Source organism: Pseudoalteromonas sp. BZK2 (assembly GCF_014349195.1).
Lineage (GTDB): Bacteria > Pseudomonadota > Gammaproteobacteria > Enterobacterales > Alteromonadaceae > Pseudoalteromonas > Pseudoalteromonas simplex.
In genome coordinates, this window is record NZ_JACSOG010000029.1 from 1 (window position 1) to 52,159 (window position 52,159).

Here is a 52,159-nt window from a genome sequence, read left to right on the forward strand (position 1 = left end):
TTCGCTAAAAATCAAATAAGGAATTAACATGAGTATTTTCTCAGGCAAAGCCTAAATGATGATAACCACCTACTGAAGTAGGTGGTTTAGGGCCGAAAACAAAAAAGCGCGGTCTGACCCGCGCCTCTATTTTATCTGACGGCTGATGGCTGACAGCTCAAGTCTTTGAGTTACAAACCAAGTTCTGCCATAAAATCATCATCTGCATCGTCTGCTTGTGATGATGCTTTTTGCTTTTCAGCTTTTTGTTTAGCTTCGTTTTCAATGATGTCATCCGGGTCAACCGCTTCTGAAATATCAAAGTCATGTAGTTTGATAAATTCAGTTTTATCCATGGCTAATTCTAGATAGAAGATATTTTGCTTCGCTGTGGTGAAGGTCACACGGCGTGCTTGTGGTCTATCCATAGTGGTATCAACAGAGATTTGCACCTGCTTATTAATTGCCATCATCTTAGGTTGGTTTTGCGTGATAGAAGTATGCAGCTGGTCGCGTACTTTTGACGTAAAGTCACCAACGATTTGGTTCATCAGTTCGCCAAGTACGTTTGCCACATCATCTGATAAATGGCTTTGTGCAATTTCTTCTTCTGGCATTCCCATGTTACGCATGTAGTCATGGTAAATTTCCATGGCAGCTTGCGCTGTGAAGTTTGTTACCACAAGACCGGTAAAGCCACCATCGAACAATACAAAACAGCCAATATCTGGGCGCATACAGGTGCGGGTGATTTTTTGAACCATGGCAGAATAACTAATACTGTTACCGCTTGCTGAAGACAGAACTCCAGTCACTGAATGACACAGAGTTGATAAGATATCTTCTGTACTGATCACTTTGCTTTTTGTCATTAAACTTCTCTTTTTTGTACTTGTTATTGATAATTCTAGCCAAGCTACTGAATTTATCACTGACTATCCAGTTAAAAATGCTAAAATAGCGGTATTATTTTTTAAAGAGACTGTTCAAGTGACGCAAAAAGACAGTATTTATGCCACTGAGCAAGCGGTTAAAGACTTTAGCTTTGACCAACATGTAGTAGAAGTTTTCCCTGATATGATCCAGCGCTCGGTGCCGGGTTACGCAACCATTGTTAGCACCATGGGTAAGCTGGCTGGTGAGTACGCGCAAAGCAATTCAAACCTATACGACTTAGGCTGTTCTCTTGGTGCTGTAACGTTAAGTATGCGCCGCAATATTCGCACTGATAACTGTAATATTATTGCCGTCGATAACTCAGAAGCGATGGTTGAGCGCTGTAAATTACATTTACAAGGTTTTCGCTCTGACGTGCCGGTCACGGTTACACTGGGTGATATCAACGATTTAGCTATCGAGAATGCCTCTGTGGTCGCGATGAACTTTACACTACAGTTTATTCCACCTGAAAAGCGCCAAGCGGTGCTTGAAAAGATTTACGCAAATTTAAAACCAGGCGGTGTTTTGCTGCTGAGCGAAAAAATTAGAGGTGAAAATGAGCAATGCGATAATTTGCTCATTGATTTACACCATGATTTTAAACGTCACAACGGCTATTCGGAGCTTGAGATCAGCCAAAAGCGTACGGCTATCGAAAATGTCATGCGTCCTGATCATTTATCTACCCACTTAAACCGATTAAGTGAAATTGGTTTTAGCCAAACGCAAGTGTGGTATCAATGTTTTAACTTCTGCTCGATGATTGCAATCAAGTAATCATCACAACGATATAAAGAGTATTTCATGTCTCAATGGTTTAACCAATTTTACGCTGCGATTGCACAAAGCCCGCTTAGCCACTGGCTCGAAACTTTGCCAGGTCAATTAAAGCACTGGGAACTCGAAGCCAGCCACGGCGATTTACCGAAATGGCAAAAAGTGCTGAAAAACTTACCTGAGGTAAGCACAAACCATGTAAATCTTCAGGATAAAGTACAAATTGGCACCGGTGATGAGCTATCTGAAGGTCAGCAAAAACAGTTAACGCATTTATTAAAGCGCATGATGCCATGGCGTAAAGGCCCCTTTAGCTTACACGGTATCGAGATTGATACTGAGTGGCGCAGTGATTGGAAATGGGATCGTTTACTGCCTCATATCGAACCGTTAAAAGGCCGCACTGTGCTTGATATTGGCTGTGGCTCGGGTTATCACTTGTGGCGCATGCGCGGTGAAGGCGCAAATTTTGTGGTGGGTATCGATCCATCCGATTTATTTTTATGCCAATTCCAAGCGATAAAGCATTATCACCAAGATGAAAACGTGCATTTATTGCCGTTAGGTGTTGAAGCTCTGCCAGAGCTAAAAGCATTCGATACAGTTTTTTCGATGGGTGTTTTATATCATCGTCGTTCGCCTATCGACTTTTTAGCGCAATTAAAAGCACAGCTTCGCCCTGGTGGTGAGTTAGTCCTTGAAACACTGGTTGTTGAAGGTGATGAGCACACAGTTTTAGTGCCAACCGACCGCTATGCAAAAATGCGTAATGTATGGTTTATCCCAAGCACCGCGGCATTAAAACTATGGATGGAACGCGTCGGTTTTAAAGATGTACAAGTTAAAGACTGTGCAATCACAACCCTTGAAGAACAACGCAAAACCCAGTGGATGGAAAACGAATCATTAGTCGACTTTTTAGACCCTAATGACACCAGCAAAACCATTGAAGGTTACCCTGCCCCTCTTCGCGCTATTTTAACCGCGAAAGCTTAACAAATAGTGAGAAGTTTCGAGTTTCAAGGTTAAAAGTTCATTTGCCTGATACTTTTGCCTTGGAACTTGAAAACAAAAAACCGGACAACTGTCCTTGTCAAGTCGGTTAAAGTGATTTTTCAACTAGCCGCGCCAGTGCAATTGTTGTAAAATACGCGCGTTTCTAAGCAACCCACATGCAACTTTTTTGAGGAAAACCTGTGAGCGAACAAAAACAGTCTCTTAGCTATAAAGACGCGGGCGTAGATATCGATGCCGGTAATGCACTTGTTGAGCGTATTAAAGGCGTAGTTAAAAAAACCAGACGTCCTGAAGTAATGGGCGGTATCGGTGGTTTTGGCGCACTTTGCGAACTACCAACTGGCTATAAAGAGCCTGTACTGGTTGCTGGCACAGACGGTGTTGGTACAAAACTACGTTTAGCAATCGATCTTAAAAAGCACGACACAGTGGGTATCGACCTTGTTGCTATGTGTGTAAACGACCTTATTGTACAAGGTGCAGAGCCACTATTTTTCCTTGATTACTATGCAACGGGTAAATTAGACGTAGATACTGCGGCTGATGTTGTAACAGGTATTGGTAAAGGCTGTGAGCTTTCTGGCTGTGCATTAATCGGTGGTGAAACTGCTGAAATGCCAGGTATGTACGACGGCGAAGACTACGACATGGCTGGTTTCTGTACTGGTGTTGTAGAAAAATCAAAAATTATCGACGGTACTAAAGTTGCTGCAGGCGACCAATTAATCGCTCTTGCATCAAGTGGTCCTCACTCAAACGGCTTCTCATTAATTCGTAAAGTTCTTGAAGTATCTGGCGCAGACACGAGCGCTGAGCTTGAAGGCAAAACACTTGGCGATCACCTTTTAGAGCCAACTCGTATCTACGTTAAACAACTACTTGAGCTATTCAAGCAGGTTGACGTACATGCGTTATCTCACATCACGGGTGGTGGTTTCTGGGAAAACATCCCGCGCGTACTTCCTGAATCTGCAAAAGCAGTAATCAAAGGTGATAGCTGGGAATGGCCTGTTGTTTTCAACTGGTTACAAGAAAACGGCAACATCACAACACACGAAATGTACCGTACATTCAACTGTGGTGTAGGCATGGTTTTAGTTGTTCCAGCTGACAAACTTGAGCAAAGCTTAACAATCCTTAAAGATCTTGGCGAAAATGCATGGCATATCGGTGAGATCCAAGATGCGAAAGCAGGCGAAGAGCAAGTAGAAATTTTAGGTGGTCGTGACTAATGACCCCTTGTCGTCTTGTTGTATTAATTTCTGGTAGCGGTTCTAACCTTCAAGCCATCATTGACGCGTGTGCGCGTGGTGAGATAAAGGCCGAAATCGCCGCTGTAATTAGTAATAAAGCCGACGCCTATGGCCTTGAGCGAGCAAAAAATGCAGGTATACAAACACGTGTACTAAGCCATAAAGATTTTGACTCGCGCGAGGCCTATGATGCTGAGTTAATGGACATTATTGACAATTTTGAACCAAATCTAGTTGTATTAGCTGGTTTTATGCGTATTCTTACACCTAGCTTAGTGCAAAAGTTTAAGGGAAAAATGTTGAACATTCACCCTTCTTTGTTGCCTAAGTACCAAGGGCTGAATACCCACCAACGAGCGATAGATGCAAAAGATGACGTTCATGGTGTTAGTGTTCACTTTGTCACAGAAGAGCTAGACGGCGGTCCCGTTGTTCTTCAAGCCAAAGTGCCGGTACTCGAAAACGATACCGCAGAGACACTCGCACAACGTGTTCATCAGCAAGAACATATAATCTATCCGTTGGTGGTCAAGTGGTTCAGTGAACAACGACTCAAGATGGAAGCAGATTATGCAGTTTTTGACGAAAAGAAACTTCCTGCACACGGCGCGCACTACCCAGAATAAAAATCTAAGTGCCCTACTCGCTTGTGTGGGCACTTTATTACTTCCTACCAGTGTATTAGCTGGCGACCTCACTCAATACGAAGCCAAATACGATGTACTTCGTAAAGGCGAAACCCATGGTAAAGCAGTACGCGAGCTGAAAAAAGCCTCAGACGGTAACTACGTGATCACTTATCACAGTGAAATCGAATGGATGATTTTTTCAGACTCACGAAAAGAAACATCCATGTTTACTTATCATGATCAGAAAATTTCTCCGCTAAGTTACACTATGGAGCGTTCGGGCACCGGCCCTGATAAAGAGTACAGCTTAAAATTTGATGCTACGCAAAAGCAAGTTCAAAGCAGCCAAAGTAAATACCCTCTTAAAATTGATTGGTCAGATGATTTTCAAGATTCACTGTCTTATCAAGTGCAAGTACGCGAAGAGCTAAAACAAGGTAAAACGCAATTATCGTATCCACTGATTGATAAAAAAGGCAACCTTCGTAATTATGACTTTGAAGTTGTCGGCACAGAAATGATTTCATTGCCCATCGGCAATGTAGAAGCGATTAAAGTAAAACGTTTATACGATAACGACAAACGTCAAGCGCTTGCTTGGTTTGCCCCAGAAATGGACTACATGCTAGTTCGTATGTGGAAAGGTGAAAAAGGCGTAGAGCAATTTGAAGTGCAGCTTAATTCATTCACCGTGACCACGCCAGTCGCCGTAACAAATAATGAAGTGAGTAATGAAGCGCCTGAGTAGCGCTTCATCTTTTATTTAGATTTTTTCGCCCATTTTAAACAGTGCAAACTCACCTGGCTCCATTTTCTGCCAGCGTTCATCATTAGTGAGTGGCCTTGTTGCAATCACAGTAACCACATCGTTCGGTGTGGTTTCTTTTTGAAAATCAATCACCATGTCTGCATCAATTAATGTCGCTTTACCAAACGGTGCACGGCGTGTGATCCAATGTAGGTTATTGGTGCAATAAGCTAAAACATAAACACCATCAGTGAGCAGCATATTAAATACGCCTTTCTCACGCAGCGTATGAGCAAGCTTTGCAGCATAACGAAATACAGACGCCATATTTGATGGGCGTTTAGGGTATTTTTCGCGAATTTTATCGAGCAGCCAACAAAACGCCAGTTCACTGTCTGTATTCCCCACAGGTCGATAGTAATCTGGTTTTAAATCATGATAATTCGATAGTTGCCCGTTGTGCGCATACGTAATTTCACGGCCCCATAACTCGCGAGTAAATGGGTGGGTATTTTCAAGACACACTCGGCCACGATTACCTTGGCGAATATGGCTTATCACCGAAATACTTTTTATTGGATAGGCTTTAACTAGTTTGGCAATTTCTGATTGGCAACTTGGCTCAGGATCTTTAAATGTACGACAGCCTTTGCCTTCGTAAAAAGTGATGCCCCAGCCATCTTTATGCGGGCCAGTATTACCACCGCGTTCTAATAATCCTGAAAAACTGAAACAAATATCCGTTGGTACATTGGCCGACATGCCAAGCAACTCACACATAGAACTCTTAACCTATAAAACTAATCGAAGGAAGGCATGATGGGCTGATCCCTGCCTGCGCTCATTGTTAAACATAGCGTTAAAGATGGCAACTGCTATGCTGAGATTTTCAGAACTATCTGAGCAATTCAAAACTAATCGTAAGTATAACGGCGCTGATTATAAGTAATTACTCAACAATTCCTCATCTGCTGTAAATGTTTTTGCACTGATAGCCATTTTTAAAATAATAAAACTCACCAAACAAGCCGTTTTAATCCTTGTTCCCCTCTTGATAATTCGCTTTTCTAGCGCTACTCTAAAAGAGGTGGTCTGACCTCTATTAAGGAATAATCAATGACTCTCATATTTTTACTTGGTTTACTCGTGCTGCTTAGTATTGCGAGTTACCACAGAGCAAGCTGGAATACCTGCTTAGGTATTGCCGTTGCGACTTTACTTGTTGGCACATTTGCTGGCGCGTTTGGCGCAATTAGTTGGCTACTATTCTTACTTATCGCTGTGCCACTTTCTGTGACTGGCGTTCGTCAACAATACATCATCAAACCTATCTTCGCTGCTTTCAAAAAAGTAACCCCGACGATGTCGGATACTGAAAAATCAGCAATCGATGCCGGTACGACGTGGTGGGAAGCGGATCTATTTTGCGGTCGTCCTGACTGGAACAAATTACACCAATACCCAGCACCTAAACTGACTATCGAAGAGCAAGCGTTTATTGATGGTCCAGTTGAAGAAGTGTGCAGCATGCTAGATGACTGGCACGCAACTCACGAACTAACTGATTTACCGCAAGATGTTTGGCAATATCTAAAAGATAATAAATTCTTTGCCATGATCATCAAAAAAGAATTCGGCGGTTTAGAGTTTTCTGCTTATGCACAATCATGTGTACTGCAAAAGCTAACTAGTAAATCAACGTTACTTTCTTCTATCGTAGGTGTACCTAACTCATTAGGTCCGGGCGAATTACTTCAGCACTATGGTACTAAAGAGCAAAAAGATCATTACTTACCACGCTTAGCAAGTGGTCAAGAAATTCCATGTTTTGCTTTAACATCACCAGAAGCCGGTTCTGACGCAAGTGCAATTCCAGATTACGGTGTTGTTTGTAAAGGTCAATGGAACGGCGAAGAAGTTGTTGGTATTAGCCTAACGTGGAACAAGCGTTACATTACTCTTGCTCCTGTTGCGACTGTACTTGGTCTTGCATTTAAACTACAAGATCCAGACGGTTTACTAGGTGATGACAAAGAACCTGGTATTACCTGTGCGCTGATCCCTACAGATACTCCAGGGGTCGAAATTGGCCGTCGTCACTTCCCGCTAAACGTACCATTCCAAAATGGTCCTACTCGCGGTAAAGACATCTTCGTACCACTTGATTACATCATTGGTGGCCCGAAAATGGCTGGTCAAGGCTGGCGTATGCTTGTTGAATGTTTATCTGTTGGTCGTGCAATTACATTGCCGTCTAACTCAACAGGTGGCATTAAAACAATTGCGCTTGCAACAGGCTCTTACAGCCGTATTCGCCGTCAATTCCGTTTACCAATTGGTCAAATGGAAGGTGTTGAAGAATCAATGGCAAAACTTGCAGGTTACGCATATAGCTCTGATGCTGCAGTGAGCATGTCTACAGGGGCTGTTGACCTTGGTGAAAAACCATCGGTTGTATCTGCGATTATCAAATACCACTTAACTGAGCAAATGCGTGAAGCAACGATTCACGGCATGGATGTTCATGGTGGTAAAGGCATCATGCTTGGTCCAAACAACTACTTAGGTCGCGGTTACCAAGGTGCGCCAATTGCAATTACCGTTGAAGGTGCAAATATATTAACGCGTAACATGATCATTTATGGTCAAGGTGCAATTCGTTGTCATCCATTTGTGTTAACTGAGCTAGGTGCTTGTGCAATTGAAGACCGCGAAGAAGCGCTTGCAGTATTCGATAAAGCGTTAATGGGTCACGTTGGCTTTACTATTTCGAACCTTGTTCGTACTAAGTGGTTAGCATTAACAAATGCTCGCTTCACAAGTACACCATACAAAGACGAAACAGCCGAGTTTTATCGTGTTGCGTCACGTTTCAGTGCATCATTAGCATTAATGTCAGATATCAGCATGGCAGTATTTGGTGGTTCATTAAAACGTAAAGAGCGTATCTCTGCACGTTTAGGTGACTTACTAAGCTACTTATACCTTGTATCTGCAACACTTAAACGTTACAACGACGAAGGCCGTAAAAAAGAAGATTTTGCGCTTGTTCAATGGAGCTGCCAAGATCACCTTTACCACTGCCAACGTGCACTCGCTGACTTAATCAATAACATGCCATCTGCACCACTACGTGCGATGCTAAAAATCATGTTATTCCCATTCGGTCGTCCAGTACGTAAGCCTACTGATAAGCTTGAGCACAAACTTGCTCACTTATTACAAGTACCAAGCGAAACTCGTAACCGTTTAGCTAACTACATTTATCTTAAAAACGAGCCACTTAACCTTGTTGGTCGTCAAGAGCAAACGCTTAAAGACATCCTTGAAGTTGAGCCTCTGTTTGACAAGGTATGCCGTGAAAAAGGCGTAAAACTGCCTTTCTTCCAGCTTGATAAAGTAGCGCAAATGGGCCTAGAAGCAGGCATTTTAAGCCAAGCTGAAGCCGACAAACTAGCTGCAGTTGAAAAAGCCCGTCTTGACGTTATTAACGTTGACGATTTTGACCCTGCAGACTTAGTTGCTGGCAGTGTTGCCCGCGGCGAGAGCGATAAAAAAGCAGACGCCGCTTAAGCTAGTAAAACAATTCCAATTGTTATGAAAAACCAAACCAGCGCAAATTGCGCTGGTTTTTTTTGCGCTAAATATTGTTGCAATACACACCACACTGCCCCAATAGGGATGTAAATCAAGTTAGTGCCAAGCATGCTTATAACGACAATGAAAGCCATAGCAAAAAATATAAGGCTCGGTAAAAACTGGCTTAGATAAAACGGCTTATCTTGGTTATTGCTTTGAAAGAACAGCCGATATTTTTTAAAAACAGCCAAGCAATCGAACTGCAGCGAGCTTGTTAGCAACACGCATACTGAAGTCGCTAAAGTCATTACGCACTGCAATTAGATGTAATAACGCGAGCAAGCATGCTAGCAAGACTGAACCACGCCATATTAAGCTCCAGCTATGCTGTATAAAGTAACTAAGCCAAAACAAAGCAAGCGAGTGTACTTTTAATTTATGACTGATTCTTACAGGTGGGAGTAAAATCGAACAGCCGAAAATTGCAATAAAACTTAGATAGTATTGCAGTGAAGTTAAACTAGCAGGCAGTAATACCAAGATAGAACTGAGTAATAAACTATAAAAAAGTGCACGTGGCCTATAAAGAACAAATACTCCACATAGCCACTGCAACAGCATAAACAGTATAAAATGAGGCACTTGTAGCCATTGCTTTAACGATAGGTCGACTGCTATTAGTAAACTGGCAATAAGCCAAGCATTACTTAAAAGTAGTAGCTTACAGTCAACACATACTCGCCAAGAGGATTTATATAGACTTCGCTGAAATGCCCTATTTTGCACATTTTTAATGGCTGGTGCCATGGCCCATAACATTACTGATTCAAGTAAAAGATAAATCACTGCTAATTTTGCACCGTAACCAGGTGCTGCATGGCTATCGACTATTTTACCAAGTCCTAGAAACAACAATAAAACCATACCAAGAAAAGCTGGGCCCATTACCAGTGCAAACAACAAGCTAAAACTCTTTAATTGAGACAGCATGCTCTTGAGGGTGGTCGTATATGCTAAGTATCGAAAAGAAAGGAATGAGAAGTAACTTGCAAGGGAGTTTATCATAGTGATGTGCACTCAAAACCGTGCTGTATAAACACTTCTGGTTCGTGGCTTGTAATGATAATTTGCCCATTAGGTTTATCATCAAGGTAGTCATCAAGTAAGGTCAGCAAAAATTTTATACTTGTTTGATCAAGTGCAGCACTCGGTTCATCTAATAGCAAAAATGGAGCTTGCTTTAAAAAAGCAGTGATAAGCTGACACTTCTTTTGGTTTCCACTCGACAAAGCACTAAAACGAGTTTTAAGGTGCTCTGTAAAGTTAAATCCAGTAATGAGTTGCTCAGGCATGTCTTTCTTTAACGCCTTGCAACTAAGTTCAATAACTTGTCGCGCGGTTAAAAAATCCGGCAGAGCAATACGGTCGCTAGCAATTGAAACAATGTTTTGCGGCGATTTTAATGCTTCATTATTATATAAAACCTGCCCTGATTGTGGCTTTTCAAGGCCAGCTAGCATCATCAGTAATGTTGTTTTTCCTCTGCCATTGGCTGCCTGTAAACAAACTCGTTTACCTTGAAATTGCTTATTATAGTTTTCAAAAACGTGGGCTGAAGCAAAGCGCTTATTGAGGTTGTTAATTTCAATCATGTTTATTCCTTTAATAATGAAAAAATAGTAGCACACTCATGTCCCTATTTATTTACATGATTTGTAACAAATATCGAACGGGTAAAACTTGCGTTTAGATTATGAACAGGCAACACTTGATAACGAAAAATTAACAAGGAATAATTACAATGAAACCGAGTTTTCAACTAGCAGCTGTTGCATGCGCACTTAGCCTTGCACTTGCAGGATGTTCACAATCAACCCCATCAACTAGCAGCACCGAAAGCGTGCAACAAAGCCAAACTGTTAAACAGTATGACGCTGAAACCTTTTTTGATACAACCTCAATCATGGGCAGCAGCTTTTCACCAAAAGGCGACAAAATACTCGTTAGCAGTGACGAAAGCGGTATTTATAGCCTATACGAAGTAGATATAAAAACCGCCAAAAAAACCCGCTTAACAGACTTTGAAGACAGTACGTATGCTGTGGCTTATTTCCCTAAAGATGAGCGCGTACTATTTACTAAAGATTCAGGCGGTAACGAGCGTTATCACATCTACGTTCGCGAAACAGACGGCACAGTTAAAGATCTTACGCCAGGTGAAGAAACCCGTGCAGGATTTGCAGGCTTCACAGAAGACGGTAGACACTTTTTTATAACCAGCAATCAGCGTGATGCTAAGTTTATGGACCTATATCGTGTTGATGCTAACAGTTATGAAGTAACGCCTGTTTACCAAAATACTATGGGGCTAGATGTCGGCGCAATCAGCCCTGACGGTCGATTTATTGCTTTATCGAAAAACAATTCGAACAAAGACAGCGATGTATTTATTCTCGATACGCGTAAAAAAACACTGAAACCAGAGCTTATCACCCGTCATGACGACGACGCTAAGTATGGCCCAGAAACCTTCTCCAGAGACAGTAAATCATTGTATTACTCAACCGATGCCAAAGGTGAGTTCGCAGAAGTGTGGCGCTATGACTTAACGACCGGCGAGCACAGCCCTGCCCTCAAAGATGAGTGGGATGTGAGTTTTATCTACTTCTCTAAATCTGGCCGTTATCAAGTAAGCGGTGTTAATGCTGACGCAAGCACTAAAGTGTCGATAATTGATACCACCACAGGTAAAGGTATTGCCATGCCATCGCTGCCTGCTGGTAACTTACGTGGTGTGAACTTTTCAGCTGATGAAAAGACCATGGCGTTTTATTTAAATTCAGATACCTCGCCAAGTAACCTATTTGTGTGGCAACTCGGTGAATCAAAAGCTAAACAATTAACCAACACATTAAGTGATGCCATTGCTCAAAATGACTTGGTTGAAAGCACAATTGTGCGCTTTAAAAGCTTTGATGGTTTAGAAATCCCCGGGGTTTTATATAAGCCTAAGCAAGCTAACAGCAACAACAAAGTACCAGCTTTAGTTTGGGTGCACGGCGGTCCTGGCGGCCAAAGTCGTACAGGCTATAGTGCAATGCAGCAGCATTTAGTCAATCATGGTTATGCCATTTTTGCAGTTAATAACCGTGGCAGCTCAGGCTATGGTAAAACCTTCTTCCATTTAGATGATAAAAAACACGGCACTGACGATTTACAAGATATTGTTTACGGTAAAAAACACCTGCAAAGCCTAGATTGGGTTGATGCTGATAAAATTGGCATCATGGGGGGCAGCTATGGTGGCTTTATGACCGCCGCAGCACTTGCCTTTGAACCTGAAGAGTTCAAAGTAGGCATTAATATATTTGGTGTAACAAACTGGGTTAGAACCTTAAACTCGATTCCACCATGGTGGGAAAGCTTTAAAAAGGCACTGTATGATGAAATGGGCGACCCCGCGACAGACGGTGAACGTCACCGTGCCATTTCGCCACTATTTCATGCTAAAAACATCACCAAGCCATTAATGGTGATCCAAGGTGCTAACGACCCACGCGTTTTACAAGTTGAAAGCGATGAACTTGTTGCCGCTGTAAAGGCAAATGGTGTGCCTGTCGAATATGTATTATTCGATGATGAAGGCCATGGTTTTACTAAAAAAGAAAACCGCATAAAAGCCTCAAATGCATACCTTGAGTTCTTAAATACCTACTTAGATAAGTAGCAAAATTGCAAAGCTAAAGAGCCGGTATTATGCCGGCTTTTTTATGCAAAACACCTGTATAGAATCAAAATTTAACAGTTTACACAGTACTGTATAAAACACTGTATGGATTTAATGGTAAATTTTTCACCTTTCCCCACCTTCAAAATAAAACCATAAGCAACTGTTTAATAACAATTAAATAATTTTATCTAAAATAAAACTGAATCATTGGTTAAAAAATAGCAAAAAAGTACTTGCGCAAAAACACTGTATAAACTACTGTATACACATACTGTATAAACAACCAGTGAGTGAAAGTTATGTTACAGCCAATTACCTTAAGAACAGTTAAAAGCTACCAACAAGATAACGACAAAGCGTCTGTTAATTTAATTCAAATTGAAGACGAAATTTCAGCAACCTTTGAGCTATTAAAAGTATTGCATCATTACAATAGCCAAAATGCATGGACACTATTAATTGCTCCTGATCATGTTCCTAGTAAAGCCTTACTAGATTCGTGTTCGATTGATACCAGCAAACTACTTGTGATCAGACAAAAACATTTAGTTAATCTTGAGTACGTTCTTAGTTCAGCATTACATAACGGTAATTTTGCTGCAGTGATCACATGGACAGATATTGTAAACAATCATCAACTTGATTCGATGAACTTAAACCTTGAGCAGGCATCTGCTAAATTTTATTGTTTTACAAAAAGCGCTCAATTAAACAATTTAGTACCGCAGCCACAATAGGCTTGTTAAAATAACAATTTATAGTTTTAGGTAAGTTGTTATGACATCACTCACACACTCCCTTTGTCCTTGTGGCAGCGAATCGACTTACGAGCTTTGCTGCCAACCTTTTCACACAGGTGCAAGCCAAGCTGATACCCCAGAGCAACTTATGCGTTCTCGTTTTAGTGCTTACGCACTAAAAGATGCAAAATATGTTTTTAGTACCTATGCACAAAGCCAGCAAGCCGCTAACCCTGTTCGCGAAATTAAAGATTTTGCTAATAGCTGCCGTTTTACCAAGCTAAGTGTTTTAGATACTGAACATAACGATCAAGAAGGTTTTGTCGAATTTAAAGCAAATTACTTTTACCAAAACTTGTATTGTGAGTTACACGAGAGGTCGCGTTTTATTAAAGAAGATGGCCTATGGCGTTACCTAGACGGTGATATAACGCCAGTTGCAGATATTAAAATAGGCCGTAACGACGAGTGCCCTTGTGGGAGCGGCAAAAAATATAAAAAGTGTCACGCTCTTTAATTATCATTAACCTGGTAAATCCAGTCTAAAGCTTGGGTAATCGTTGTTGGGAATGCGGTTGCATGGCGTGCCTGAGGGATAACAAATAAATTTGTTGTAACCAGCGCGCCGCTTTGTTTAGTAATTTTAGCTGCTAATTGCCTTGCGCCCGACACCATTTTTTCACCTTCACTTTCTTCAAGTTCTCCGATACCAATGTACACTTTAGTTGCTTTACCTGCAGGTACGACAGGCAAAGCTAACAGGCTGTGCTGCTTAAACCACACTGAAGGACTGCCGATAATATAATTTGAAAAAAGCGAAGGCTCAGTGAATAAGGTATAAGCCGTAAATAAACCGCCAAGTGAGTTACCGACTAACGTACCTTTTTGGTTAGTTCTGTAGTGAGCCTTAATGTATGGTAATACAGAGTGTTTTAAATAGTTTAGATACTGACTTGCTCCGCCTGTTTTACGCTGCCAATTTTTATCTTCAAATGGCGTATAGTCATAAATACGGCTATTGAGCCCAGATACACCTTTTTGATATCCAAGTGCAACGATAATTACCTCCTCTATGGCCCCCGAATTCATCATAAAGCGACTAGCACCAGAGGCAATTGGAAAACTGTAGTTTGCATCTAATAGGTAAACAACTGGGTAGCGCTTCTGGTTTTGCTTTTGGTAGCTGCGTGGCAATTTAATCGTAATCGGGTATTCGTTTTTGGTCTGTTTATCTTTAAGTAACACAGTATTAGTACGTGGCAAAGTAAACGGCTCAGCATAGCTTACAGAGCTCACACCCAAAACGCTGATCACAATAACTAACAGGAAATAAGGCATAGTTAATCCTTTAGCCACTTCTTAATTGGTAACAGCCACTCATCTTTTGGCTTATAAAATGCGCCATGGGAGAGCCCTGTATTAATGCTTATTTCTTCGAACTTGGTTACGTCACTTCTATCAATTAAAAATTGGCAAGAGCCAACCTGATCTGAGCGCTCAAAGATAGAATACACCTTGCCATAAGCCTTAACTGATGTGTGATTTTTTATAAGGCCTGCACAACCTGCCAATATAATTAAGTTAATATGTGTACGTTTAAGTTCATTAGCCGCCAGGATCGACAATGCCCCGCCCCGTGAAAAACCAACCAAACTAATGTTCGACTCAGCAACACCGGCACTGATCAATGCTTCAACATCTGCAGCGAGTTTTTTCGCAAACGTAAATGGCTCAGTACCTTTTGGCCTGTGATAGGCAATTAAATGATAGCTTTCATCTGCCAGTGCTTCTTTTACAGCCACAAAATCATAAACCCCAAAGGTTTTGTGAACAGGCTTAGGGTTTGTCCCTTCAACGATAAAACCATGTGAATAAAAAACGTAGTGACCATGCGGGTCAATCTCTGTAGGAAACTGGCTGTAAATAGTGCCAGCGCAAACAGGCAAAACCCAGCATGCACAGAGTAAAATTACGGTACGTATCACAAGCATTCCTTTAAAAATCAAGTTACACCTAATAGAAGATAATAACACCTAAAAAATAATATCTTAGCAAACAACTAAACCCTACTCTCAGTAATTTTAATTAAATATCAAATTACTAATCGCAAGCTGTATCACGATTTAAACTGCAAGTTTCAACTTGAGGTAAATTCATGGAATTTCATAGTTAAACTACAAAAAACCTTATGACAACGCTGTCAATCATTTATAAAAAGGCGTATTGTAAAAAAGCAGTTAAAATAACCACATATTTTAGACGTCTAGACGTTGAAAAAATAAATTCTAAGGCGTAGTATGTTCGTAATCTGAGTTAGACTCACATTTTCCATGAGATTTTTTAAAGATGATTGATATAAAGCACCTAAAAACCATAGCGACCCTTAAAGAAACAGGCTCTTTGGTCAATACCGCCCGTGAGTTGTTTTTAACTCAATCGGCTTTATCGCATCAAATTAAAGATCTCGAGAATAAGTTAGATTGCCAGCTGTTCGAACGTAAAACACAGCCTGTGCGTTTTACTCCGCAAGGTATGCTACTTCTGGAGCTTGCTAATGAAGTATTACCTCGTGTTGAGGCAACAAAATGTCGGTTAAAAGAAAGCCTTAACCAGCCAATCTCAAATTTACGTTTAAGCGTTGAGTGTCATGCCTGCTTTCATTGGTTGCTCCCAACCATCAAAGAATTTAATAATTTTTGGCCTGATATTAAAATTGATTACGAGCGCGGCTTTAGTTACGACGCCATTCCAGATTTAATTAATGATGAATTAGATCTAGTGCTGACTTCTGATATTCGTGAACCCGATCAGCTTGAGTATGCTCACCTATTTGATTTTAAATTAAAGCTGATAGTCGCACCGGATCATGAGTTGGCAAAAAAAGCCTATGTCACCGCCCTTGATTTAAAAAACGAAACAATTATTTCGTACCCTATTCCCCGTGAGCGCCAAGACATCTTTAAACATTTTATTCAAAATGCACGCTTTGATGGCACGCTTAAAACGGTTGACCAAGGCTTATTGATATTTCAATTAGTGAGTGCAGGTATGGGGGTTGCAGCATTACCAGACTGGCTAGTCACTCCTTATGAAAGCCAGGGACTCATTAAGTCTATTCCGTTAGGAGCACTAGGCCTTACTCGCCCTATGTATTTAGCGATGAAAAAGAATATGAAAGATAACCCAGTTTATCGCCACTTTTTAAATACGTGTAAGCAAAATAACGGTCGCTAAAACAAGGCAAAATAACTAACATAGCTGCATCTGTTACAAACAATAATGTTGATACATGTTTGAAATTAAAAAGATCATTGGCTCTTTATTAATGCCCCTGCCTTTGCTGGGGCTGCTTACTTTAGTGATGGTATTTTTAGCCATTGCACATAAACGCAAAGCACTCTATTTTGGCTTTGTTAGCATTTTAACTTTAATGCTGATAAGCACGCCATTTATTGGTCAGTCACTGATAGCCGCAAGTAATAACCCTGCATGGCAATTTAACCAAGCAAAACACCCTAAACTCGATAATATTGTGGTGCTTGGTTGCTCAATAATGCCCAACTCGCGCCTTCAAGCAAACCACCAGCTAGGCGATTGTGCGCTTGCTCGATTACTTGAAGGTGTTAAGCTTGCCCATCACTACCCAAATGCCACCCTCTATGTATCAGGAGGCGGTTTTGCTAATACCACCAATAGTCAGCTCATGTTTGAAACGGCAAAAGCGTTAGGTATTTCTGCGACGAGAATTAAACAAAACCCTCTCGCTATGGATACCGCAGAAGAAGCGAAACGACTTGCCATTTATTTAGTCGATAAAGAGACAGCGCTTGTCACCTCAGCGAGCCACATGCCACGTGCGAAAGACTTATTTAATGCACAAGGCATTGATTTGATACCAGCGGCAACCGACTTTCAAGATTTTAGTCAGTATCCAACGTACAAGCAGTTTATACCTGATGACGATGTACTTGTTGCAGTGACCAGAGTCGCGCATGAGAAAATTGGCAGTGCATGGGTGAGTGTGCGCCGCTGGATTGATCCAGAGGCGCTGTAGAACAATCAGACTGGATTATCGATATCGATAAACGTCACATCAAAACCATGTTGCTCTGCTAAAAGCTCGCCTAAGGCTTTAATGCCATAACGCTCAGTAGCATGGTGACCAGCTGCAAAAAAGTCGATACCTTGCTCGCGTGAACTATGAATCGTTTGCTCAGAGGCTTCACCTGTAAGATAAGCATCAATCCCTTGGGCAGCTGCTAAATCAATATACCCTTGTCCGCCACCTGTGCACCAAGCGATAGTTTCGATTTTCTCTTTTCTTACCAAACTAGCTAATGGTGCACGGTTAAGTACTTGGGTTATTTTGGCGGTAAACTCTTCACCACTTAAAGGGGTTTTTAAACGCCCTTTTACCGGCACACTATTTGGACCAGATTCAAGCCCACCTGTGAACTCAATATCGAGTAACTTAGCCAATTGCGCGTTATTACCAATTTCAGGGTGTATATCTAGCGGTAAATGATAGCCATATAAGTTAATATCATTATTTAAAAGTGCTGCAATACGGCGCTTTTTCATGCCCGTGATTGGCTGCGATTCCCCTTTCCAGAAATAGCCGTGATGTACCAAAATAGTATCTGCATTTTCTGCAATAGCGGCATCAATCAATGCTTGGCTAGCTGTGACACCCGTCACTATCTTTTTTACTTCGCTCGCACCTTCAACTTGTAAGCCATTTGGGCAAAAGTCAGCGATAGAATCAGGTTTAAGAATGTCGTTTAATAATTGAGTAAATTGTTTGCGTTGCATATAAAAATCGTCCTTCAACCCTCTATTTTGTGCAAATTTTGGCGTTTATGAGTGAAAAATGGAAGGAAAATCGCAAAAAATTGAAAAGTAAGCTGAAAATAGGTATAAATATATATTCTTAATCTGTGTTTACAACGTATAGGGTCTCTGATGAGCAAACTAGACAAAACAGAAGTGTTAAATGCCTTCGAAGCAGCATACGAAGCAGCGAATGGTAAGAAACCTGAAATCACAACAAAACCTGGTTGGTATAGCATCGACGGTGGCAAAAATATGCGCCTTGCTGATGTTGCAGCACTGACTGAAGAGCTCACTTCTGGTAAAACAGTTGAGCCTAAAGCAGAAGAAGCACCTAAAGCACCAGCGAAAAAAACCAAAACTAAAACCGCTGCACCGGCTAAAACAGCTAAGAAAGCATCGTTCACTGTTGTTACAGCAAACGATGACGGTTACAAAGCTGAAGAGCTTTGGATTGTTAACCTAGCTGAAAAAGACCACGATTGTCGTTTACCGCGTGGTGTTGTGTAATCAAATTACACTTAGCAATTTTAAAAACCGCTACTCGTTAGCGGTTTTTTTATGGCTGTTCATTTGGCTAGTTATAACCCATTGGCTACTATGGCCAAACAACACAATAAATACGGTTCCAATCAATACAGGCATCACTAAAAAATCCCAGCTTTGCATAGATTGCATTATCAAAATTGGGTTTGCGCCTGCAGCAGGATGTACTGTGTCCGTCAACATCATTAGGCTAATTGCCAACCCTGTGGCTATAGCAATTTCAACAGGCCCTACACCGACATAATTTACAAAAACAACGCCGATTAGTGCAGTTAAAAAGTGCCCACCGATAACATTCTTCGCTTTCGCAAGCGGACTATGTGGCACACCAAATACCAACACCGCAGTTGCTCCAAATGGGGCCATCAACCACACACCATAACTTCCTAATTGCTGTAAATAGGCCAACACAAAAATTGCCATACAAGCAAATATACCCGCAACGGCCGCCTTGCTTACTTTATTCTCCATAAAACCTCCAATAGGTAGACCGACTTGTCTACCCAGCAAATAGTAGACAACTCGGTCTACTTCTGTCAAGCTGTCATTAGTCACCCAATGAGGCCTTGTTATGGATAAACGAACACATATTATTTTGACCGCCCTGTCACTTTTTTATCAAAAAGGCATTCATAGTGTGGGGATAAACGAAATTATTAGTGTGGCGGGTGTCGCCAAAAAAACCATGTACCACCATTTCACAAGTAAAGATGAATTGTTACTCGCGTGCCTTAGTGAGCGACATACCCGATTTTTAAATTGGTTAACGCATGCCACCAGCAAACTAACCACCGTTGAAGAGTTTAAAGTCGCTTTGATCAGCTGCCATGAAGCTTGGTTTAACTCTGAAGTGACTGAGTTAGGTGATTTTAATGGCTGTTTATTTATTAACACTGCCGCTGAGTTTGCTGATCCTGCAAGCCCGATAAATCAAGCCTGCAAAGAGCATAAAATGGCAGTACAGCAGTTAATTAAACAGCGTCTATCAGCGTGTGAAAACATGGAAAGCTCGCAGCTCGACTCACACAGCCACTATTTAATGACGCTTGTAGAGGGCATGATCTGCCAAGCAAAACTAGTAGGAATTAAACAGTTTCCTCATTTAAAGCAATAAATAAACAATAAAAAAGCGGCACAATGGCCGCTTTCAGTTTAGATTTTTGCTATGTTAGATTTTTTCAAAATATAGCTTTTCGCGTTTTTTCTCACCCACTTCGTTCATGGTTGCAGCATCAAATAAACGACCATTGATCATGGTGTAATCGATTTTATCTGTATCACGAATGTTAGTTAGCGGGTTACCGTCAATAACAATTAAATCGGCAAGTTTACCCGGCTCAAGAGAACCGATGTTGGTATCAAGGCCAATGTATTTAGCAGGATCTAAGGTTGCTGCACGAATTGCTTCAAGTGGTGTCATACCACCTTGCGCAAACATCCAAATCTCCCAATGTGCCGCTAAACCTTCACGTTGACCGTGAGCACCTAGGTTTACTAAAACACCTAAGTCTTGCAGCTCTTTAGCAACACGGGCATTGTTAAAGTGGTTATAGTGATGATCGGGCGCCTTAACACGACGCATTGAGCGAGGCAAAAGCTGATTCTTTGGTACAAACTTACTTAAGCGTGGGTGATTCCACACATCCGTCTTGTCGTACCAATAATTTTCACCCCAAATACCACCGTAAGCTACACCGAGTGTCGGCGTGTAACCCACATCGCTTTGTGACCAAAGCTGGCGAATATCATCGTAAATATTGGCAACAGGAATTGAGTGTTCAATACCCGTATGACCATCAACTACCATAGTTAAGTTGTGCTGCAGTAATGAACCGCCTTCTGGCACAACCATCATTTCAAGTTCACGACCTGCTTCAATAACTTGCTGGCGCTGTTCACGACGAGGTTGGTTATATGATTTAACACTAAACGCACCTACTTTCTTTAAACGCTCAAGATGGAATTTAGCATCTTCTAACGAGTCAATATGCGATGTATAACCTGGCATATTCGCACCATATAAGATGGTACCTGTAGAGAAAATACGAGGGCCGACAATCATGCCTGCTTTTTGCATTTCGCTTGCAGCAAAAATCTCTGTGGTGTCGTTTGATGGATCGTGAATCGTTGTCACACCTAACGCTAAGCCAGCTAAGTTCTTCCAGTTTTGCTGTGGAATGATCTCATCGCTGCCTTGCGAGCCATGCGCATGTGCATCAACAATACCCGGCATAATCGTCTTGCCAGTTACATCAATTACTTCTGCACCTTTAGGAATAGCAACACTGTCTTTACTGCCAACCGCTTTAATATGCTTACCATCAGTAACAATAACGCCGTTTTCAACGACTTGCTCACCGTTCATGGTGATAATGCGCGCACCAGTTAACGCGAATACTGATTTAGGCTCCGCCATGTTTTTTGTAAAACCGATGTTGTCGCCGCTTTTAACTTTAAAGTCAGTCTCTGCATTTTGGTTAATATCAAATAAACCCGCTAGGCTGGCATGATATAACTCTGGGCCTAAGCTCCAATAAAGTTTATCGCTTGTGCCACTCCAACTGATGTTTTCACCCGCGCGAACAGAAAGCTGCTCAATTGGGAATTGGCTATCTTTCGGGCCAATATTAATGGTTTTGCCACGCTCAACAAATGGCGTAACAAATACTTTAAAACGCTCTGCAAACGCTAAGTATTGGCCATCTGGTGATACTCTAAACTCTGTAGCATGTTCTGATTCGTAAAGTTTACGAACTTGCTTTGATTCAAGCTCAACAACACTTAATGTTGGTTTCGGCCAAGGGCTCATCACATAAATACGGTCATTCGCTGCACCAAATTGCGGCTGATAGCCTGATTTAGTGATTAGCGTCGCTTTACCGCCTTTAGCACTTACTGAGTAAATACCTGGCTCTAATGACCATGTTGGGTTAAGGATACTGCCGCCAGATGCTTTACGGTAAACAACCGTTTTGCCATCAGGGCTGAAAGTTGGCTCTACATATTTACCCGGCTCTTTAGTAATGGTATCGCCACGGCCACTGCGCGCAGATACAACACGAACTGAGCCCTGTTCGTTATCATCCCATGTGGTATAAACAATCTTCTTACCATCACGAGAGAACTGCGGGAATAATTCAAAGTGGTCGTCTTGCTTAGTCAGGCGCTTCACTTTGCCAGACTCTAAATCACGTTTATAAATATGACCTAGCGCTTCAAATATAGCCGTTTCACCATCCGGTGAAATTTGTACATTACGCAGCATTTTCACATCAAAATTATCGCTATCGATGTTTTGTGTAAAACGCACGGCTTTTTGAATTTGCTTATTGGTCTCAACTTTAAATGGAATAGTCGAGACAGACTTATCATCTACATCTAGCTTATGAATGATACCACCCGCCCAAAAGACTAGTTGTTCGTTATCTGGCGTCCAAGCAATTGTTGGGTATACGCCATGAATAGCCCATGTCTCTTGCATATCACGCTCAAGCTCGCCATACAGCTTGGTATGCTCACCGGTGTGAAGATCATATAAGTACAAGCTTGTTTGGAAATCATCGCGCTTGATATACGCAAGTTTTTTACCATCTGGTGAAGGTGTCGGTCGAATAGCCCCACCCATGCCATCAATAATTGTTTCAATCTCGCCAGTTTCACGGTCATAGCGTTTAATTTTATAAATACCCGCTACAGAATCTTTAGAGTAATGGAATGTTTTACCCGGCGTTGCATCATGCGAGAAATAAACATAACGACCATCCGGTGAGAACATTGGTTCGCCTAAGTCTTTTTGGTCGTTCTCACGTGCAGTTAGTTGCACACCTTTACCACCCGCTTTGTGGTAAAGCCATACTTCACCAGCCCCTAGAGAGCGGCTTGCAGTAAAGTGCTTACGCGCAACTAAGTAGTCACCATCTGGGCTCCAAGCTGGGCTGTTTAACAAACGAAATGTTTCGTTCGTTACGGCTTTTTGGTTTTCACCATTTAAATCCATAACCCAAATGTTATCGCCACCACCTTGGTCTGAAGTAAACGCAATGTGCTTACCATCAGGGCTAAAGCGTGGTTGCATTTGCCATGCAATATCACTGGTTAATTGCGTTGCAGTGCCACCTGACATTGGCATGGTATAAATATCGCCGAGTAGGTCAAACACCACTGTTTTACCATCAGGGCTAATATCTACGTTCATCCACGTGCCCTGCTCAACACTAATTTTAGCGTCTAGGAATTGGCCTTTTGGTGCGTCCACCTGCCACTTGTCGTCATTTGATTGCTCAGCTGCCGCCACTTGCCCAGTTAGAGCAAGTGAAATAGATACAGCGAGCGCTGTATGAAGCATTTTCTTCATTGAAATCTCACTTTTTATTGTTTTGCTTATATGCACACGTTAAAGATTGCACCAAATAGCATAGCAAGATTCCAGTGATTCGTGTTAAACAGACGTAAATAGTCGACTAATGCCACGCAATCGGATCAAACTGATAAAAGCCAACCAGTAAATGATAAATTTCTGGGTCAAACTGCCTTAGCTCAGCGGGTTTTTCTAAAAAGGTTTCGGTGATAACAGCAAAAAACTCTGCCTCATTAGTCGCGCCATAGCTATGAATAACATGAGGCATGCCATAAGCTAAATGAGTTTTAAGTTGATTAAAGGCGCGGCTAAATACTTTTGCCCACTTTTGGTAATCCTCGTTACTCGAAAGCAATGGCGTGCCTGTGGTTTGGCCGGTTTCTTGGTCGAGCTGATGGGCAAATTCATGAAACACTAAATTATGGCCATCGCTTGGTAAACGGTTCCCCTCAAGGACATCATGCCAACTCAATACCAGTGTTCCGCCTGGCCATGATTCACCTTGACGCACCGTATTGTGATAACTAACAAGTCCGGCATTATCGCGGGAAGTTTGCGGGGCATAATACGCGCTTGGATATAACAGGATCTCTTTTACATTACGATACAGTGGCCATGGTTTATTAAGCACTAAAACACAGGCATCGGCTGCCACAATCAGCTTCATTGCATCATTAAGCTTAAGGCCATCACAACCGATAAAGCGTTTTTCATTTAAAAACCAAACGATATGACGCTCCAGCTTTTCGCGGTCGGCATCCGTCATCTTTCGGTAGATGGGCATATATTTTAACAGCAGGTCTTTTTGCTGAACATTGAGGGAGTTATTTAGGTATTTTTTCTGCCAAAAGTGATTACGAATATCGTCCCAGCGCCAGTAACACACAACAAAAATTATTAAAAAAAGTATCAAAACCAGGTTAAGCATTACTATCGCCTAAAAAACAATCTTGATACTTAAATGTGTGCAAACAAAAAAAGATCAATTGTTTACACACATATTTATTTTAAAAGCTGATTAATCGAGCGTGATACAGCCTTGATTATAAATAAAAATTTGGTTTCGGCCGTTATTCTTCGCATTGTATAAAGCGTTGTCGGCGTGTGATAGCAAGCGGTCGTAGTCTGCAACTTGCGCGTTATCTGCCACACCAAAACTTACCGTTACAGAAAGGCTATCTGCTAATTCTGAGAAATCGTAACCCGCTATCTCTAAACGGATAATTTCACACAATCTTGCGGCCTCTTCAGCGTTTTTGTATGGAAACAACAGGGTAAATTCTTCACCGCCCCAACGCGCCGCATAACCTTCATCAGGGAAGTTCATGCGCAGTAAACGAGCAATTTCACAAATCACTTTATCACCAATTAAGTGCGAGAAATTGTCATTAATGAGTTTGAAGTGATCAATATCCATAATGGCAATACTAAGCGTTTTATTATCACGTTGGAACTGACTAAAGTTTTCAGACAACCATATATCAAAGGCACGTCTATTCGGTAATTGCGTTAATTGGTCATGATTCGCTAAATGAGCAAAGGCATCGGCTTGCGTTTGCAAATCATGCATTTGCTGTTCAACTTTTTCAGTTAACTCAATTTCAATGCGCTTGTAATGATATAAGCGGTATTTATAAATGGCATAAGCAGCAAAAAGCACTGCAACTAAGATAAATAATTTAAAGCTGGTTTTCTGCCAAAAATAAGGGGCTATTTTAAACCGCAGTACTTGTTCATTATCTTGCCAATCACTATTTGGATACCCAGCGCGCACTTTAAAGGTATAGTTACCCGGTGGTAAATTAGTGTATTCGGTAATGGCCAAGCGCCCCCTGTCTACCCATTGTTGATTGTAACCACTTAATTGCGTTTGGTAGTTTAAACGCCCGGGCATGATAAAACTAAGCCCAGCGTAATTAAACGAAACACGAGAAACACCAGCAGGTAAGCTCAACACCTCACTTCCAACGGGTAAAGTAATGGGTTTGCCATCGACTTCGAAGCTTTCAATAACCGTCGATAGTCGGCGTTTACTGGCTTCTTTTAAACGCTCTGGTGTCGCAATAGCAACGCCTTTTGCTGTGGCAACCCATACTTGTCCATCTGAATGAAGTACAGCAGCAGGGTTTGAACCACCATTAGCTTGCGCGCTAAGCATGCCATCGCCTTCATCATAAAGCTGCATCGAAACACTCATTGGCTGAACTTTTTCAGGATTATCTAGCAGTGCTACTAGCTGAGCTTTATTGACTTGAATAACACCGCGGTTACTGGTCAGCCACAGTGAGTCACCTTGTTCAATGACTTGGAACAGCTTATCGACAGGTAAACCTTGAGCTCGACCAAATAAGCTCATTTTATCTGTACTGAGATTGTAACGAACGAGACCTCTATCGGTTGCAAGCCACATTTTATCGCCATCTAAGTAAAAGCCGAATGCATACTCAGTGCTGAACTGCGTTGGAAACTCAAGTGTTTTAAACTGCTCTGTAACTGGGTCAAAAATAGACACACCGACGCCCGTGCCAACCCATAATCTACCATGGTCATCCTCATTAAGTGCCATTATGAAATCACCGGCTAGGCCATCCTCCGTGGTAAACGAATGAATTTGCCCTGCAGGGTCTATCTTGGTTAAGCCTGCAGCGGTACCAACCCATAGATTATCAAAAGCATCAAACAACACAGCGCGAACTTCGTTACTGATCAGGCCATTACTGCGGTTTTTTACTGGGTAAATTTGCCCATTAACCACTTTCATTAAACCGGCAGTATAAGTGCCTAGCCAGACTCCGCCCTGCTTATCTTCAGTTAAACTTAAAACGGATAGTGGGTCTTTTTCATAGGCTTGGGTAAGGGTTGTGAGCTTGCCATTTTCAATACGATTTAAGCCATTACTACTGCCCACCCATAAGCTGCCATCAGAATGCGATAACACGGTACGCACATAATCAGATGCAAGCCCACGACTTTGGCTCCAATTCGTAAATGGTGCTTCGCGCAGGCGGAATAACCCGGCATTCGTGCCAACCCAAATACTTTTTTCCCGATCGAGCAATAAGGATAAAATACGGTTGTTGGGTAAGCCATCATCTGCCGCTAAGTTTTCAAGGCCTAAACTGCTAAGTCTAAAAACCCCTTTATTGATGGTGCCAAACCACAAATCGCCTTGTGCATCTTCGAGTAAACTAGCAATTGATTCGTTGTTAAGGACGGGATTAATAGCAACAAACTTATTATTTTTCTTTTGCCATGCCCCTTTTTCAGTGCCGACAATTAAAGTGCCTGACTCCGTTAGTAACAAGGTAAACACAGAAGCATTTGGAAGCCCTGAGTCTTCATTGATCTTACTAACTTGCTTATTCTCAATTTGATAAAGACCATCACTGGTCGCCGCCCAAATCACGCCTGTTTTGTCTTGTAAAAGGCGGTAGGCACTTAACTTATCAAGCAGTTTTTGCTCAGTGGCAGTTTCAGAAGCGCGGTATACAATACCTTGCCCTTCAAGTGCCAACCAAAGCTCACCTTGTTCAGTAACAAGTGCATGATTAACCATGGCTGATGAGCTTGGTAATGCGCGCCACCCTCCTTGTGAGCGAAGCGCAATGCCACCACGGGCACCCACGATATATAAATCGCCATTTTCCATTGCAATAAGGCTACGTAGGCCAGAATCAGGTAAGCCAGGTATTTCTGTTCGAGTAAAGAGTTTAAACTCGCGACCATTAAAACGGGCAAGCCCTTCCCAAGTTGCTATCCAAATGTAACCATCTTTGGTTTGCGCTACACCATTGATACTATTGTGAGGAAGGCCGGCGCGAGTACTCCAAGTCTCTGTAAAATAGTCACTTAAAGAGAGGCGTGCAGATTCTGCAACCGCGCTGAAACATAAAAAAAGGAAAATACAACTAACTACCCGCACCATTAAACTAAAACCCTGATATTTATTATCGTTCTATTCAGTGATGTAGTTATGCGAAGTAAAGTCATCCCTAACTTCAGATAATACTACATTAGTTGCAATTTTTACTTACTTCGATAACATTTAGCAAGAATCAATTACAAAAATTCGTAATTTTTTCTTGCAGTATTTTCACAAATCTTGCTACATGCAGGCCATCCATCAAAGCATGATGCACATCGATTGAAAGCGGCATCTTGCCAGTTTGTACGTCATATTGGCCAAACACAAACTTGGGTATACCTAGACCATGCCCTTCACTCACAGCATGCGAGAAGCCGGTAAAATTAAGCCATGGGAGCACTGAGATATGAATAAGATCAGGCTGCCCTTCTGTTGCAGCAAATGCATCAGAGAAAAATGGTTTTGCTTTACTTGTTTTACCCACAGCAATCGCGTGTTTTGAAAAATCTTCCATCGACGCTTGTTTTTCAAAATAACTAAAACGAAAAGTTTCATCTTCTGCAAGCTCTACCACACTGCCTCTTACAGATGACAGTTGTACGGGCAACAAATCAATAATACGTTGACGCATTGGTGCATAGTCATGACATGCTTCAAGTGTTAGGTAAACATAGCTGTGAAAGAACGAATACGGTTCTGCTTTGCACTTGTTATATAGAGCCGCCATATCGAGTGAAACACATACATTAAAATATGGCAGAGAAAATTCTTTGAAAAAAGCGAAATGCTGCTTACGAGGCCAAGTATCAAGATTGATTGGGGTTATTTCACAAGGCTGAGTTTTCATTAGGCGTCCTCGAGATTTAAAAACCGAGTGTACCGAGATAGTTAGCCTTCGTCATTTTGTTGCGATAAATAACAGAGACAAAAAAGGTGCGACTTGCGCACCTTTTTACCTGTAAATTTATCGATTTACTAAATTATAAGCCGTTTTCGATGATTTCTAATGCGAGTTCATCGGCAATTAAATGCGTCGACTTTTGCTCTTTTTCAGAGCGAGCAAAGATTTCTGTTAGCGTATCAAAAATGCCTTCAACGTGCTTCGTTGATGCTTCTGCACTATAACCTGCTGGTGCAGTTTCGTAATAAACGTTGATGATACCACCTGCGTTAATGACGTAATCTGGTGCGTATAAAATACCTTTTTCGCGGATGATCTCACCGTGACGAGACTCTGCTAATTGGTTATTCGCACAACCTGCAATAATTGTTGCTTTTAAACGCGGGATAGTCGTGTCATTCACCGTTGCGCCAAGTGCACATGGTGCATACACATCAACATCTAAGTCGTAGATTTCATCAATACCCACAGCCGTTGCATTGAAGTCATTTACAACACGCTCAACAGCTTGTTCGTTGATATCTGTTACAAATAATGTTGCGCCCGCTTCATGTAGGTGTTTACAAAGGCCATATGCTACTGCACCTAAGCCTTGCACGGCTACTTTGATACCAGCAAGATCTTGATGACCTCGTTGATGTTGTAAAGCTGCTTTAATACCTAAGAATGTACCATATGCTGTGAACGGTGAAGGGTTACCACTTTTACCTTCAAGGCCTAATACATAGTTAGTTTCTTTATTCATGATAGCCACATCATCACAAGTGATGTTTACATCTTCAGCTGAATAGTAGCTACCACTTAAACGCTCTAACTGACGACCAAATGCACGGAAAAGTTGCTCTGATTTAATTTCTTTAGCATTACCGATGATCACTGACTTACCGCCACCAAATGGTAAACGTGCCACAGCATTTTTGTAGGTCATACCTTTTGATAAACGAAGTGCATCAGTAACAGCATCTTCATCAGTTGTGTAGTCCCACATTCTGCAACCACCAACCGCTGGACCTAATTTGGTATTGTGAACCGCGATAATAGCTTTTAGGCCTGATTCTTTATCTGAACAAAACACCACTTGCTCGTGGTTATCAAAGTCGACTTTATTAAATACAGCCACAGTTAAATACTCCGAAATTTTCTTACCCTAAAGGGGTGTGAGCGCTGAAAGTGCCGAGACTTTATCACTTCGTATGCTCCCTTACCACTAAATGAGATGATAAAACTAAGCAAAGTTCTCAGGCCGAAATAACAACTCAAAAACTAACACTTTATGGAAAAAATATACCAGTCAACGTACGCATTAAGCATTGTTAATTCAAAACAAAATATTAACATCGCCAACTTTATTACGTGAACGTAAAGGTAAAGTATAGCGTAAAGAAAAAGTGACAAAAAAATTATGCCGATAAAGCCAAGTAAAATCAGCTTTTAAAGAGATGTTAGAGAAATAGCTGAGACTGGTCAGAGCTGAAAAAAAACGGCGCAGGTGCGCCGTTTTATGAAAAGAGTTTCAAGATGGTTATTTTAATTTGCCATCAAGTTCTTCAATTTTTGCTTTCCAAATAGCAGGGCCTTGCGTATGCGCATTGGCACCTTCACTATCAACAGCAACGGTTACTGGCATATCTTCTACTTCAAACTCGTAGATTGCTTCCATACCTAAATCTTCGAACGCAACAACACGTGCTTTCTTGATTGCTTTAGATACAAGGTAAGCTGCACCACCTACTGCCATTAAGTAGATAGATTTATTGTTTTTGATTGATTCTACTGTAGCAGGACCACGCTCTGCTTTACCAATCATACCGATGATGCCCGTTTTTTCTAACATCATATCAGTGAATTTATCCATACGAGTCGCAGTTGTAGGGCCAGCAGGACCTACCGCTTCATCACCCACTGCATCTACAGGGCCAACGTAGTAGATAAACTTGTTATCAAAATCAACGCCTTCAGGTAAACCTTCACCTGATTGGATCATATCTTGTAAACGTTTATGCGCGGCATCACGACCCGTTAAGATAGTACCAGACAGAAGAACCGTTTCACCCATCTTCCATTCTTGCGTGTCTTCTTTAGTCAGTGTGTTTAAATCAACACGACGTGTACCTTCGCCTACTTCAAATGTAACTTCTGGCCAATCTTCAAGTTTAGGCGCTTTAAGATCGGCTGGGCCTGAACCATCTAATGTGAAGTGAACGTGACGCGTTGCTGCACAGTTCGGGATCATTACCACTGGTTTTGATGCTGCGTGAGTCGGTGCCGTTTTAACTTTCACATCAACTACGGTTGTTAAACCACCAAGACCTTGAGCACCAATACCTAACTTATTAGCACGTTCGAAGATATCGATACGCATTTTTTCTTCAGTTGTTTCAGCGCCGCGCTCAATTAGCTCGTGAATATCAACCGGATCCATTAATGATTCTTTAGCAAGTACCGCAGCTTTTTCTGCAGTACCGCCAATACCTATACCTAGCATGCCAGGTGGACACCAGCCCGCCCCCATGGTTGGTAATGTTTTCTCAACCCATGCAGCCACATCATCAGATGGGTTAAGCATAACCATTTTCGTTTTATTTTCTGAACCGCCGCCCTTCGCTGCCACCATTACTTCTACTTCAGCGCCTGGCACTAAGTCAATATGAACAACTGATGGTGTGTTGTCTTTAGTGTTTTTACGCGTACCAGCTGGGTCTGCAACAATTGATGCACGTAATGGGTTATCTGGGTTTAAGTATGCGCGACGTGTACCTTCATCAACCATTTGCTGAACAGTCATGTCTGTTTTATCCCACTTAACATCCATACCTACTTTTACGAAACAAGTAATGATACCTGTATCTTGGCACAGTGGACGTTTACCTTCAGCAGACATACGAGAGTTAATTAAAATTTGCGCAATGGCATCTTTTGCCGCTTTGCTTTGCTCTTTGTTGTAAGCTTTTTCTAAGGCTTGTACGAAATCGAGAGGGTGATAAAAAGAAATGTATTGCAATGCATCTTCAATGCTATCAATGAAGTCTTGCTGACGAATTGTACTCATTACGGGTTCCTTAAGTTTTTATCGCGTAGCGCTGTACGTGATCCTGAGTAAACCGGTGACGAAGATTTACTCTACGGGTTAGTCATGGCATCACTATAAAGGAAATCATAACGCTGCCAATCAAATTTAACTTATGATACCCTCCTCGCCCGTTTCGGGCTAGTTATTCAGGGCAATGTAGATGATAAACGATGAAAATTTGTGCATAAAATTAGATTTAAGTGGTGATTGCATCGCGCTATTTAGTCATTTTGCTCATTTGCCCCATGCCGTGTTGCTCGATTCAGCCAATAGCGAACATGTGAATAGCCGCTTCAATATCATCGCTATTGCCCCATTAAAGCAATTAGAAGTGCGTGAAAATACCTGCTTTGTCGACGGCAAAGCACAATCAAGTGATTGTTTTAGCTTGATGAAAGAAGGCCTTCAGGAATTTAATCACACAGCAAACGCTAATAACCTGCCTTTTACAGGTGGTTGGCTTGGCTATTTTGGTTATGATTTAGGTCGCGTGATTGAAAGCATGCCAACTACTGCCGAAAACGACATTAACATGCCGCAAATGGCTATTGGCCTTTATCCAGATGCCCTTATTTATGATAAGCAACAGCAAAGCTGGTTTTACGTCTGTCAGCCAAATCATAATCGCTTAGCGCTATACCAGCAGCACCTAAACGAAACACCAGCAAGTGCAGAATTCGCGCTACAAAGCGACTGGCAATCAAACATGAGTAAAGCCAGCTACAGCGAAAAGTTCGAGAAAATTCAAGCTTATTTAAAAAGTGGTGACTGCTATCAGATCAACCTTGCACAGCGTTTTAAAGCTGAGTTTTCTGGTTCAACATGGCAAGCCTATAAACAACTTCGAGAAGCGAATAAAGCACCGTTTTCAAGCTATATAAATCACCCTGATGGCGCTATTTTATCTATTTCACCAGAGCGTTTTATTTCGATTAATCAGGGCCAAATAGAAACCAAGCCAATTAAAGGAACGCTCCCTCGTTTGGCTGACTCTGAACAAGACCAAGCGCAAGCAACTCGTTTACAACAATCTGAAAAAGACCGCGCAGAAAATGTCATGATTGTTGATCTGCTGCGCAACGATTTAGGCAAAGTGGCTCGTCCAGGTAGTGTCACCGTACCCTCGTTATTTGCCATTGAAAGCTTTCCGGCTGTACATCATTTAGTAAGTACTGTACGCGCAGAGTTAGCAGATGGTAAAGATGCCGTTGACCAAATTCATGCCGCTTTCCCGGGTGGTTCAATTACCGGAGCACCGAAAATTCGCGCTATGGAAATTATTGAAGAACTCGAACCACATCGCCGAAGTGTGTACTGCGGCTCAATTGGCTATTTGAGTGCTTGTGGCAACATGGATACCAGTATCACAATCCGTACTTTAGTGTGCCACAAAGGTGCAATCTATTGCTGGGCTGGCGGTGGCATTGTGGCTGATTCAAAGGTCGACTTGGAGTACCAAGAAACTTACGATAAAGTAAATAAAATACTGCCTTTATTAAAGTAAAAGTTGAAGTAACTACCTTGAATAGCCAGCAAATAATTGCCCGTTTTAGTTTAAGTCAAACCACAGAGCGCCCAGCAACCATACGCTTTAATGCCGAAAAGCGTGCCAGTGCCGTAATGTTACCTCTGCTTGATGTTAACGACGAAGCGCATTTGTTATTGTGCAAGCGACCTAGTTATTTACTTCATCACCCCGGGGAGATTTGCTTACCGGGTGGAAAGTATGAAGAACAAGATGACACTTTGCTGCACACAGCCCTTCGAGAGCTCAATGAAGAGCTTAATATTGGCACACATCAAGTGACTGTCCACGGTAAATTACATCAGTACGCGACCCTAACCGGTTTCACTATTGAGCCTTTTGTGTGTGTGCTTAGTGAAGGCACAACATGGCAAGCAGATCCCAACGAAGTTGCTGCCAGCTTTTTACTGCCCTTATCTTATTTAAGTAATCAACGAAATTGGCAACCCCTTCCCTTTGTGCGAAATGGTAAAACCATTACTTTGCAAGGTTTGATGACCCCCCATGGACTGCTTTGGGGAGCAACAGCGAGCATAATTAATAACTTTATAAAACAGCTCGCCCTACCAGTTTAATTATCCTGCTTTTAGGGTTACACAGACACGTTTAAACGTTATCATGTGGCACCGTTCAAAGGCAGGTAGTATGCCGTTAATAGAAAAATGAGTAGCAAATTATGATCAGTGCATTCGATATGTTTAGTATTGGTATTGGCCCATCGTCATCTCACACAGTTGGTCCGATGCGCGCTTCGCGTTTATTTGTAAACGAACTAGAAGAAAAAAACTTACTTGCAAACGTCACCGATATTAAAGTTGAGCTATTTGGCTCACTCGGTCAAACAGGTATTGGCCATGGCTCTGGTAAAGCTGTGATCTTAGGCCTTGCCGGTTATGATCCAGAAACCATTGATGCTGATTTAGTCGACGATATCCTCGCAAAAATCGAAAAAGAGCAGGTTATTTATTTAAACCAAAGCCATAAAGCTAATTTCCCTAAGCAAGGTGCGATTGTATTTCATCGTCGTAAAACTCTACCAAAACACTCAAATGCAATGGAAATCATTGCTAGCCAAAATGGCGAAAAGTTATTCAGCAAAGTGTATTACTCAATCGGTGGCGGCTTTATCGTCAGTGATGAAGAGTTCGAGAACGAAAAACAAAAAGCACTCGAAATTCGCGAAGAAAACCCAGCGCCTTATCCGTTTAACACGGCTAAAGAGTTATTAGAGCTATGCCGTGAATCAGGGTTTAGTGTATCAACACTTATGATGCATAACGAAAAAACCCTGCGCAGCGAAAAAGACATCAAGGATGAGCTGTTTAATATTTGGCAAGTAATGAAAGCCTGTATTGAGCGTGGTATGCGTACAGAAGGGATTTTACCAGGCGGATTAAAAGTAAAGCGCCGTGCCCCAAGTTTACACCTTAAATTAAATATTGAAGTAAACAACGACCCATTACGTGCGATGGACTGGGTTGATTTATTTGCCCTTGCTGTAAACGAAGAGAACGCTGCCGGCGGCCGTGTTGTTACCGCACCAACCAATGGTGCTGCAGGTATTTTGCCAGCAGTATTAATGTATTATCACACTTTCATTAAAGAAGTAGACCGTGATATTGCTACTCGTTACTTATTAACGGCGGCAGCAATTGGTATTTTATATAAAAAGAATGCGTCAATTTCGGGTGCTGAAGTTGGTTGTCAAGGTGAAGTGGGCGTTGCTTGCTCAATGGCAGCGGGTGCACTAACTGAAATCATGGGTGGTAATGTTGTACAGGTTGAAAACGCCGCTGAAATCGGCATGGAGCACAACCTAGGTCTAACTTGTGACCCTGTTGGCGGTCTTGTACAAGTACCGTGTATTGAACGTAATGCAATGGGCTCAATTAAAGCAATTAATGCGTCACGCCTTGCAATGCGTGGTTCTGGCGAGCAAAAAGTAACCCTTGATAAGGTCATTAAAACCATGCTCGATACAGGTAATGATATGAAAACGAAATACAAAGAAACCGCTCGCGGTGGCTTAGCAGTTAATATCATCGAGTGTTAATTTAAGCAAAATAAAAAGCCGCTTTAAAGCGGCTTTCTTATCTCTATTTTACTGGTAACTCAATGTTTTCGAATAGCTTATCAACATCTTCTTGGTTACGTAATAAACTTGCTCGTTCAACCAGCTCTTTCGTTAAGTGCGGGGCAAAACGCTCAATAAAATCATACATGTAGCTGCGTAAGAAGCTGCCTTTTCGAAAACCAATTTTAGTGGTGCTCGCTTCAAATAAGTGACTTGCATCAATACAGACTAAATCAGTATCTGTTATTTGATCAATCGCCATAGACGCCACAACACCCACACCTAGCCCTAAACGAACATAAGTTTTAATTACATCAGCGTCCGTTGCAGTAAAAACAATATGCGGCTCAAGGCCATGAGCATTGAAGGCTTTATCTAATTCAGAACGACCAGTAAAACCAAACACATAAGTTATCAGTGGGTATTTAGCCACATCGGCAACCGTTAAGTTATCAGCCTTTTGCGCAAGTGGGTGTGTTTTTGCCACAACAATACTGCGATTCCAGTGATAGCACGGCAACATAACTAAATCAGAGTATAAATGTAGTGCCTCAGTCGCAATGGCAAAGTCAGCATCACCGCGTGCTGCCGCATCAGAAATCTGCTGTGGCGTTCCTTGATGCATATGCAGAGACACTGCCGGGTACTTTTTCATAAAGCCTTGAATAACATTCGGTAATGCGTAACGAGCCTGAGTATGAGTAGTCGCAATGTTAAGTTTACCTTGGTCAGGCAAAGTATGCTCATTAGCAACCGCTTTAATACCTTCAACTTTCGACAATATCTCTCGCGAAATATTAATTATTTCGTTACCGGCACTGGTTACATGGGTAAGGTGTTTGCCACTACGGCCAAAGATCTGTACGCCCAGTTCGTCTTCAAGCATACGAACTTGTTTCGAGATCCCCGGTTGCGAGGTAAATAAACTTTCGGCTGTCGCTGAGACATTCAGTTTATGATTTTGGACTTCGACTATATATCTGAGTTGTTGTAGTTTCATGGCTGCATTGTAAACGTTGTTATTGTTTATTTATAAAGGCTGCAAAGCGCAATGCCAAGCGATATTTCATCGCGCTATACATTTATATCGATTGTTTCTAAGGCTAACACATTAAATTAATGCTCGGTAGCCGTGTTTACTCGCAAAATATTCAATAAAGATGTTAGTTTAGCGCTATACTCATTATAAAGTAGTAAACTTAATAAGTTTATTCGAGATAACTACCGCAAAACTGTTCAGATCTAATCTTTTTAAGGTAATATAAAAAAATTAGATAGTTAAAACTGAGATTTAGTAATGATTGTTTCTATCATCATCATGCTCATTGTTGCATTAATTGTGATCGCATTATGGGTCAGTGCTGTGCAACAACACAAAGAAAAACAAGAAGCAGAGCGCCGCAAAGAGTTAACTAAACAAAAGAAAATCATTGAAGAGGCAGAAGACGTGCTGCTTAACAGTGCCAATATTCCCATGTCTGAGAATATTCTACGTATTATTCAGCGCCGTATATATGATGCGCTTGCAAGTATGGTACAACTCTCTCCAAGTTCTAAGGAACTCAAAAGTCGCTTAAATGAAGCTAAACAGCGTTTAGCGGGTCCAATTGAGGCGAATAATAGCGACTCATTAGTGTTACCAGACAACGATAAGCAGCTTATTTCTTTAATTCAAGGAATAAAAAAACTAAGGGCAGTGCTACGCTCTGAACATAGTAAAGGTAAAATCGAGAGTCAAATATTTGTTGCCGAAGATAAACGCCTTGAAAAACTACAACTTCGAATCAACGTAGAAAGCCAAATTAAGCGTGGGCTTTCAGCTCGCTCAGCAAATATGGTGGGCTCTGCCAGACAGTATTTCGAAAAAGCACTGGCAACGCTTAACTCAGTTAGCTATAGCGATGAATATGTAAACTCGAAAAGACAAGAAGTTGAAGGTTATTTAGAAACGATTAGCTCTGAGTTGAAAGCATCAAATGCGACGTCACTAAAGAAGAAAGCAGAACAAGAGCAGGACGATTTAGACGTGTTATTCGCACCAAAGAAAAAGTGGTAAACCACTTTTTCTTTGCTTTGTGAAAATTAAGATAAAAACGCAAACTTAACAATAAACAGCGCTGTTAATACCCACACACTAATACTGATTTCATCTTTTTTACCACATACCAACTTCACTGCAGTATAAGAAATAAAACCAAGCGCAATACCGTGAGCAATCGAGAAAGTTAACGGCGTCATCAATAATACCACACTCACTGGAATGGCATCTGTCATATCATCCCAATTTACCAGCTTTAAGTTTTGCATCATTAACACAGCTACATATAAAATTGCACCTGCCGTTGCATAAGCTGGGATCATGCCAGCAAGTGGCGCAAAGAACATCATTAACAAGAAACAAATGCCTACAACAACAGCAGTTAGACCTGTACGGCCGCCCACAGACACACCTGCTACTGATTCAATGTAAGACGTTGTTGTTGACGTACCAAGCATTGAGCCTGCAATGGTAGCTGTGCTGTCAGCGCTTAATGCACGACCTAAACGAGGCATTTTACCTTGTTCATCAGCAATACCTGCTTTTTGCGTTACAGCAACTAAAGTGCCTGAAGTATCAAACAAATCAACAAATAAGAACGCAAATACCACTGTTAGCATTGAGATTTCGAATGCTGCTGCAAAATCCAATTGCATAAAGGTTGGTGCAATTGAAGGCGGCATTGAAATAATTCCTTGATACTCCACAAGGTCTAAACCAAGCGCAATTGCGGTTACTAATAAAATACTGATAAGTACGCCGCTTTTCATATCGCGGTATAACAGTGCTGCAATAACAAAAAAGCTAAAAATCGCAAGTAGTGGACCTGGGGCTGTGATATCGCCTAACTGCACTAAGGTTGCAGGGCTTGCTACGATAATCCCAGCGTTTTTCAATGCAATAAGCGCTAAGAAAGCACCGATACCTGTGGCAATAGCTCGCTTTAATACCAGTGGAATAGCGTCTATGATCCACTCTCTCACCTTAAATAGGCTTAAGAATAAAAAGATACAACCAGACATAAAAACTGCACCTAATGCAGCTTGCCAAGTGTAGCCCATGCCCAAAACAACACCATAAGTGAAGAAGGCGTTTAAGCCCATACCCGGAGCCAGTGCTAATGGGTAGTTTGCCCATAAACCCATGATAAAACAGCCAATTGCAGCAGCAATACAGGTTGCTACGAATGCCGCACCTTGATCCATTCCCGCTTCTGCAAGCATGGCAGGGTTAACAAATACAATGTAAACCATGGTAATGAATGTTGTGATGCCAGCAATAGTCTCGCGGCGCACAGAGGTGTTGTTTTCAGTGATTTTGAAAAGTCTTTCGAACATGTTGAACTTTAAGTTGAGATTAATTGGCTAATTTTATCATATTTTATCTCAATAAGAGGACATTTTACCTTGCAATGTTCTAAACTAATAAGGTCTTTTATTTCAAGAAAATAACTAAACTATGTCTGATAATTCGCCAGTAGGCTTAGATTTAGAGCAACAGCTTGATAATGTACTTGCCTTTATTACCCAACCCGATAAAGGGTCGGCGCCAAATAAAAGTACTCAATCTGTTGAAAACGTACTAAACAAAGCTTTGTATTATTTAAAAAATGAACAGCCTCCCCTTGCTGCCAAATGGATGCGCTTAGCAGCTATGGCCGGTAACCATAGGGCGCAATTTTATATGGGGCTGTTTTTCATCAAAGGGCAAGGTGTACCACACAGTGTTTTTCATGGCGCGGTGTGGTTAAGTCTGGCAAGTAGCCAAGGTTATGAACCTGCAACGGCTGCACTTGATGATCTTAGAAAACACATCAGTACGCGCAGATTACATGATGCGCAAAGCTATGCAGCTACCCTATATGAACAAATCCACCAGCAGCAATTTGCACATTTAATTCCTCGAGATCCTGACGCAAGCTAACACGCGTCAGGTTCTACAACTCATTAATGCTGTCTTGTCAGTTTACTCTCAAATGTTATGAGACCTGCACCAACTACAAGCAATAAGATACCTATAAACTCAAGCCACACATGGCCTTTATGGGGCTTGATAATAGGTGTTTTTGAAGTAAGGCTATATAAGCGCCTGCCTTGCTCGCCAGATTCTACAAACGAAATACCTTTATAGTCCGCTGAAATAATAAATTTAAAATCATGCCTGCTAATCATTTCTCGACGTTTAGCATCTATTTTCTCGCGGCTTTGTTCTACGAGTAGCGTTCGCCAATCATGAAAAATGCCATCTGGTTCATTATCTTTCACTACACCATATGATTTGTACTCATAGAACGTTGTATTGAATAGCTTTTCTTGATGCCCTAAATAAAACATGGCGCAACCTAGCGCACTTAACAGTATCGCAATATAGATTAATGAGCGCTGTTTAATGAATTGCTTATTACTTTGTTGCTTATACCAAGCTTCAATGTCAGGCACATTAATCAATCTCGCTTTATCTACAGAATGTTTTAATGGCTCCATAAAGTCGCAAATTGTTAGATTGAGCGCCGTTAATATTGAACGAAATGTGTCGTTTGAAGGCACTGATTTATCGTTCTCAAGTTTTGAAAGGTAGCTTTGCTCTATTCCAACTTGCTCAGCAAATTCTGGTTGGCTTAGTTTTAGCTCACTGCGATAGTGTTTTAGTTGTGTTCCGAATGTACTCATAACGCATTTCCTTTTTGTTGTGGAGCCGCCATTCTTTGCTATTCATGCAGATATAAGAAGCTGAATAAATAGGAATAATGAAGAATATTAGCAAGATAGGAAGAAATTTACGAGATACGAGATACGAGATACGAGATACGAGATACGAGATACGAGATACGAGATACGAGATACGAGATACGAGATACGAGATACGAGATACGTTTTCAGTATAAGGAAATACTAAGGCGTAGTGTAAAGACTTATATAATCATTTGCTTGAGGAAAACAAATGGCGGAGTGGACGGGACTCGAACCCGCGACCCCCGGCGTGACAGGCCGGTATTCTAACCAACTGAACTACCACTCCGCAGTGGTATGTGCATGGGGTAATGCACTTAATTTGTTTATGATATCAAATGGCGGAGTGGACGGGACTCGAACCCGCGACCCCCGGCGTGACAGGCCGGTATTCTAACCAACTGAACTACCACTCCGCAGAGATATCATTGTTATTACTTAATTTGTTGGCGGAGTGGACGGGACTCGAACCCGCGACCCCCGGCGTGACAGGCCGGTATTCTAACCAACTGAACTACCACTCCGCGATACAAATTTTGTAATAAAATAGCGTTTAAATAGTGGCGGAGTGGACGGGACTCGAACCCGCGACCCCCGGCGTGACAGGCCGGTATTCTAACCAACTGAACTACCACTCCGCAGTATTTAATGCTATTTATTTTTCCTATTGGCGGAGTGGACGGGACTCGAACCCGCGACCCCCGGCGTGACAGGCCGGTATTCTAACCAACTGAACTACCACTCCGCAAAGGAAAATGTTTTACAACCATAAGTTGTGCAAGTAATTGGCGGAGTGGACGGGACTCGAACCCGCGACCCCCGGCGTGACAGGCCGGTATTCTAACCAACTGAACTACCACTCCAGCGCATACTTACAAATTGTCGAAAATTGGCGGAGTGGACGGGACTCGAACCCGCGACCCCCGGCGTGACAGGCCGGTATTCTAACCAACTGAACTACCACTCCACATTTTCGTTGCTGACTGAGTCTCCCCTGACAGCGGCGTGAATAATACGAATCACCCTCTAGTTCGTCAAGGGGTTTTTTGTATTTTTACAGGTTTTTTAGTCATCTGACATCGAAAGGTTTAAAATTTCACCTGATTTATCATTTTTTGAGCCGTTTTTGCCAACTTCATTTTCATTCGTTGCTTGCTCATCATTTTCGGTTTGATTTTTTTTCTTTAAAAACGGTAAAGAAATTTTAAATTTCAGCGGTTTCTTCTGAACAAAAATTCTAATTGCCAGCCAACCTAATAAAAGTACGGTTAAATTTCCAACAACAATTAAGGTCACCATCAACATGGTGGACGCTTTTTGTTCTTCTTCAAGAATTCGTTGTTGCTCAGCTTGCGCTTCTAAATCAATTTCAGGGCGAACAATTTCTGGTACAGCTTCAATTGGTCGCTCAATTTCAAATTTATACGTCGGTAACGTCGCCATAAATTCACGGTCATTTATGTTGCTACCAAATACAGAGAGCTCAACACTGTATCGTCCCCAATCATAATTTTTAATGGCCAGTTCCCGTGTCTGCGATTTATCAGCATCTAAAGAGAACATTTGCTCTTCATTATTAGGGTAATAAATTTTCCCTTGAATGAGCACAGTTTCTGGTTTGACGATTTCAGGGTTTAAGGTGATTGTTAAAATGTGGTCATCTTCATCTTGCTCAGCAAGGGCTATTTCATAATCAAAAGGCGGCTCATGCACGACTATCGGTTTTTGCACCACGGTACGCTTTAGTATAGGCGTTTCTATATATAGCTCTGGCTGCCACTCACCTGCCGGAAAGACCAGTTTAAACTCACCGGTAAACACACCATCAAGCGGACGCTCATCAAAGCCACGGCCATCATCTTTAAAGTCAGTAACACTTTGCGTACCTGCACCAAAGTTTGCGTAATCACTATTATTAGTGCTGACAAAATCAACGTGCAAACTGATCACATCTCTAAACTGACCAACTTCTATTGGCTCACCGTCATTTAATACGCGGCCCGTTAGTTTTACTGTTTCGCCACGAAACAGCATGGGCGGGAGTGGATCAACATTAAGCTCTATTTCACCCAGCACCATAATACGGCTATCAGGCAGGATACTGCCGACCACTTGCCAAGGGCCTGGCATTGGGTTGCTTATCGTTACCAAGTCATAGCTCAATTCATCATACCAGTCGAGGTCATCATTTTTAACTGAGTCAGTTGCATAATACTTAGTGCCGTCAGGGCGAACTAACACAACGGCAGGGGCACCGCGCTTACGAAAGAAGAGTAAAGTTACTTTATCGATTTTGTGATCGATACGAAAACGGTTCTCTAGCAGGGGAATTTCATTTTGCACCCCATCACGTTCTAATGGGGTTATTTTATTTTGCTCATTGGCAAATCCCGTGAAGGGAATTAAACACACTAATCCTGCTAGTAGTTGTTTTCTCATTTTATTACCTTATTCTGCACGCCATAGGCATTGGCCACCCTTTGCAACCAAGTCTAAACGCTCTTCGTGAGCGGCGTGCTCTTGTTCTGTTGCTCTTAATACCACAAGCGGTGCTCTATCAGCACTTAGTCGGCGAATACCACCAGCTTGTTGAGTTGAGCCTTCATCTTTATTTTGATTAAGATTCAGCTTTACTTGCCCTCCCGTCATCGACAGGTAAACATCGGCTAAGATCTCAGAATCCAGTAAAGCGCCGTGTAAAGTACGCTTTGAGTTATCAATATCGTAACGACGGCAAAGTGCATCAAGGTTATTCTTTTGACCTGGGTGCAAGTCACGCGCCATTTTTAACGTATCAAGTACACTACATACATCGGCAGTATTCGGAAAACCTTGATTTAACAATGCAAACTCATTGTCCATGTGGCCGATATCGAACGCTGCGTTATGAATAACAAGCTCTGCACCACGAATATACTCTAAAAACTCATGGGCAATTTGGTGGTACAGGGGTTTATCACGCAAAAATTCATTGGTGATACCGTGAACGTCTATTGCTTCTTCTTCTATTTCACGTTGTGGATTGATATACACATGAAAGTTGTTGCCAGTAAGACGGCGATTTACAAGTTCAACACAACCGATTTCAATAATGCGGTGGCCTTGCTTTGGGTCAATACCCGTGGTTTCTGTATCTAAAACTATTTGTCTATGTGCCATATCGTCTTAAGCCTGACTCTGGTATCTTTCTATATTCACTTTATTGTACACAATATCAAGGTAAAACAGTGCAGAAAACCGTAGAGATTTACACCGATGGATCATGTTTAGGAAATCCAGGGCCTGGAGGGTATGGCATCGTGATGCGATACAACGGTCACGAAAAGCAATTAAGCCAAGGCTATACCCTAACAACAAATAATCGGATGGAAATGCTCGCTGCTATCGTTGCACTTGAAACCCTCACCCGCTCTTGTCACGTCATTTTGACAACCGATAGCCAATATGTGAAACAAGGTATTGAGTCATGGGTTGATAATTGGAAAAAGCGCGGCTGGAAAACCGCGGCTAAAAAACCAGTTAAGAATGTCGATTTATGGAAACGACTCGATGCGGCCTGCCAACAACACAGCGTAGAGTGGCGTTGGGTAAAAGGCCATAGCGGCAATAAATACAATGAGATTGTTGACGATCTTGCCCGCGAAGCAGCTGGCAGCGATCAATTACTTGAAGATACTGGTTACGACGGTAATTAAAGCCCCTTGAAATAAACTTGGCGCAGGTCGTTTTATATTTTTGTTATATGTTATAAGATTTGGATATAACAAAATATAAAGGATTCATTATGGCTCTGCGCATTCACTCTTTTTTTCATCAACAAAGCGCCACTCTCTGTTACTTAGTCAGTTGCGAAAGCACTAAGCAGTGCTTGCTGATTGATGCGCCAGCTGATTTTGATATGCCAAGTGGTGAGTTAAGTTTTATCACAGCCAATGAGATCATCAGCTACATAAAGACTGAGCAGCTGACATTGCAATGGCTCCTTGAAACTCATGCCCATGCTGACCATATCACCGCAGCAAGTTATATAAAGCAGCAATTACACGACACACACCCTTGTAAACTCGGCACGGGTGAAGGGATCACACAAGTGCAACAGCACTTTAGCCAACTTTATAATCTTGATATGCCATGTAATGGTGAACCTTTTGATGCTCTATTTACTGATAAAGCACAATTTCAATTAGGTGATTACACAGTAGATGTAATTGCCACACCGGGCCATACCCCTGACAGCGTGTGTTTTCACATTGATGGCAATGTATTTGTTGGTGACACCTTCTTTATGCCAGACAGTGGCACTGCCCGCTGTGATTTCCCAGGTGGCAGTGCCGGTGAGTTATATGACTCACTACAGCGAATTTTAGCGTTTCCTGACGATACGGTACTTTGGATGTGTCATGACTATCAACCAGATGGCCGTCCGCTGGCGAACAAAACCACAGTGAAAGAGCAGCGTGAGCAAAACATTCATTTAAAAGGCGATAAACAAAGCTTTATTGCGACTCGGGAAGGCCGCGATGCAACCTTGGCAGTACCAAAGCTGTTGCACCCTTCTATTCAATTAAATATTCGTGCAGGTCAGTATCCAAGTAAAACAGACACGCAACAACACTATTTAACTATCCCGCTCACAGTGCTGCTTTGATGTTTGCCTGAGCCCAGCTCCTTTCACTGGCGAAAATTGCGGCCTTGCATGCCATTTAGGTTTAATTGGTGTCAGCGGGGCCACACGTTTTCGAGCCACCAGCATATACACACTGCCCATTGGCTTTAAATATTGCTGGCCAAAACTGCGCCACGCCGCAAAACGTGACAAACGGTTGCCTCTTGCAAGCGATGAATGGATAAATCGCTCGTCCGAAATAATCTCAAAGCCTAATAGATTCAACCAGTCTTTTACTCGTGATGGCGTAAAAAAGCGCCCTGTCCAAGGTAACTTTTGGCGACTAAAAGGTAAAAGCTGCGCCAAGCCACACAAGCTAAACGGGTTAAAGCCCGTGATCACCAGATAGCCACCGGGAATTAAAGTACGGTGTGCTTCGCGTAAGATATGGTGTGGATCAGAATGATATTCTAAGCAATGCGATAATATGCAAGCATCAACACTGTGCTCATAAAAAGGTAGCTCGTCTACATCAGCAATAACACCGGTAAATAACCCCTGCTCTGCGACGCAAACTTGATGCTTTATAGGACTTTCACTGGTTGCCAGCTCACCACTTAAATTACCAAGTTTGAGCATGTGATAGCCAAACATGCGAGGCAGCCATGGTGTTAGCTTACGTTCAATTTCAGCGCGTAAATAGTCACCATGAGGGAACTGCTGCCAAGTGTATGGCTTAGGACCTTCTTGAAAACTAAGGGCTGGTTTCATTTTCTGAGCTCGTTATACTGTGTGTTAACTATCACTTTATAGAGCAATTAAACATGGTGCAAGTTAAAGCAATTAAAGCCTTTTCTGATAATTACATCTGGTGCATCAGCAATGAAGCTGAGCAAACAGCCTGGGTCGTCGACCCGGGTCAAGCAGAGCCTGTTTTAAACTATCTGAGCGAGCATAACTTAACACTTAGCGGTATTTTGATTACTCACCACCATTATGACCATACCGATGGTGTGGCTGCACTGGTTAAGGAATTTCGTGATATTCCGGTTTATGGGCCAAGACACAGCCCTTTTAAAGGCATTACTCATGGCGTATCAGAAGCGGATAAAGTCACTGTGTATGATTACACCTTTACCGTACTTGCAACACCTGGCCATACCCTAGACCATATTTGTTACATTAACGACGAATTAAGTTTTACTGGCGACACCTTATTTAGTGCTGGCTGCGGACGATTATTCGAAGGCAGCGCAGAACAAATGTGGCACTCGTTATGTAAACTAAGAGCCTTACCAGATGAGTGTAAAATCTACTGCACCCATGAATACACGCAAGCCAACTTAGCCTTCGCAAAAGCTGTAGAACCAAACAATGAGTACTTACTCAGCTACAGTGATGACGTTGATACGCTGCGCGCCAAAGACGAAATAAGTTTACCAACTCAATTAGGTGTTGAAAAACAAATAAATCCATTTTTACGTAGCAATATAGCAACAATCACTGATGAGCTGCCTGATGAGCTAAAAATTAATTTGGATCTGAATGAACCTTGGCAACGCTTTGCAGGTCTCAGAGCCTGGAAAGATAACTTTTAAAAAACGTAAACGCCGGTAGTTACAATTTTGTATATTTAGATCAGCATCTTGCAATAATAAGCTGACATAAACTGGTCATAAAGTGGCAATATGTTCTCAGAGCAGGTAATATTCGCCGAGTTTTTTTACCTGATGTATGGGTATATATGTATAAGTCTCCTTTAGTTTTATCACTTGCGCTGATTTTAAGTGGCTGTCAATTGACAGCTTCTGATTCAGCAAGTACAGATGTTGCGAGCAATAATGTTGAGCAACAATTAGACGGCGCAAGTCCGAGCGATATCAATGATGCATTGATGATCAACGCTCAATATCAACAATTAACCGATATTGATGAGCCGCCTCCTGTATTTGATGATGTATGGGAACGTATTCGCTATCAGCTTTCGATTGATGTGCCACAAAACCGCCCAGTTGTTGCTGAGCGTAACTATTATGCGCGTCATCAGGCCTATTTAGATCGTATCTCTAAGCGAGCTGAGCCTTACTTATACTTTATTGTAGAAGAAGTCGAAAAGCGTCAAATGCCAATCGAAATCGCGCTTTTACCTATTGTAGAAAGTGCGTTTGACCCATTTGGTTATTCACATCGCAGTGCTTCTGGCATTTGGCAATTTATGCCACAAACCGGTGAGCGTTTCGATTTAAAACAAAACTGGTGGTATGACGGTCGCCGTGACATTGTACAATCGACCCGCGCAGCGCTAGATTACTTATCATATCTACACAAAACCTTAGAAGGCGATTGGCTAAATGCCATTGCAGCCTATAACTCAGGTGAAGGTCGTTTACTGCGTGCCATTAAAAAGAACCGTAAAAAGCATTTACCAACGGATTTTTGGTCACTTGATTTACCAAGAGAGACCACTGCCTACGTACCTAAGCTATTAGCGCTGTCTGATCTAGTAAAACGCAGTGACGAATTTGGTGTTAAGTGGCAGCCAATAATTAATGCTCAAGTCGTTGAAGCAGTTAATGTAGGGAGCCAAATTGATTTAGCACTTGCCGCTGACATGGCAGGTATTAGCTTAACAGAGCTTTATCGTTTGAACCCTGGCTTCAATCGCTGGGCGACGGATCCTAATGGCCCACACTTTTTATTATTACCGTCTGATAAAGTTGAAGCGTTTACTGACAAGCTAGCTAAAACAGAGCAAAAAGACCGCCTACGCTGGCAGCAATATATTGTTGCGCGCGGTGACAGTTTATCTGTGATTGCGAAGAAGTTTTCGACAAGCACAAACGCGATTAAAACACTGAATAAGCTTTCATCGAATACTATTCGTGTTGGTCAGCAATTACTTGTGCCACTAAGCGATGGTGAGATTAATAGCCAGCATTTACCAAAGTCAGTGCGTATGGCAGCTAATAAAGCAACACGTAAAAAACTTAGCCATAAAGTGGCTAGTGGCGATACACTGTGGGATATCAGCCGTGAGTACGATGTCACCATAGCTGAACTTGCAACATGGAATAAGCTGAAAAAAGACGCGGTACTGCGTGTTGGTCAAAAGCTAACTGTGTATAAGCAAGAAAAATCACAACTTGCTGCTACACAAATCAAAGAGCGCACCATTACCTATAAAGTTCGTCGTGGTGACTCGTTAGCGCGCATTGCTGCTAAGTTTAATGTGTCTGTAGAAGATATTATTAAATGGAATTCATTAGCTGGGCAAAAATACATTCAACCTGGGCAAAAGCTTAAATTAAAGGTTGATGTTCGAAGCGCTTAATTGCTTAATTTAATATCAAAAAAAAGAGCGCCTAATGGCGCTCTTTGTCTCTCTCATTTAGTATTTATGCTTCAAAGTCCATAAGTGTAATAACTCATTGGCAATGGTCGCTGCAGCAATCGCTGTTAGTTCACTTTGGTCATAGGATGGAGATACTTCAACCACATCCATACCGACCATATTAATGCCTTTCAATGCACGAAGTACTTTGAGTACTTTATCGCTGGTTAAGCCACCACATACTGGAGTGCCTGTCCCTGGAGCGAATGCGGGATCAAGGCAGTCAATATCAAAGGTTAGATACACAGGTAAGTCACCCACACGTGCTTTAATTTGCTCTGCGATATCTTGTGCAGGCAAATCATTAGCTGCCATTGCATCAATCACTGCAAACTCATGTTTGCTTTGATCAAAATCAGTACGAATACCGATTTGAATGCTGTGATCAACATCAATAAGCCCTTCCATCGGCGCATGATAAAACATGGTACCGTGATCATAGCGAGAGCCATTGCTGTAAGTATCTGTGTGGGCATCAAAATGCACTAATGCCATCTTACCATGTTGCTTAGCATGGGCACGCAGTAGCGGCAAAGTCACAAAGTGGTCGCCACCTAAACCTAATAATGTTTTACCTTGACGAAGAATTTGCTCAGCGGCTAATTCTAACTGCGCGGTAAAATATTCTGGGTCGCCTACTGGGTAAGTAAAATCACCCGCATCAGCTAATTTTAAACGCTCAAACAACGGAAACGTCCATGGGTACTTGGTTTCTTCCCATGCCAGGTGCACTGAGGCACGACGAATTGCGTCAGGGCCTAAACGTGCACCAGGGCGACCTGAGGTCGCCAAATCAAAGGGTAGACCTAACACCACTACATCGGCATCGATTGCAGTGATGTTTTGCACCATTGGCTGACGTAAAAACGTCATGCCGTTTGAGTACAATGAATGATCTGTGTGGTCAAACAATGTCGACATTGCTTATAACTCTTCTAAATAAGTGTAACCATTTAAGCCAGTTTGCAGCTCATCTAATACGCTTTGCTGCTCAGTTTCTGGCAATTTAGCTGCCACCAGCTGGGCGTAAGACTGCTGGAAGCTTTCTACATCTAAATGTACGTAACGCATCATGTCTGCAACGGTATCACCTTCGTTAACTTCAGTGATTTGCGCTTGACCTTGCTCATCCATTTTTATAATTGCACTGTGTGTGTCGCCAAATAAGTTATGCATGTCACCTAAAATCTCCTGATAAGCACCCACTAAGAAAAAACCCATTAAGTAAGGTTTTTCTTCGCTAAATGCTGGCACAGGTAATGTGCTTTCAATACCTTGACCGTCTACATAATGCTCCATAGCACCGTCTGAATCGCAGGTAATATCAAGTAACACGGCTCGTTTTTGTGGTGCTTCTGTTAAACCACTTAGCGGTAGAACAGGAAACACTTGGTCAATACCCCATGCATCCGGTAATGACTGGAACAATGAAAAGTTCACAAAAAACTTATCTGCTAAACGCGCATTTAATTCATCAATAATCGGGCGATGAAAACGGTTTTTGTTATCCATATGTTTGTTTAGTTCATAACATACACGTAAGTTAACTTGCTCCGCCCATGCTCGCTCTGTTAAATCTAACAAACCAAGTGCAAACTGATTATGTGCTTCGGCTAAATCGCCTTGGCTATCGTGATAGATTTCAATTAATGCACGGTCATCATTGTCACCACTTAACTGTTGCCATGATGTCCACATATTCTTTAACAATAGGGGTGCATCAGCGGCTGGCGCTTGAATGTCTTCAGGTACATAGCTTTCGGTGCCGATAACATTCGAGATCAATACAGCATGGTGCGCTGTTAACGCACGACCTGATTCAGAAATAATGCGCGGCATTGGCTGCTCATATAACTTACAGGTATCACCGATGGTGTATACAATGTTATTAGCGTATTCACTTAGGCTGTAGTTCATTGAGTTATGAGACTGGCTACGAGTACCGTCGTAATCTACCGCTAAACCGCCACCCACATCTAAACAGTCAATTTGTGCACCTAACTTGCGTAACTCACAGTAAAAACGCGCAGCTTCACTCACACCTAAACGAACATCGCGGATGTTTGCCATTTGCGAGCCAAGGTGAAAGTGTACAAGTTGGATCAGATCAAGTTGATCAGACGCTTTTAAGCGATTAACCACACTGAGTACTTGCGATGCCGACAAACCAAATTTTGATTTTTCGCCACCACTTGCTTGCCACTTGCCCTTACCTTGCGACGCTAAACGTACACGAATACCAATGCGTGGCTTTACGTTTAACTCTTTTGCTTGGCTAAGCACCATGTCTAGCTCAGACAGTTTTTCAAGAACAATGTAAACCTTGTGGCCTAGCTTTTCGCCAATCAGTGCTAAACGAATGTATTCTTGGTCTTTATAGCCATTACACACAATAACAGCACTGGTTTTTTCTGCCATTGCTAATACAGTTAATAGCTCAGGTTTACTGCCCGCTTCTAGACCCAATTGTTTCTTTTCAATATCAGCTTGGCTTGCAACAATTTCTTCAACAACTTCACGCTGTTGGTTTACTTTAATTGGGTAAACAAGCAAATAGTCTTTCGGATAACCATAATTTTCAATCGCCGTGTTAAATGCCTGACATAAGCTATGTACACGATGATGTAAAATTTGTGGAAAACGAACTAGCGCAGGCAAGCTTAAGCCTTTGTCTTGTAATTGCTGTGCGATATCGATTAGTGCAATGGTTTGCTCTGGGGCATGGGCCTTTGGCGCAACATACACATCACCTTGATCATTAATACCAAAGAAACCTTGGCTCCAATGACGAACATTGTAACTCGTGCGAGCTTGTTCTAGTGATGTTGTTTCTTTCATCTATCTTTCTCTTTTATTTTAGTAGTGCCGAATTCGGCAAGGGTTGTTGCCGCGCATTAAAAGAAAAATAGTGATTCAAGTCCAACAAGAATTTTTACTCGTAACGAGTGATTTTTGATGTGAAAAGCTAATCAACATCCCTGAATGTTTTTAAACCCTATTTCAAGGGACAGTCACTGAAAATAGTATTTAATAGGATCACATTCAAAGGGACAGTCACTGTAGAAAATATATACGGGTAGATTACCTTTTCATATTGATTTTAATGGGCTGGTATTACTTTTGTGATTTCATCAGCGGCTGAAGAATTTGACCCTAACCGTCTCCACGCTTCATATTGCTTATTATCATGCCAAGTAATACCTATGTACTCTTGCCAGTTTTCGTAGTCTTTTGTACGATATTTTTCAACACCGCAACCTCCTGCGCCAAAAGAGGTGCGGCAAATTCTTACAGTAAGATAGGTGCCATCAAAATTCAGCTGCGATTGCTTATCAGCGCAAATACTTAAAGGACGAGTAGGAAATATAAGAATAACTTTTGTTTTTATAGTGCCATTATGGTTGAAGACACCAGAAAGACTGTAGCATGAGTTTAAATAGAGCTTAGTACTATTAATAATAAGGTCTGGTTGCCGACTCTGAGAAGTAATGGATATCTGTGAACTATCACCACAAGCAGCAATCAGAAAGAGCGTAACAAAGCCCAATAGTTGTAAGGTGAATTTATAAATAAAGATGACCTCACTAAAACATAGCTTACCACCTAAATTACTGATTTAGCCCAAGCTCCATAAACAAACTTTGTGGATTTTCGTTGTAATTACCAAACGGACCACAACGATTAAAACCTAAGTTTTCATATAAGCTAATTGACTCTGTTTGTTTAGGACCTGTTTCAAGACGAATAAGCGGTATTAGTTGCTCACCAGCTTGATGTAATAATATCTGCATAATTCGACGTGATAACCCTTTACCACGGTAGCTTGGTTTTACATATAAGCGGCGGATTTCACCATAAGGAGGGTTGCCTTCTTGCATAACGATTGCGCCGCATGCAACGATACCATCTTCATTTTTTAAGCCTATAGCATAAACATTAGGCTCAGCTAGCTCTTCAACACTTAAAGATTGAGCGGTAGCAACAGGGTATAGTGAGTTTATGAGTCGGTCTATATCAGAAAACACGCTTACTACTTCAGGATCATGTGGATTTAAATCGACTAACTGCATAAAACTCCCATTTTTATATGTCTTTTTTGTTAACTATGTGAACAATAGTATCGGATATTTCCATTATCCTCTACTGTAGTTTTCAATAATGATTTTATAGGTACTGTTCGGACCGACATACTATCTCTAAGTTCAACAGTATGTAACCAAAAAAACGCCAAGTTGATAAAAACTAAAGTCTAAACTACACCACACCATTCAAGGTTAATAATTTATACCTATAGATTTTTTACCAGAGGTCACTTCAGAGTTCGTAAAGCCTTTTTAAAGGGACAGTCATTTAAAACCAACAACTATTGTATTTTTAAAATCTGAAGGCAGTAATTTAAAAATATAAAGGTGAGTCAAAAAAATTACTAAACTTATTCTGTAATTATGTTTAGCTAGTGTGCTTCAGAGAGAATAGAGCTTTGACTTTAGCCTTCTAGGGCTAATTATTTCAAACAATTAAATTTAAAGCGTGAAGATACTAGCGATTTGAAATTACGTTAAAATAAACCTAGAAACTTAACTCGCTAATAAAGTTCGGCTATTTGTAATGTTACTTCGTCGCTTGCGAGCTGTTTTAATACAATAACTTTCAATAGCACCCACTCGACCTGCAGCTCCATGAAATAAGTTTTCAAATTGAGTTGTTAGTTTTAACCATTTTTCCGGTTCGAAATTCAGCCTTTCAAGAATAGGAGGTAAATGATGCTCTATATATCCCGGCTTATCCGCGCTGATACAACGCCCAGTTTGCTCTACCAGTAACAAGTATGACTTT

The 52,159-nt window shown here is 41.7% G+C and carries 45 protein-coding genes, 7 tRNA genes and 2 pseudogenes; 22 read left to right on the plus strand and 32 right to left on the minus strand.

From position 1 onward, the window contains the following. Window positions 1–170: 170 nt before the first annotated feature. On the minus strand, window positions 171–851 hold the full coding sequence (locus BIZ38_RS16185; RefSeq protein WP_054551591.1) for a DUF3334 family protein: 681 nt from the start codon (window positions 849–851) through the stop codon (window positions 171–173). A gap of 118 nt (window positions 852–969) precedes the next feature. Here BIZ38_RS16185 and cmoA point away from each other — a divergent pair, with 118 nt between their 5' ends. The 5 genes from cmoA (at window position 970) to BIZ38_RS16210 (ending at window position 5,342) form a co-directional block, all read left to right on the plus strand. Next, window positions 970–1,695, plus strand: coding sequence for a carboxy-S-adenosyl-L-methionine synthase CmoA (gene cmoA, locus BIZ38_RS16190; protein WP_054551943.1), 726 nt, complete (start codon window positions 970–972; stop codon window positions 1,693–1,695). A gap of 27 nt (window positions 1,696–1,722) precedes the next feature. After that, the gene (gene cmoB, locus BIZ38_RS16195) at window positions 1,723–2,691 is read left to right on the plus strand and encodes a tRNA 5-methoxyuridine(34)/uridine 5-oxyacetic acid(34) synthase CmoB (RefSeq protein WP_054551592.1); all 969 of its coding nucleotides are present in this window, start codon (window positions 1,723–1,725) and stop codon (window positions 2,689–2,691) included. A gap of 200 nt (window positions 2,692–2,891) precedes the next feature. After that, a complete protein-coding gene (gene purM / locus BIZ38_RS16200) occupies window positions 2,892–3,944 on the plus strand; it encodes a phosphoribosylformylglycinamidine cyclo-ligase (RefSeq protein WP_054551593.1) in 1,053 nt (350 codons plus the stop codon). After that, the gene (gene purN, locus BIZ38_RS16205; protein WP_054551594.1) at window positions 3,944–4,591 is read left to right on the plus strand and encodes a phosphoribosylglycinamide formyltransferase; all 648 of its coding nucleotides are present in this window, start codon (window positions 3,944–3,946) and stop codon (window positions 4,589–4,591) included. Before purM ends, purN begins: the two co-directional genes overlap by 1 nt. Next, window positions 4,536–5,342: a DUF3108 domain-containing protein gene (locus tag BIZ38_RS16210; RefSeq protein WP_187490747.1), complete on the plus strand. Its 807-nt coding sequence runs from the start codon at window positions 4,536–4,538 to the stop codon at window positions 5,340–5,342. The genes purN and BIZ38_RS16210 overlap by 56 nt, the downstream gene beginning before the upstream one ends. 15 nt (window positions 5,343–5,357) lie before the next feature. Here BIZ38_RS16210 and BIZ38_RS16215 read toward each other — a convergent pair whose 3' ends face one another. Continuing rightward, window positions 5,358–6,122 carry a class II glutamine amidotransferase gene (locus BIZ38_RS16215; protein WP_054551596.1) on the minus strand — a complete coding sequence of 255 codons (765 nt, stop codon included), beginning with the start codon at window positions 6,120–6,122 and terminating at the stop codon, window positions 5,358–5,360. A gap of 336 nt (window positions 6,123–6,458) precedes the next feature. Here BIZ38_RS16215 and fadE point away from each other — a divergent pair, with 336 nt between their 5' ends. Beyond that, window positions 6,459–8,915, plus strand: a complete 2,457-nt coding sequence (gene fadE, locus BIZ38_RS16220) for an acyl-CoA dehydrogenase FadE (RefSeq protein ID WP_187490748.1) — start codon at window positions 6,459–6,461, stop codon at window positions 8,913–8,915. On the opposite strand, the pseudogene BIZ38_RS16225 reads toward fadE, so the two are convergent. Continuing rightward, window positions 8,912–9,986 (minus strand): annotated as a pseudogene (locus BIZ38_RS16225) (DUF6136 family protein). The gene fadE and the pseudogene BIZ38_RS16225 sit on opposite strands and share 4 nt — an antisense overlap. Beyond that, window positions 9,983–10,573, minus strand: coding sequence for an ATP-binding cassette domain-containing protein (locus BIZ38_RS16230; RefSeq protein ID WP_187490749.1), 591 nt, complete (start codon window positions 10,571–10,573; stop codon window positions 9,983–9,985). Before BIZ38_RS16230 ends, BIZ38_RS16225 begins: the two are co-directional and overlap by 4 nt. Before the next feature lie 149 nt (window positions 10,574–10,722). Here BIZ38_RS16230 and BIZ38_RS16235 point away from each other — a divergent pair, with 149 nt between their 5' ends. The 3 genes from BIZ38_RS16235 to BIZ38_RS16245 all read left to right on the plus strand — a co-directional run bounded on the left by BIZ38_RS16235 (window position 10,723) and on the right by BIZ38_RS16245 (window position 13,908). Next, window positions 10,723–12,648 (plus strand): alpha/beta hydrolase family protein, encoded by a 1,926-nt coding sequence (locus BIZ38_RS16235; protein ID WP_187490750.1) that lies wholly within the window; start codon window positions 10,723–10,725, stop codon window positions 12,646–12,648. Window positions 12,649–12,950: 302 nt separating this feature from the next. Further along, entirely contained in the window at window positions 12,951–13,388 is a 438-nt protein-coding gene (locus BIZ38_RS16240) for a SulA-like leucine-rich domain-containing protein (protein WP_054551944.1), read from the plus strand. A 40-nt stretch (window positions 13,389–13,428) separates the two neighbouring features. Beyond that, entirely contained in the window at window positions 13,429–13,908 is a 480-nt protein-coding gene (locus BIZ38_RS16245; RefSeq protein WP_187490751.1) for a YchJ family protein, read from the plus strand. On the opposite strand, the gene BIZ38_RS16250 is transcribed toward BIZ38_RS16245, so the two are convergent. Then, window positions 13,905–14,729: an alpha/beta hydrolase gene (locus tag BIZ38_RS16250; RefSeq protein WP_187490752.1), complete on the minus strand. Its 825-nt coding sequence runs from the start codon at window positions 14,727–14,729 to the stop codon at window positions 13,905–13,907. The genes BIZ38_RS16245 and BIZ38_RS16250 overlap by 4 nt on opposite strands. Window positions 14,730–14,731: 2 nt before the next feature. Continuing rightward, a complete protein-coding gene (locus tag BIZ38_RS16255) occupies window positions 14,732–15,376 on the minus strand; it encodes an alpha/beta fold hydrolase (RefSeq protein ID WP_235523669.1) in 645 nt (214 codons plus the stop codon). A 361-nt stretch (window positions 15,377–15,737) separates the two neighbouring features. Between BIZ38_RS16255 and BIZ38_RS16260 the strand changes: the two genes are divergently transcribed. After that, window positions 15,738–16,625: a LysR substrate-binding domain-containing protein gene (locus tag BIZ38_RS16260; RefSeq protein ID WP_054551603.1), complete on the plus strand. Its 888-nt coding sequence runs from the start codon at window positions 15,738–15,740 to the stop codon at window positions 16,623–16,625. Between the two features lie 55 nt (window positions 16,626–16,680). Further along, the gene (locus tag BIZ38_RS16265) at window positions 16,681–17,445 is read left to right on the plus strand and encodes a YdcF family protein (RefSeq protein WP_187490753.1); all 765 of its coding nucleotides are present in this window, start codon (window positions 16,681–16,683) and stop codon (window positions 17,443–17,445) included. 5 nt (window positions 17,446–17,450) lie between these two features. Here BIZ38_RS16265 and BIZ38_RS16270 read toward each other — a convergent pair whose 3' ends face one another. Further along, a complete protein-coding gene (locus tag BIZ38_RS16270) occupies window positions 17,451–18,203 on the minus strand; it encodes a Nif3-like dinuclear metal center hexameric protein (protein ID WP_138619339.1) in 753 nt (250 codons plus the stop codon). Between the two features lie 150 nt (window positions 18,204–18,353). Here BIZ38_RS16270 and BIZ38_RS16275 point away from each other — a divergent pair, with 150 nt between their 5' ends. Beyond that, on the plus strand, window positions 18,354–18,731 hold the full coding sequence (locus tag BIZ38_RS16275) for a hypothetical protein (protein WP_054551606.1): 378 nt from the start codon (window positions 18,354–18,356) through the stop codon (window positions 18,729–18,731). 30 nt (window positions 18,732–18,761) lie between these two features. On the opposite strand, the gene BIZ38_RS16280 is transcribed toward BIZ38_RS16275, so the two are convergent. Further along, a complete protein-coding gene (locus tag BIZ38_RS16280) occupies window positions 18,762–19,238 on the minus strand; it encodes an HPP family protein (RefSeq protein WP_054551607.1) in 477 nt (158 codons plus the stop codon). 100 nt (window positions 19,239–19,338) lie between these two features. On the opposite strand from BIZ38_RS16280, the gene BIZ38_RS16285 reads away from it, so the two are divergent. Continuing rightward, window positions 19,339–19,881 (plus strand): TetR/AcrR family transcriptional regulator, encoded by a 543-nt coding sequence (locus BIZ38_RS16285; protein WP_187490754.1) that lies wholly within the window; start codon window positions 19,339–19,341, stop codon window positions 19,879–19,881. A gap of 54 nt (window positions 19,882–19,935) precedes the next feature. Here the strand turns inward: BIZ38_RS16285 and BIZ38_RS16290 are convergent, their stop codons facing one another. From BIZ38_RS16290 to BIZ38_RS16315, 6 genes are all read right to left on the minus strand, one after another. Beyond that, window positions 19,936–23,121, minus strand: a complete 3,186-nt coding sequence (locus BIZ38_RS16290) for an amidohydrolase family protein (protein WP_187490755.1) — start codon at window positions 23,119–23,121, stop codon at window positions 19,936–19,938. 106 nt (window positions 23,122–23,227) lie between these two features. Continuing rightward, entirely contained in the window at window positions 23,228–24,052 is an 825-nt protein-coding gene (locus tag BIZ38_RS16295; RefSeq protein ID WP_187490756.1) for a M90 family metallopeptidase, read from the minus strand. A 90-nt stretch (window positions 24,053–24,142) separates the two neighbouring features. Further along, window positions 24,143–27,049 (minus strand): ligand-binding sensor domain-containing diguanylate cyclase, encoded by a 2,907-nt coding sequence (locus tag BIZ38_RS16300; protein ID WP_187490757.1) that lies wholly within the window; start codon window positions 27,047–27,049, stop codon window positions 24,143–24,145. A gap of 130 nt (window positions 27,050–27,179) precedes the next feature. Beyond that, complete coding sequence (locus BIZ38_RS16305; protein WP_054551612.1) at window positions 27,180–27,836, minus strand: CatA-like O-acetyltransferase; 657 nt, start codon at window positions 27,834–27,836, stop codon at window positions 27,180–27,182. A 133-nt stretch (window positions 27,837–27,969) separates the two neighbouring features. Then, window positions 27,970–29,010: a Leu/Phe/Val dehydrogenase gene (locus BIZ38_RS16310; protein ID WP_054551613.1), complete on the minus strand. Its 1,041-nt coding sequence runs from the start codon at window positions 29,008–29,010 to the stop codon at window positions 27,970–27,972. Between the two features lie 402 nt (window positions 29,011–29,412). Continuing rightward, entirely contained in the window at window positions 29,413–30,939 is a 1,527-nt protein-coding gene (locus tag BIZ38_RS16315) for a fumarate hydratase (RefSeq protein WP_054551614.1), read from the minus strand. Window positions 30,940–31,120: 181 nt separating this feature from the next. Here BIZ38_RS16315 and pabB point away from each other — a divergent pair, with 181 nt between their 5' ends. The 3 genes from pabB (at window position 31,121) to BIZ38_RS16330 (ending at window position 34,538) form a co-directional block, all read left to right on the plus strand. Beyond that, the gene (pabB, locus tag BIZ38_RS16320; protein WP_187490758.1) at window positions 31,121–32,464 is read left to right on the plus strand and encodes an aminodeoxychorismate synthase component I; all 1,344 of its coding nucleotides are present in this window, start codon (window positions 31,121–31,123) and stop codon (window positions 32,462–32,464) included. A 17-nt stretch (window positions 32,465–32,481) separates the two neighbouring features. Continuing rightward, entirely contained in the window at window positions 32,482–33,060 is a 579-nt protein-coding gene (locus BIZ38_RS16325; RefSeq protein ID WP_187490759.1) for an NUDIX hydrolase, read from the plus strand. Window positions 33,061–33,161: 101 nt separating this feature from the next. Continuing rightward, window positions 33,162–34,538, plus strand: a complete 1,377-nt coding sequence (locus BIZ38_RS16330) for an L-serine ammonia-lyase (protein WP_054551617.1) — start codon at window positions 33,162–33,164, stop codon at window positions 34,536–34,538. Between the two features lie 43 nt (window positions 34,539–34,581). Here BIZ38_RS16330 and cysB read toward each other — a convergent pair whose 3' ends face one another. Next, on the minus strand, window positions 34,582–35,559 hold the full coding sequence (gene cysB / locus BIZ38_RS16335) for an HTH-type transcriptional regulator CysB (protein ID WP_054551618.1): 978 nt from the start codon (window positions 35,557–35,559) through the stop codon (window positions 34,582–34,584). 297 nt (window positions 35,560–35,856) lie between these two features. Between cysB and BIZ38_RS16340 the strand changes: the two genes are divergently transcribed. Then, entirely contained in the window at window positions 35,857–36,615 is a 759-nt protein-coding gene (locus BIZ38_RS16340; RefSeq protein WP_187490760.1) for a hypothetical protein, read from the plus strand. Between the two features lie 26 nt (window positions 36,616–36,641). Here the strand turns inward: BIZ38_RS16340 and BIZ38_RS16345 are convergent, their stop codons facing one another. Continuing rightward, window positions 36,642–37,934: an NCS2 family permease gene (locus tag BIZ38_RS16345; RefSeq protein ID WP_054551620.1), complete on the minus strand. Its 1,293-nt coding sequence runs from the start codon at window positions 37,932–37,934 to the stop codon at window positions 36,642–36,644. A gap of 121 nt (window positions 37,935–38,055) precedes the next feature. On the opposite strand from BIZ38_RS16345, the gene BIZ38_RS16350 reads away from it, so the two are divergent. Beyond that, window positions 38,056–38,520: a sel1 repeat family protein gene (locus tag BIZ38_RS16350; protein WP_054551621.1), complete on the plus strand. Its 465-nt coding sequence runs from the start codon at window positions 38,056–38,058 to the stop codon at window positions 38,518–38,520. Window positions 38,521–38,543: 23 nt separating this feature from the next. Here BIZ38_RS16350 and BIZ38_RS16355 read toward each other — a convergent pair whose 3' ends face one another. The 10 genes from BIZ38_RS16355 to dnaQ all read right to left on the minus strand — a co-directional run bounded on the left by BIZ38_RS16355 (window position 38,544) and on the right by dnaQ (window position 42,485). Then, window positions 38,544–39,266, minus strand: a complete 723-nt coding sequence (locus tag BIZ38_RS16355; RefSeq protein ID WP_138619351.1) for a helix-turn-helix domain-containing protein — start codon at window positions 39,264–39,266, stop codon at window positions 38,544–38,546. A gap of 272 nt (window positions 39,267–39,538) precedes the next feature. Then, window positions 39,539–39,615, minus strand: a tRNA-Asp gene (locus tag BIZ38_RS16360). A gap of 50 nt (window positions 39,616–39,665) precedes the next feature. Then, a tRNA-Asp gene (locus BIZ38_RS16365) sits at window positions 39,666–39,742 on the minus strand. Window positions 39,743–39,773: 31 nt separating this feature from the next. Then, window positions 39,774–39,850, minus strand: a tRNA-Asp gene (locus tag BIZ38_RS16370). A gap of 37 nt (window positions 39,851–39,887) precedes the next feature. After that, a tRNA-Asp gene (locus BIZ38_RS16375) sits at window positions 39,888–39,964 on the minus strand. Between the two features lie 30 nt (window positions 39,965–39,994). Next, window positions 39,995–40,071, minus strand: a tRNA-Asp gene (locus tag BIZ38_RS16380). A 41-nt stretch (window positions 40,072–40,112) separates the two neighbouring features. Next, window positions 40,113–40,189 (minus strand) — tRNA-Asp (locus BIZ38_RS16385). Window positions 40,190–40,216: 27 nt separating this feature from the next. Then, a tRNA-Asp gene (locus tag BIZ38_RS16390) sits at window positions 40,217–40,293 on the minus strand. A gap of 98 nt (window positions 40,294–40,391) precedes the next feature. After that, on the minus strand, window positions 40,392–41,765 hold the full coding sequence (locus tag BIZ38_RS16395) for a TIGR03503 family protein (RefSeq protein WP_187490761.1): 1,374 nt from the start codon (window positions 41,763–41,765) through the stop codon (window positions 40,392–40,394). Between the two features lie 9 nt (window positions 41,766–41,774). Continuing rightward, window positions 41,775–42,485: a DNA polymerase III subunit epsilon gene (gene dnaQ / locus BIZ38_RS16400; RefSeq protein ID WP_054551624.1), complete on the minus strand. Its 711-nt coding sequence runs from the start codon at window positions 42,483–42,485 to the stop codon at window positions 41,775–41,777. Window positions 42,486–42,553: 68 nt separating this feature from the next. Between dnaQ and rnhA the strand changes: the two genes are divergently transcribed. After that, on the plus strand, window positions 42,554–43,021 hold the full coding sequence (rnhA, locus tag BIZ38_RS16405; RefSeq protein WP_054551625.1) for a ribonuclease HI: 468 nt from the start codon (window positions 42,554–42,556) through the stop codon (window positions 43,019–43,021). 89 nt (window positions 43,022–43,110) lie between these two features. Continuing rightward, window positions 43,111–43,974, plus strand: coding sequence for an MBL fold metallo-hydrolase (locus BIZ38_RS16410; RefSeq protein ID WP_187490762.1), 864 nt, complete (start codon window positions 43,111–43,113; stop codon window positions 43,972–43,974). Here the strand turns inward: BIZ38_RS16410 and BIZ38_RS16415 are convergent. After that, complete coding sequence (locus BIZ38_RS16415; protein WP_054551627.1) at window positions 43,945–44,703, minus strand: class I SAM-dependent methyltransferase; 759 nt, start codon at window positions 44,701–44,703, stop codon at window positions 43,945–43,947. The genes BIZ38_RS16410 and BIZ38_RS16415 overlap by 30 nt on opposite strands. Before the next feature lie 53 nt (window positions 44,704–44,756). On the opposite strand from BIZ38_RS16415, the gene gloB reads away from it, so the two are divergent. Both gloB and BIZ38_RS16425 read left to right on the plus strand, forming a co-directional pair. Then, window positions 44,757–45,530, plus strand: coding sequence for a hydroxyacylglutathione hydrolase (gloB, locus tag BIZ38_RS16420; protein ID WP_187490763.1), 774 nt, complete (start codon window positions 44,757–44,759; stop codon window positions 45,528–45,530). A 146-nt stretch (window positions 45,531–45,676) separates the two neighbouring features. Beyond that, complete coding sequence (locus BIZ38_RS16425) at window positions 45,677–47,263, plus strand: LysM peptidoglycan-binding domain-containing protein (protein WP_138601830.1); 1,587 nt, start codon at window positions 45,677–45,679, stop codon at window positions 47,261–47,263. A gap of 57 nt (window positions 47,264–47,320) precedes the next feature. Here the strand turns inward: BIZ38_RS16425 and speB are convergent, their stop codons facing one another. The 5 genes and pseudogenes from speB to BIZ38_RS21670 all read right to left on the minus strand — a co-directional run. After that, entirely contained in the window at window positions 47,321–48,244 is a 924-nt protein-coding gene (speB, locus tag BIZ38_RS16430; RefSeq protein ID WP_054551630.1) for an agmatinase, read from the minus strand. Between the two features lie 3 nt (window positions 48,245–48,247). After that, entirely contained in the window at window positions 48,248–50,161 is a 1,914-nt protein-coding gene (speA, locus tag BIZ38_RS16435) for a biosynthetic arginine decarboxylase (RefSeq protein WP_054551631.1), read from the minus strand. Between the two features lie 262 nt (window positions 50,162–50,423). Beyond that, the gene (locus BIZ38_RS16440) at window positions 50,424–50,870 is read right to left on the minus strand and encodes a hypothetical protein (protein WP_187490764.1); all 447 of its coding nucleotides are present in this window, start codon (window positions 50,868–50,870) and stop codon (window positions 50,424–50,426) included. Between the two features lie 61 nt (window positions 50,871–50,931). Continuing rightward, window positions 50,932–51,393, minus strand: coding sequence for a GNAT family N-acetyltransferase (locus BIZ38_RS16445; protein ID WP_054551633.1), 462 nt, complete (start codon window positions 51,391–51,393; stop codon window positions 50,932–50,934). 507 nt (window positions 51,394–51,900) lie between these two features. Beyond that, window positions 51,901–52,159: pseudogene (locus tag BIZ38_RS21670) on the minus strand (hypothetical protein); the annotation flags it as partial.

What these genes read in the sequence shown, in the direction of transcription:
- BIZ38_RS16185 (WP_054551591.1), bottom strand. Translation starts at nt 851, where the DNA reads ATGACAAAAAGCAAAGTGATCAGTACAGAAGATATCTTATCAACTCTG.
- cmoB (WP_054551592.1), top strand. Translation starts at nt 1,723, where the DNA reads ATGTCTCAATGGTTTAACCAATTTTACGCTGCGATTGCACAAAGCCCG.
- purN (WP_054551594.1), top strand. Translation starts at nt 3,944, where the DNA reads ATGACCCCTTGTCGTCTTGTTGTATTAATTTCTGGTAGCGGTTCTAAC.
- BIZ38_RS16210 (WP_187490747.1), top strand. Translation starts at nt 4,536, where the DNA reads ATGCAGTTTTTGACGAAAAGAAACTTCCTGCACACGGCGCGCACTACC.
- BIZ38_RS16215 (WP_054551596.1), bottom strand. Translation starts at nt 6,122, where the DNA reads ATGTGTGAGTTGCTTGGCATGTCGGCCAATGTACCAACGGATATTTGT.
- fadE (WP_187490748.1), top strand. Translation starts at nt 6,459, where the DNA reads ATGACTCTCATATTTTTACTTGGTTTACTCGTGCTGCTTAGTATTGCG.
- BIZ38_RS16230 (WP_187490749.1), bottom strand. Translation starts at nt 10,573, where the DNA reads ATGATTGAAATTAACAACCTCAATAAGCGCTTTGCTTCAGCCCACGTT.
- BIZ38_RS16235 (WP_187490750.1), top strand. Translation starts at nt 10,723, where the DNA reads ATGAAACCGAGTTTTCAACTAGCAGCTGTTGCATGCGCACTTAGCCTT.
- BIZ38_RS16240 (WP_054551944.1), top strand. Translation starts at nt 12,951, where the DNA reads ATGTTACAGCCAATTACCTTAAGAACAGTTAAAAGCTACCAACAAGAT.
- BIZ38_RS16245 (WP_187490751.1), top strand. Translation starts at nt 13,429, where the DNA reads ATGACATCACTCACACACTCCCTTTGTCCTTGTGGCAGCGAATCGACT.
- BIZ38_RS16250 (WP_187490752.1), bottom strand. Translation starts at nt 14,729, where the DNA reads ATGCCTTATTTCCTGTTAGTTATTGTGATCAGCGTTTTGGGTGTGAGC.
- BIZ38_RS16260 (WP_054551603.1), top strand. Translation starts at nt 15,738, where the DNA reads ATGATTGATATAAAGCACCTAAAAACCATAGCGACCCTTAAAGAAACA.
- BIZ38_RS16265 (WP_187490753.1), top strand. Translation starts at nt 16,681, where the DNA reads ATGTTTGAAATTAAAAAGATCATTGGCTCTTTATTAATGCCCCTGCCT.
- BIZ38_RS16270 (WP_138619339.1), bottom strand. Translation starts at nt 18,203, where the DNA reads ATGCAACGCAAACAATTTACTCAATTATTAAACGACATTCTTAAACCT.
- BIZ38_RS16275 (WP_054551606.1), top strand. Translation starts at nt 18,354, where the DNA reads ATGAGCAAACTAGACAAAACAGAAGTGTTAAATGCCTTCGAAGCAGCA.
- BIZ38_RS16280 (WP_054551607.1), bottom strand. Translation starts at nt 19,238, where the DNA reads ATGGAGAATAAAGTAAGCAAGGCGGCCGTTGCGGGTATATTTGCTTGT.
- BIZ38_RS16285 (WP_187490754.1), top strand. Translation starts at nt 19,339, where the DNA reads ATGGATAAACGAACACATATTATTTTGACCGCCCTGTCACTTTTTTAT.
- BIZ38_RS16290 (WP_187490755.1), bottom strand. Translation starts at nt 23,121, where the DNA reads ATGAAGAAAATGCTTCATACAGCGCTCGCTGTATCTATTTCACTTGCT.
- BIZ38_RS16295 (WP_187490756.1), bottom strand. Translation starts at nt 24,052, where the DNA reads ATGCTTAACCTGGTTTTGATACTTTTTTTAATAATTTTTGTTGTGTGT.
- BIZ38_RS16300 (WP_187490757.1), bottom strand. Translation starts at nt 27,049, where the DNA reads ATGGTGCGGGTAGTTAGTTGTATTTTCCTTTTTTTATGTTTCAGCGCG.
- BIZ38_RS16305 (WP_054551612.1), bottom strand. Translation starts at nt 27,836, where the DNA reads ATGAAAACTCAGCCTTGTGAAATAACCCCAATCAATCTTGATACTTGG.
- BIZ38_RS16315 (WP_054551614.1), bottom strand. Translation starts at nt 30,939, where the DNA reads ATGAGTACAATTCGTCAGCAAGACTTCATTGATAGCATTGAAGATGCA.
- pabB (WP_187490758.1), top strand. Translation starts at nt 31,121, where the DNA reads ATGATAAACGATGAAAATTTGTGCATAAAATTAGATTTAAGTGGTGAT.
- BIZ38_RS16330 (WP_054551617.1), top strand. Translation starts at nt 33,162, where the DNA reads ATGATCAGTGCATTCGATATGTTTAGTATTGGTATTGGCCCATCGTCA.
- cysB (WP_054551618.1), bottom strand. Translation starts at nt 35,559, where the DNA reads ATGAAACTACAACAACTCAGATATATAGTCGAAGTCCAAAATCATAAA.
- BIZ38_RS16340 (WP_187490760.1), top strand. Translation starts at nt 35,857, where the DNA reads ATGATTGTTTCTATCATCATCATGCTCATTGTTGCATTAATTGTGATC.
- BIZ38_RS16345 (WP_054551620.1), bottom strand. Translation starts at nt 37,934, where the DNA reads ATGTTCGAAAGACTTTTCAAAATCACTGAAAACAACACCTCTGTGCGC.
- BIZ38_RS16350 (WP_054551621.1), top strand. Translation starts at nt 38,056, where the DNA reads ATGTCTGATAATTCGCCAGTAGGCTTAGATTTAGAGCAACAGCTTGAT.
- BIZ38_RS16355 (WP_138619351.1), bottom strand. Translation starts at nt 39,266, where the DNA reads ATGAGTACATTCGGAACACAACTAAAACACTATCGCAGTGAGCTAAAA.
- BIZ38_RS16395 (WP_187490761.1), bottom strand. Translation starts at nt 41,765, where the DNA reads ATGAGAAAACAACTACTAGCAGGATTAGTGTGTTTAATTCCCTTCACG.
- dnaQ (WP_054551624.1), bottom strand. Translation starts at nt 42,485, where the DNA reads ATGGCACATAGACAAATAGTTTTAGATACAGAAACCACGGGTATTGAC.
- BIZ38_RS16410 (WP_187490762.1), top strand. Translation starts at nt 43,111, where the DNA reads ATGGCTCTGCGCATTCACTCTTTTTTTCATCAACAAAGCGCCACTCTC.
- BIZ38_RS16415 (WP_054551627.1), bottom strand. Translation starts at nt 44,703, where the DNA reads ATGAAACCAGCCCTTAGTTTTCAAGAAGGTCCTAAGCCATACACTTGG.
- gloB (WP_187490763.1), top strand. Translation starts at nt 44,757, where the DNA reads ATGGTGCAAGTTAAAGCAATTAAAGCCTTTTCTGATAATTACATCTGG.
- BIZ38_RS16425 (WP_138601830.1), top strand. Translation starts at nt 45,677, where the DNA reads ATGTATAAGTCTCCTTTAGTTTTATCACTTGCGCTGATTTTAAGTGGC.
- speB (WP_054551630.1), bottom strand. Translation starts at nt 48,244, where the DNA reads ATGTCGACATTGTTTGACCACACAGATCATTCATTGTACTCAAACGGC.
- speA (WP_054551631.1), bottom strand. Translation starts at nt 50,161, where the DNA reads ATGAAAGAAACAACATCACTAGAACAAGCTCGCACGAGTTACAATGTT.
- BIZ38_RS16445 (WP_054551633.1), bottom strand. Translation starts at nt 51,393, where the DNA reads ATGCAGTTAGTCGATTTAAATCCACATGATCCTGAAGTAGTAAGCGTG.